Origin of the sequence: Lyngbya sp. CCAP 1446/10, from assembly GCF_026130175.1 — a bacterium.
Classification (GTDB): Bacteria; Cyanobacteriota; Cyanobacteriia; order Cyanobacteriales; family Microcoleaceae; genus Microcoleus.
In genome coordinates this window covers 1-57,671 of the sequence record NZ_JAIGNI010000025.1, presented here as the reverse complement: position 1 = coordinate 57,671, position 57,671 = coordinate 1, and the positions used below count along the sequence as shown (strand labels likewise).

The following is a 57,671-nucleotide window of genomic DNA, read 5'->3' as shown; positions in this document are numbered from 1 at the left end:
AATCCTATCCGCCCTGTGCCAAACAATCTTTCAGCCCATAAATCGCCCGCTCTTGTTGATCCCTGGTCAGTTCCGGGAACATCGGCAAAGACAAGACTTCGCGACAAACTTGCTCAGCCACAGGCAACTGACCGGCTTGATAACCCAAAGATTTGTAAACAGGTTGCAGGTGCAAAGGTAACGGATAGTAGACCATCGAACCGATGCCAGATTCCTGCAACTTAGTCCGCATCAAGTCCCGGAAATTGCCAGAGGAATTGGGCTCGTCTTCTTGACTTGTCAGCCGAATTGTGTATTGATTCCAAACTCCCTTGGCGGCTGGCAATTCCTTGGGGACTGCAACTCCGGGCACGCGGGAGAGACATTCGCCGTAAACTGTCGCGATCGATCGCCTTTGGGAGTTCCAACCGTCGAGATACCGCAATTTAATGCTGAGAATCACCGCTTGTAGGGCATCCAGACGGCTGTTGTAGCCGATTTCTTCATAAAAATACCGAGAAGACTGACCGTGTTCCTTGAGCATTCGCATGGAAGCTGCGAGGGCCGGATCATTTGTCGTCACCGCGCCGCCGTCACCGCAAGCGCCTAGGTTTTTGGTCGGATAAAAGCTGAAACAGCCGATATGGCCGATGCTGCCGACTTTTCGAGACTGCCACTCGGCGCCGACAGACTGGGCGCAATCTTCGATTACCGCTAAATTATGCTTGGTGGCAATTTCCATCAACCGAGTCATATCTGTGGGTTGTCCGAAGATGTGCACCGGCATAATTGCCTTAGTTTTTTCAGTAATTGCCGCTTCGATGAGTTCGACATCCAGATTCAAAGTTGCGCTGTCAATATCGACAAATACGGGAGTTGCACCCACAGCGCTAATTGTCTCAGCCGAAGCGAAAAAGGTAAAAGGAGTGGTAATCACTTCATCGCCGGGGCCAATTTTGAGAGCTCGCAAGGCCAAAATCAGGGCATCGGTGCCGGAGTTGCAGCCAACGCAGTCGGAAACGCCGATATAGTCGGCAAACTCTTGCTCAAAACTCTTGACGGCTGGGCCGCCTACGTAGCCGCCAGAGGCGAGCACTTTTTGCACCGCAGCGCTGATCTCGTCGCCAATCTGGGCGTACTGCTGGGTTAAGTCGAGGGGGGGAACGTTATTCACTCTTGACACCACAAATTGCAACCATTATCAAAGCAAATTTTTACAGTAAAAATGTTTTTCAGAAACCTTTATTCAAATATCTTATAGTTGGACGGGCAAACAATCACTTTATCGAAAGAGAGCGCGTGTGTTAATTCAGCTAGATTTGATTGATTTGGGTTGGGCTTTGGGGATGGTGGCGATCGCGATCGGGCTTTCGGCGTGGCAGGGATTGGGGTTGGAAGGGGCGATCGCGATCGCGGCGGGGCGCACCCTGATCCAGCTAATCGGAGTCGGCTACGTGCTCGCCGTGGTGTTTGCGCCGGAGGGGAAAAATCCTTGGCTGGTGTTAGCAGTGTTAGCAATCATGCTGACAACGGCTAGCATGGTGGCCAGCAACCGCATCAGCAAAAAAATCAAGCATTTACTGCCGTTGGTTTCCGGCTCAATTTTGATCAGTACGGCGTTTACTTTGGGCTATACAAACTTGCTAATTTTGCAACCTGACCCCTGGTACGAACCGCAATACCTGATTCCCTTAGCGGGGATGATTTTGGGCAATGCGATGAACTCTGGGGCGATCGCGGGCGAAAGACTTGTCAGTACAGTTAACAGCAGCCAGTTAGAAATAGAAACCCATTTAAGTTTAGGATCTACACCGCAGCAAGCAGTAAAACAGTACCGCAAAGATGCGATCAAAGCTGGATTAATCCCCACATTAAACACAATGACAGTCGTAGGAATTGTGACATTGCCGGGAATGATGACAGGTCAAATGCTGAGCGGTGTCAGTCCTTTGGATGCAGCATCTTACCAGATTTTGATTATGTTTGTATTAGCGCTGGCAACTTTAATCGCAACTCTGCTATTGACTGAGGGATTGTGCCGGAGGTTTTTCAATCAAGATGCACAATTAATCAAATGGTAATAAGGTTCGATCGTTCGGACTTCAGTCCTATGAATTAACTGGTTCCCAGCCTGTAACGAGTGAAACAGCAGTGTCATTGTCAGGAACGAAGCAATCGCCAAGACTGAGATTGCTTTCCCGAAGCGCAATGACATACAATATAGATAGATAGATAGATAGATAGATAGATAGATAGATAGATAGATAGATAGATAGATAGATAGATAGATAGATAAATAGATAGATAAATAGATAGATAGATAGATAGATAGATAGATAGATAGATAGATAGATAGATAGATAGCGCGTCTCAATAAATTGTACAATCAATTAATCTTTAAATTGTCGCCATGATTCAAACTGCAACTAAACCAGTAACCTTTGAAGAATTTCTGGACTGGAAACCCGAAAACGGACATTACGAACTGCACAACGGAGTAATTGTTGAAAGGTCACAGCCATTAGGAAGACATGAGAAAGTGATCGGTTTTTCAGCAAGAAAATTGACCGTAGAATTCGATCGATTAAACCTTCCGTATTTCATCCCCAAACAACCATTAGTTAAGCCTCCCGATTCTAAATCTGCTTATGAACCTGATATTCTGATCTTAAATGAAGCCAATTTAGAGTCAGAACCTCTGTGGAACAAGTTCTCAACAGTGACTCAAGGGGCATCAATTCCGCTCATTGTCGAAGTTGTTAGCACCAATTGGCAAAATGATTACCTACTGAAAGTTGGCGATTATGAACTAATGGGCATTCCAGAATATTGGATTGTGGATTATCTTGGTTTGGGCAGCCGTCGATTTATTGGGAATCCCAAACAACCGACAATATCGGTTTATCAATTAGTTGATGACGAGTATGAAATCATCCAATTTCGGGGAGATGATCGTATCCAATCCGCAGCTTTTCCAGAGTTGAAATTGACGGTGCAACAGATTTTTCAAGCGGGACTGACTGACGGATGAAATTGCTGGAAATATCGATATCGGGTAGGGACACGGCATTTCCTATTGGTGTCAACTTAACCTCAAACGTAGTGCGAGTTTTCTGTCTAGCGATTAAGCGTCGATCCTGCCAGCGCCCCTTCTCAAGGGGGGGGGGACAAGATTCTTTTCAAAGTCCCCCTTCTTAAGGGGGATTTAGGGGGATCTGGCCTCTGCTATAAACGAGAGATACAAAGGTTTTTAGGCTCAAGTTGACACCAATAGGCAAGGCCGTGTCCTGTATTTCATCGCCATGTCGTGTATTTAATCAGCCCATTGATATAACCTTTGAGGCTAGACAAATTTCGGTTCTTCCTTACTTACTATGCTAAATCAATAGCTAAATTAGTAAAAATATCTGAACAAATATATAAAAAAGTAAATCAAGTCCTTGTCCAGCTTGAAATTTGGGCTAGTTTAATTGTTAATTATCAAAGAGCCTAAATTGTTAAGTTTTAAAAATATTTTGATTTATGGTAAGGTTGGGAAAAAGGTAATTAATAATTGGTAAACTTATTGCGTGATTTTTTGAGCAATGGGGAAACCGCAGATCGAGGCAGATTAACACAGATACACGCAGATGTTTTTCAAGATATGAGAGGGTAAGATTTTAGAAGAATTATCTACAGGTTTGTGATTAGAGAACAGATAACGCATTTACAGCAGCCCCATATCTTTGAAGCAACGGCGCGTTAACTCGATTCTGGCTGCTCCATCGTTTGTACTGCGAATGTCAATGTTTGTGGCAAAAAAATAAGCATTTTTATTCTTCTCTAAATAACCGACATACCAGCCAAGTTGAGGCTTTGTTTGTTCTCCAAAAACTGCCCAGCCTGTTTTTGCCCTGATTGTGTAATCGGGAGTTTGTTCGACAATCATGATGTCTTTAACTAGAGAGATCGATCGCTCGGAAAAGGGTAAGTCGTTTTTGTGGAGACGGCGCAAAAATTGAATTTGCTGGTTGGGTGTGATTCGTAGTTCTCCTTCTAACCAAAATTTATCAATATCATCTTTTTTGCCAATGTTTTGGTTGCCATAATCGGCTTTGGCTACCCATTTTTGCATTTGTTCGTGTCCGACTCGGCGCGCGAGAACTTGGTAAAACCAGACGGCGGAAAGTTTGATAGCTTCTCTCATATTCAAGTCTCGATTCCAGGCGGGAATTTGCCTTTGAATTCCATCCCAAGTGAGAATTGCAAGTTCATTGGAAATTACGCCTGTTTCTAAGGAAATCAAAGAGTTGAGAATTTTAAATGTAGATCCGGGTAAAAAAGCTGTGCTGTTGCGCGGCGGGTTGTGTTGATAAAGCCGATCGCTATTCAAGTCGTAAATGGCGATCGAGCCTTCTACTCCTAAATCTTGAAAGTGCCTTCCAAAATTGGTTGTTTGAGCGATATCTCCTGCGCCGCGCGGAGATTCCAGGGCTGGAGTTGGTGCGGTTAAGGCCGATTGCTATGTCTGAACTAAAACAGCAGTAATGCAGCTTAATACAATTACAATTAGAGCGATCGCCCGCATGATTCGGTTCATAAAATTCGATAATTGAGGTTGGTTAGCAAAATCACAGACAGTAATTTTAGACGATCGATCGACTTGTAAGTAAGGTGCGTCAGACTTAGGCTGCGTGCGAAATAATTAGATTGTGGGCTTGACGCACCCTACAATATATGCGATCGTTGTGTAAGTCATCAACTACAAAACTGCCATCACAGTCAAGGCTACCAAGCAGCTTAACTGAATTGCTAAACTCACAATCCGAAACTTAGGATCGAGGCCAGCGATGTGAACCATTGAATGCACCAGCCGAAATAGGATGTAGGCAACAATTAGCGAATCTACGACTGTTCCTGAGACGCCCCTAACTGTTAGCAGGAAAACAACTCCCAAATACAAAGGCAGGTTTTCTACCAAGTTGGATTGTACTCGAAATAGTCGCCACAGCAAACTTTCATCGTTTGGTGTGCCGAAATCTTTGGGAGAACCGCCGGCAGATAGATGCCGAATCCTGACTGTCAGCAGCATGACTACAACTGCGATCGTCCACAGGATGAAAATTACTAAACCCCAGAGAGGGACAGTCATATTTGTCTGTTCGATTTGGATCATTTTTTTACCTTGCGAAACTATCGCACCATTGTATTGAGCAAATGTTCGATCGCGCTTGGGAGATTTTCGCACAAACCAGTGTGTACCCTTGATGTTTGAACGATCGTACTGCGGGGCGCTACGAGCCAGTGAAAGCGCTCTCTGTGGGGAAGTTGACCGATCGCGCCAGATTCCGGGCCGCCCGCACAAATGACGGGAATGACGGCTAGGTGGTTGCGAATCAGTTCCAGATCCAAGGTTGAGTCGATCGCCCTCAAGCGCTGTTCGTCAATTTCGATCCGGGCTTCGAGAAATTTTTTGGTACCGCAAGAAACGATCGCCCCGACGTTGATAAACTCTTCGCGATCGACTTTGGGAACGACGCGGATAATGGCATAATCATACAGACATCGATCGGGCACTAATCGCTTCCTCCAAAAAAATATGTGTTGATTCTAGCCGATTTAGTAGGTACTCAATATAAGCATCGCGATGCTGGTTGCTGTCGGTGAAAGGGGAATTTCCCACCAGCCAAACATCGGGAATCAGTTGAACGATGTTGCGAATAATTTCTGGCGTTAACATCTGAGTCATCTTGAAGTTTGCAGCTTCCAGATTGCTCGCAAAACGCAGCAGAACGTGGTCTTTAATTGGGGAAAAACGATCGCGACTGCGCGAAAGATAATCTTTCCAAGTGTGGTGGAAATACATCGCCGCACCGTGATCTATCAGCCACAGCCGGCGGTGCCATACCAGCATATTTGCATTGCGCGGCGTGCGATCGATGTTGGTGACAAAAGCATCGAACCAGACAATTTCCGAGGCCAGATCCGCATCAGATTTGCCCGCTACGGGGTCAAAGGTGATGGAACCGGGAAGATAGTCGAGGGCGAGGTTTAGGCCTGCACTAGCGCGAATTAAATCTTGAATTTCCGGGTCTGGTTCAGTGCGGGCGAGTTCGGGATCGAGTTCCACCAACACGAGTTCGGGGATTGGTAGCCCGCAGGCGCGCGCAATTTCCCCGGCTACTAACTCCGCAATTAAAGATTTTACTCCCTGACCGGCACCGCGAAATTTGAGTACGTACATACCATCATCGTCGGCTTCGACGATCGCCGGTAGCGAACCGCCCTCGCGTAAAGGAGTGACATATCTGGTAGCATTGACTGTTCGCAAGCTAAGACTCATGCTATTTGGGATTTGGGATTGGAGATTTTCGATTGAATAATTGGCCATGACTAATTCTAACGTAACGCCTGTTTTCTTGAGGAATAACGGTAATTGCGATCGTAATTGCGATCCGAGTCGTCATTAGTCTGGGCCATCGGATTAGAATATTCTGGCTCAACAAGAATTGACATAATTTTTAAATATGTAAAGTAACAAAAGAAATATAAAAATATATTTTGGGAAGTGAGCCGATTCTACTAAAAAGTCCGAATTATTATCCATCCTAACAACTCTTTTGGGAATAAAATCAGTAAATTCCAAGTTTAACGCAGTTTCCCAAGCTGTTTCAAAATATTTACTACAGCTTCCCCGCGAGTTTTTACTCCCAGCTTTGAATATATATGTTCTAAATACTTTCTGACTGTACCAACGCTAATGCTCAGTTTTGCCGCAATTTCTGGATTAGTCTTACCTTGCGTCACCTCAAATAACACTTCTGTTTCCCGCTTGGTCAACCCTAGAAATTCCAAAGATAGGGATGATAGAGTAAAAAACTCCTGTTCTTCAAGCAACAATAGATATTTTTCCAGCGGTTGCTCAGTCATAAAACGTACAACTAATTTTTTTCCTGCTAGCTCTAGTTTTAGTGGTAAATGAGGTGCAGGAATTTCATCATTTGGTGTTACCAGCGACAACTGATATTTAACCCATCGCTGCAAATTGTCTGGCAAACATTTTGTTGAGAATTGTGAGGTTTGAAAATACTTTTTTAGCCAATGTAAAGCTCGTTCGCTCATGAATTGAACTTGCCCATCTCCGTTGAGAGAAATAATTCCCAAGGCCTCCAGAGTATGACGCTGTTGTACCCAATCCTGTTCGATCTGGGTAAACTGATTCATGTTGTGTTGGGCTTGTACCAAATGAGGGTGCAATAAGTTGAATAAATAGCGATCGCGCTCAGTGAAAATCCGGTCTCCCAAAAGTGTAATCGCAATAATATCATCTTGTCCAGAGTAGAGCTTGCTCGCAGATTTAGCAGCCAAAGTAAGAGGTAGTGAAACTGCAATCAGATCCTTGATTCCTCTAGGCTGCATGAGCTTTCCATACAGTCCTTCCAAACGATGCAGTTGCTGCTCGTTTAAGAAGTCTGAAACCTTATGCGCTCGATGGTCACGAGTTCGTAGATAATTACCAACTAGAGGGTTTTCGTAAAAATGCTGGTGGGCAACTTTCTCAAAATTTACTGTATCAAGGCGATCGAACCCAGGGGCAAGTTTATAGTCGAGGGTGGTAGTCTTGCTGTTCTCGAAGGAAAGCGTCGTGTAGGTGTAATCTACTGCGGAAATAACCTTCGAGACTATTGAAAGCAGATGAGATGAGAAATCTTCAACGCTGCAAGTTTTGTATAGTTCCTGTAGGCATCCTGAAAAAATTTTAAAATCATTCTGAGTTAAGTGTTGCATTTTCCCTGATCAAATAATCACTAATCATCTGGACTTGATCTGCATTCAGTTGACAGTTGACAGATGACAGATGAGGGCGACCTCTATCTGGAAGGAAGAGGATTGGAGTAATGAATAGTCGGATTTTAATTTCTCGCCTTTAAGGGTTCCGGCTTTAAACCAATTCTTTCTGGTAATACGAGTTTCCAGGAGAAGTAGCCTTATCTACATGAGTTCTGTATCTTTTTTGTAACAATTGACTACGGCAAATGACGGGTTGAATTTGGATTTTAGATATGACAAGCTTTAAAAACAGTTGACAGTTGGCAGTTGGCAGTTGACAGTTGGCAGTTGGCAGTTGGCAGTTGGCAGTTGATATCATGTATGGTTGATTACCATAACAAAAACGGTTTTTAGTGCGGACTTCAGCCCGCACGCGCGATCGAATCTTACTGCGGTTAAATGAAACTACGAATGTAACAACAAGTCTGAGTTCAAGTTGGAATAGTTGAAATAGTTAAGATATGACTAAACTGCCGCAAAAGCGCAAGCGCCGAGGCGTGATTCTTTCAGATTGGGGTTTACAGCGTCTCCAGAATACTCAGGAACAATTAGCCATTGCTGAAAATGGCGGTTCTGCTTACACATTAGAGCGATTAAGCGATTTGACAGGGCTCAGTGCTCGATCGATCGGACGGCTGCGAAGTGGCAAAGCAGCAGTCGATCGCCAAACCCTAGAAGAGCTATTTCGCGCCTTTAACCTGACTATAACCGACCAAGACTACATCCAGCCAGAGCCAACAGCAGCAGAAAGGCAGCCCGTAAAGTCGATCGCCCAAAATTGGGGAGAAGCCATAGATGTTTCCCGCTTTTACGGGCGTACCGCAGAACTTACCACCCTCACCCAATGGATTCTGCAAGATAATTGTCGGTTGGTGTGTATTTTTGGGATTGGTGGCATCGGCAAAACGGCTTTATCTGTCAAACTGGCAGAACAGCTACAAAACCAATTTACCTACGTCATTTGGCGAAGTCTCCGCAATGCCCCGCCGCCGGAAACTTTCTTAGCAGAATTAGTCTCATTTCTCTCAGGACAACAGGATACAAAAGCAGAAATTAGCAGCTTGATTCAGTGTCTACAGAATCATCGCTGTCTGCTGGTGATCGATAATACCGAAAGCCTGTCACAACCTGGGAATCAGAGTGGACAATATCGTCCCGGCTATGAAGCTTACGGAGAAATGTTGCGCGCGGTGGCCGAAACTCGCCATCAAAGCTGTTTGGTGTTAACCACCCGCGAAAAATGCCATCAATTTGCTCAATCGGAAGCGGGCGACTTGGCAGTACAGGGCTTTTCCTTGGGCGGTTCTCCAGAAGCCTCCCAAGCATTGATTAAGGCGACGGAATTAACTGGCTCGGAGAGTCAAAAACAGGATTTGTGCGATCGCTATCGATGCAATCCCCTAGCATTAAAAATCGTTGCCACCACCATTCGAGATTTGTTCAGCGGCAATATTGCTCTTTTCCTAGCACAAAACGTTACTGTATTTGGTGATGTTTCAGATTTAATTCAACAACAATGCAGTCGTCTTTCCAGCTTAGAGAATCACGTCATGTGCTGGTTGGCGATCGATCGTGAATGGGTTTCTTTTGCCCAACTTCGAGAAGATTTAAATGCTGGCATATCCCAAACGCAGTTGATGGAAGCCCTGCAAAATTTGAAATGGCGATCGTTGATTGAAACTAACGCAGGTCAGTTTACATTACAGCCTGTGGTGATGGAATATATCACGCAGACGCTGATCGATCGAGTTTGTGATGAAATTGCAGACAGCTTATCCTCTACTCCCTTGTCCCCAACTTCCGTGCTGCAAACCTATGCCCTGATGAAAGTACAGGACAAAGACTATATTCGAGACAGCCAAATTCGCGTAATTGTAACGCCGCTAGTCGCCCGGTTGCTGAACCAGTTTGGTTCAAAAAAAGACCTTGTTTATCAATTGCATCAAATCTTATATCGCCTGCAAACCGAGTGTCCCAATCAAACTGGATATGCGGGCGGTAACATGATCAATCTGTTGCGCTATCTGGAAGTTGACTTGAGCGATTGCGATTTTTCCTATCTCAGTATTTGGCAAGCAGATTTTCAGGATGCGAATCTCCATCGAGTTAATTTCGCCCATTCTGACCTGTCCAAATCCCGGTTTACTCAACCGTTTGGCAGCATTTTAAGAGTTGCTTTCAGCCCGGACAGTCAACTACTGGCGATCGGAGATAGCAACAATACAGTGTCAGTTTGGCAGGTTGCTGACGGACAACCGAGAGGGATATTTAGAGAGCATTTTGGTTGGGTTTGGGCGGTTGCGTGGAGTCCAGACGGTCAAATCCTAGCCAGTGGGGGTGAAGATCGCAGCATCAGGCTTTGGGATATTGAATCTGGCAATTGTTTGGCAATTTTGCAAGGACATCAGGCTACTGTCAGAACATTGGCATGGTGGCCCAACGGACATCTCCTTGCTAGTGGGGACGATCGCGAAATTCGACTCTGGGATACTCGTACCGAAGAATGTGTCAAAATCTTCCAGGGACATAGCCATCGGATTTCCTGTGTTGCTTGGAGTCCTGACGGTCAAATCCTAGCCAGTTCCTCCTGGGATCGAACCGTTCGACTCTGGGATATCCAAAGCGGTGAGTGCCTCAACATCTTATCTGGACATACCCACGGAATTTGGTCTATTGCTTGGACTTCCGATGGAAAACTACTAGCCACAGGCAGTGAAGATCGCAGCGTGAAGATTTGGGATGCCGATCGCGGTGAATGTCTCCAAACCATACAAAAATATGATTCTGGTGTATTCTCAGTCGCTTGGAGTCCCGATAGCAAAATGCTGGCCAGTGCTAGTGGAGGCGATAACATCACAATCTGGGATACAGCGATCGGTCAATGTTTGCAAACCTTAGAGGGACACACTAACTCGATTTGGTCTGTGACTGTGGCTTGGAGTGCCAACGGGAAAACGATCGCCAGCGGTTCCCACGACCAAACCGTGCGACTGTGGGAAGTATACGGCGATCGATCGAGTGACTGCCGCAGTTTCAAAACCTTACAGGGATACAGCAATTCCATGTTTGCGGCAGCTTGGAGTCCCGATGGGCGCACCCTTGCCAGTAGCAGCGCCGATAGTCGGATTCGGTTGTGGAATCCCGATACAGGATTGTGCTTGAAAATGTTGCAGGGGCGTCGCAATTGGATTTGGAGTTTAGCTTGGAGTCCCGATGGCAGTATCCTCACCAGTGGTTCGGATGACTGCGATATCAGGCTTTGGCATCCCAGCAGCGGCGAATGCTTGACAACTCTGCAAGGTCATGCAGCCTGGGTATGGGCTGTCGCTTGGAGTCCCAACAGTCAAATTCTCGCGAGTGCCGCGGGCGACTTGAACATTCGGTTGTGGGATATTCAACAGGGGAAATGCCTGCAAATCTTGCAGGGACATAGCCATTGGATTGGGACTGTAGCCTGGAGTCCCGATGGTAAAACCCTTGCTAGTGGTGGTAACGATCGAACTATTCGACTCTGGGATAGCAGCAGCGGCGAATGCTTAAATATCTTGCAGGGACATCAAAACTGGGTGGAATCTGTAGCTTGGAGTCCTGATGGCAAAACCCTTGCTAGTGGTTCGCACAATGGAAGCATCCGACTTTGGGATAGCAACACTGGTAAGTGTCTGAAAATTTTGCAGGGACACAGCAATAGGGTAAGGGCGGTGGTGTGGAGTCCCGACGGTGAAATGCTGGCTAGTTGTTCGCACGATCGAACTATTCGACTGTGGGATGTGGGCGCGGGAGAATGCTTGAAAATTCTAGAGGGCCACGCCAGTCAGGTTTGGTCAGTTGCTTGGCGTCCTGTTGTCTGGGATGAGGCAAAAAATCGCGACTTCGTTCTGGCAAGCAGCAGTGCTGATGAGACGATTAAGCTTTGGGATGTCAACACCGGTGACTGTTTGAGAACTCTCAGAGCCGATCGCCCCTATGAAGGTATAAATATTACCGGAGTTACGGGCATTACACAAGCTCAGAAAGCCACATTGGAGGTCTTGGGGGCGATCGGCAAACAGTTTACAGTTTACAGTTGATAGTTGACAGTTAAGAGTTGTAGGGGAGAAGCATTCGGGCGATTATTTGTGAAATAAATTCAATTAGATTTGTATCCTAATGCTTCGCCCAGATTATTAGGACGCAACCGATCCAACCGGACAAAGTGATTCTGTCCGGTCAAGAGTACCATCTTGTTATTGGCAATTAGAATCCTTGAACCGAGATGATATTGTCTTGAAGCTGTGCCGAAGTTACACCATCAACAAAACCTAATATATTGCCGGAATTTTTAATTTTGATGAGAGTTCCTGTCGTTACAATAGGGTCAGGATTGAGTAAACCTGTCAGATTTTGGTCTTTTAAAACTTGTGGCCAGTCAAACCCCAATACAATTGTCACATTTGTCAGGTTTTCCAAAACTACATCGCTAGCAGTCAAACCTCCTGCTAATCCAATTCGATCGAAACCAACCTTGAAAAGGCTAATCAGATCCGCATTATTGATATCTGTAACTCCGGGTTCTGCTTGCAAAACATACAAGTTGCTGCCGATTTTATGGCCAGAAAGATTGTCATCAAATCCAAATAAAATATCTCGCCCCACACCCCCAATAAGAGTGTCATACCCATTACCGCTAACTAAGAAATCATTGCCTCTACCGCCCAATAAAATATCGTTTCCCCCAAACCCATAAATCAAATCTGCATCTTGCCCTCCGCTGAGATAGTCATTTCCAGCCTCTCCACCTAGTAAGTCTTTCCCCCTGCCTCCAAATAAGGAATCGTTACCCGAGTTTCCCCTGAGAACGTCTTCTCCTTCATTGCCATACACCAAATTGTTAGCTGCTGAAATGTTGACTGTATCGTCCCCTCCGAGCATCCAGACTCCCAAAGGAAAATTATTGGTATCTGCGATCGACAAAAAAACTTGTTCGGATGTATTGTCGCCAATTAAGCGACGCGGCTCGGATGGATCTGTTTGTAAAGCCATGATGTCTTACCTGATAAAAAGTTGTCATTGAAGTGATGAAAATAGAATTGTTTAACAACAATCGAAAGTCAAATAATTACAGCCTTTGGAGTTAAACAAATAGGTAAAGTCGAGTCGTTACCAGTCAAACCATCTAAGATGTCGTTGCCGGCCTCACCGTAAAGTCGATCGCCCCTATGAAGGTATGAATATTACCGGAGTTACGGGCATTACACAAGCTCAGGAAGCCATATTGGAGGTCTTGGGGGCGATCGGAAATTAGCCTGAACAGGGCTTGATTTTTCGTAGGTTTTGCCTATGAAAAATCAAGTTGATCCACAACTCCTAGCAAGGACGAGGAGTCCTAAACAACCAAGGTGATATCTCGATTGGGAACAAATCCACTACCAACCTGCAACCTTGCAACCGGAATAGTAAAGAAGTTCAACGCGCCAGTGCTCTGGTTGTAGTTAAATCCCTCGGTTGAGGATATTCCACCATATCCACTCTTGGAGATGTTGAGTTTATCAACCTCCCAGGGGTGAAAGTCTCTGATTACATCAACGCCGTCATAAGGTGAGTAAGAAATGAACATATCTGCTCCAGGACCCCCTATAAGCGTGTCGTTACCAGGCTCACCACCAAGCCTATCGTTGCCATAACCACCGTCGAGGTAGTCATTGCCAAAGGAGCCAGCCAATTCGTCGTTGCCATATCCACCGTAAAGGGTATCGTTGCCATACCAACCATCTAAGGTATCGTTGCCCCCCTCGCCCTTGAGTATATCGGCAGAATCGTTGCCAGGTCGCCACCAAATGTCACCACCATTGAGGTAATCATCACCTTCACCCCCCAAGATGCTATCCATGCCATCTTGGCCATAGATTTGGTCATTATTCTCATCACCTAAGAGGGTGTCATTGCCAGAGTATCCGTACAAGGTATCATTCCCAAGACCCCCATAACCCTTATCGTTGCCCTCCCAGCCAAATATCAAGTCGTCGCCCGCTTCGCCAGAGATAGTATCCTTGTCGGCACCACCATTCAAAGTGTCGGCGTACATTGAACCTCTAATATCAGTCATCGAAGTTTCTCCTTGATTTTGAAGTTTGTTTCCTTGTTTTATCTAGTTCTCAAAGTTAAGAACCTAGATGTTTAAGCAGCATGGGATTAATTTCCTAATTAATTGAAATCTAACGCTGCATCTGATATATCAACTTTGTCCTGACTGACAGCAAACGTCCAGGACAGTTAGACAGTTAAGTTAGCCATTTAAGCCATCCGCCAAAAACCAGCAAAAAATGAAGCTTGAAAGCTATGCCAGAAAAACCTTTTAGTTTTTTTATCAACGGTTGTATTTAGCGATTCGGTCACTTATGCTGTAATCTAAAAACAGAAAAGAGTACCCATTGGGTACTCTCAGAGTTGGCTCCGTAATTGCTAAGCATCACGGATAAAATAACCTGTGTAGGTTGGGTTTAGGGACGAAACTCAACGCCATATAAATGTTAGATTTTATGCTTCAATCCAACCCACAAGAAAATTAATTCTTTGTGGAACAGGCCGGAAAGCCTGTTATTCAGAAAGGTACAATATCTCAGTTAAACAGACTTGACATAATATCAATTCCGGTTGCACTGGAATTAATATATTACCCACAGCTTTCGACACGGCAGTGCCGTCTCCCTACAATTGAACGCGGGGAAAAGGCACTGCCGTGTCCTCTATATCATAAGGAGTGCAACCGGAATTGATATCACTGTTGAACTCAGATAAAAGTCAATTCATCCTCATGGCAATAGAATAATATCCTGTTGTACTGAAAAGCCTGCTGGCTTATTCTCAAGAGTTGCAAACTGAACTTGGCCGAACAAGACAGCACCAGTATTGCTGTTATAGCTGAATTGGTCGAGAGAAGTAGCGCCAAAACTTCGGTGAATTTCAATTTTGTCAACTTCACTCTTCTGGAAGTCTTTGATGGTGTCAATCCCTGTGGGAACAAAATAGAATCTGAATCCATCTGCGCCTGCACCGCCCCAAAGAATGTTATTGCCGGCAGGATCGAGATCGCCACCACCAACTAAGACATCATTACCATTACCGCCATAGAGGATGTCGTTACCACCACCACCGGAAAGTTGGTCATTATCATCGTTACCGTAGAGGATATCGTTACCCTTCATGCCTTGTAGGTTGTCATTTCCACTATCACCTAAAAGCGTGTCATATCCATCACCACCAAGAATGATATCTTTGCCACCTCTACCATTGATTAGATCGTCTCCACTTTCACCTTTGATGAAGTTCTTGCCGGCGTTACCCAGAATATAATTATTCAAGTCGTTACCGGTGCCATCGATATCAGCAGTATCACTCAAAGTCAGGTTTTCGACGTTTGCACCCAAGGTATAGCTGATAGTGGAAGTGACTACGGTATCAGTACCTTCACCTGGTTTCTCGGTAACTAAATCACCAACATTATCAACCAGGAATTGGTCATTACCTGTACCACCAAACATTTCGTCGGCACCAGCACCACCATAGAGTTGGTCGTCTCCGGTACCACCATAGATTTGGTCGTCTCCATCGCCACCATTTAGGAAGTCGTTACCGCCTGCACCAAATAAGTAGTCGCGATCGCCCAAACCATACATCGAGTTGTTGGCATCGTTGCCTACCATAGCATTATGGGCGTTGTTGCCCGTGCCGTCAATGGCAGCGGTTCCTTTCAAAAAAAGGTCTTCGACGTTTGCTCCCAAAGTGTAGCTTACAGTGGATTCTACTCGATCGATACCTTCGGCAGTATTCTCCACAACTACGTCAGCAATATTATCTACAAAGTAGGCATCATTACCGCTACCACCATACATTTTGTCTGCACCAGAACCACCATCAAGCTCATCGTCTCCGGCTTTACCGTAGAGTGTGTCGTCGCCTGCCAACCCTGTGAGGCTATCATTGTCAGGGGTGCCATTTAGTAAGTCGTTATTAGGAGTACCTGGAATGTTAGCCATCTTAAATTTCTCCAAAAACAATGATCAATTTGTCTGAACTGTATCGGGCGATAGCAAGCGCCACGATCCGTTAATAACTTATCTGCAATTTGTGAATTAGAGTAGCAATTTGCAGATACCAGGTGCGGCGATAGGTGTTGCACTCAAAACTTTGCTGTGAATTTGAGTGAAATGTAAATTGGAACAATAGGAAATACTGCAATACTGAAACAGTATGAGGTTGATTTCCTGATTTTTTGAAATCTAACGCTGCACTTGATATATCAACTTTGTCCTGATTTATGGTGAACGTCCAGGACAGTTAGACAGTTAAGCTAGCCACTTAAGTTTTGCTGCACTAATTACTGAAGCGTTACGTCTGAAAAGTATATCCCGCAAAGTTTTTGGTTTTTACAAAGATTGTCGTATTTAACGATTCAGTCACTTATACTGTAATTTTAAATAACAAAATAGTACCCAATGGGTATGGGTACATTTCAATAAATGCAAATCTATGAAAAAATGGCTATAATGAAAAGGCTAGTAAAAACGCAAAAAAAGAATCAGGTAAAAAATGACACATTAAAACTAAGAATATCTAAGTTATTTTAGGATTTAAATTGAGGGCTGATGTACAAATTTGCTGCGGCAGCGGAGGATGAATTAGTTGTGTTTGGTGCGGCAAAACCGGGATACGGCGATCGCGAAGTTGCTGGCTGGATTGATTTTATGCGGCGACAGAAGATCGATCGAGTTTGTTGCTTGCTTCCCGATACGCAACTGATGGGCTATTCTGACTTGCTGGGAAGCTATCGAAATGTTTTTGGGTGCGATCGCGTTTGCTGGGCTCCGATCGCCGATTTTGAATTGGCCAGTCGCGAAATTTTAATCGATCGCATTTTACCATTTTTGGCATCTGCAAATCGATCGGGCGATCGGGTGGTAGTTCACTGTGGCGGTGGAATCGGGCGTACAGGACAGGTTTTGGCTGCTTGGTTGGTTAGCGGGCGGGGATTTTCTAACCAAGAGGCGATCGCGACTGTCAAAAAAACTGGCAGAAATCCCTATGAAGCTGCGATCGCTGCTGTTTTCAAAGGTCGAAATCCCTGGAAAGTTGTTCGAGAACTTGATACTTTATTAGATGATTGCTGTCGTGCTTTTGGCATTGACTTATTTTAAGTACAGTTGGCTTCGTAGATAATTTTTCTGGTTTTTCCAGTTTTTAGGTCTTGAAAGCGCCACAAACCCGCATAGCCGGAATTTTTGAACTCTGGATGGTCTTTGACGCGGCTTTCAAATATGGGTTCTTTAGCTGCAATTTGATTGGGCTGAAGCTGGAAATTGCCCGAGGGTTTAATCCAGTAGAGCTTCTTATCAGCATCGACTAGAATGCGATCGCCATCAATCGCAACGATCGCAGAATCGACTGGTTTAGCCCATCGCTGGATTCTGTTATTTCTAGGATCGACTTCTACCACTTTGTCCGAACTTAAATAACCTTTTGTATCAACATCTGGCAGAGAAGTTACGCGGGCAAGTGCAGCCTTTCCACAGGGATGTCTGCTAATTTTAATCACACGCGGGTCTGGTTTTACTTTGTCATTAACCATAAAATAGAATTCGGCTGTTTGAGGTGATTGTGCCACAGAGGTTGTTCGATAAGTGGTTAAAGAAGCAACTGCAATACTGGTCAAAACAACAAAGCTGCGAAGTATTAAAGAATGGGGCATAATTTTTCTTGATTTTTCGGTTAACTACTGACAGTGGACAATGAAAATTGCCAACTGTCAACTGCCAACTGTCAACTGATTTGTCACCGCTTCGGCGAAGGGAACCGGCGCATCAAGCTGCAACCAGTGGCTGGTTTCGGGTATGACGGTGGTGGCAATTTTGGGGCGGAGTAGGTGGAGGCTGAAGGGCCAGGAGTTGGACGGTGCGAGCACTGCTGCGATTCGCGCGCCCGGAGTTGCAAGGATGCGATCGATCGCACCGACAGCATCGTAAGCAAACATACCTTTGTACATACCGACTAGACGATCGCGCGGTGTGGCGTTAAGGCGTGCGATCGTAGTTTCCCGCGTCGCAGAAGTACCGCCTTCGAGGGCTTGGACGAACTTTTCCTCTGCCGCAGCGCGGTAGTCATCGCCCGCTAGCGCTGCGAGGAAGGGAACCATCTGTTCTTGGTATACGGATGGTGGGAGGTAGTTAAAGTCACCGGGGGGATCGGCTAGGATGACGCGGGTGATGCGCGTTGGCGCGCAGTCGGCGGTGGCGAGAACGACGAGGGCGCCGAAGCTGTGCCCGATAAGGGCTACTTGCGGGATATTCAGCGCGTCGAGGACGGCGATGATGTCGGCGGCGCAGCTATCGGGGCTGTAATCGCCATCTGCGGGCGGTTCGGATGCGCCGTGGCCCCGGAGGTCGATCGCCACAATGCGCTGGTTTTGACCGAGATTTGCTCGCAAAAGTGCGATCGTCTCGTCCCAAACTCCGATGTCGTAGGCCATACCATGTACTAACAGGACGGGGATGGCTTGTGGTTCTGCGCCGCTTACTGCGCCCGTGTCGGTGAGATTGAGTCGCCCCGCTGGGCCGGCGACAGTTGTAAGGTGCATAAAATACCTCGACTTCTACAAGGACACAACAATGTTTTGTTCTTCAACAATTTTGACTTCATATTCCGCACCCAACATTCATATATGGGTGCAGGTGGGCTGTGGAAAGTGGGCTACAAAGTCATCGGCGCCACAGGTTCAATCTCTCGATTAAAACCTCCTACCTGATTTGTTCGCAACACCCAGGCTTCCCCACCCTGTTCGAGAAAGGCTTGAGTCACTTCATCGCTTGTCAGACGCGGTAGAATTGTGCGCCAACTCAGCAGGCTTCGGCGAATCTTTTGCAGCGGACGATCTTCTAAAGTGCTGCCCAAAACTTCATCTTGATTCTTCCAGTCGGCGCGTGCGGTTCCACAGGGCAACAGCAGCCGTTTTAACTCCTTGCTCAACTGTTCTAACTGATCTAATTTATCTAATTCTTCGGGGTGTTGTTGTTTCGATGCTTCGATATTTGGGAGAGACAGAAGCGATCGAGCAATTTGCCGCATTGCTGCATACAAAGCTTGATTGGAGTCTTGAGTGCAATTGTAGTCAGGCCCAACAAACGTCCCTCCGGTGCCATCGCCAATCCGGTAACGAGCCGCCATGATTTCTAGCTGGTAAATCAATCGGTCGAGTGGCGATCGCTTCGGGCCGTTCTGGGTTTCATACTCGCTCGTGAAAGCATCGAATTCGATTATCGTATCGCAAACCGGGCGCAAACCCAACCAGCCCAACTGTCTGTCGCCCATGTAGCGCGACCAATGCAAACTCCCAGCAATCAGCCCCTCCTTGTTGTGCGTGTAGATTTGGTGATAAACAATGTCAAACCGCAGTTCATTCGCCAGCGGTTCTCGCACGACTGTCGCGAGTCCGTAAGCAAAATGCCCGAAGTAGAGCGGAGTTTTGGTAGCTGGTTCTGCTTTTTTGCCTCCAATCCCACCATAGATGTGAATCAGTAAGGCTCGTTTTCCTTCGTACCAATTGGCTGGGTTTCGATTTGATTTGAAACGAAACAATGCCTTACTGGTTTTTCCCTTCTGAGCTACCAGATTGCTCCAAGTCTCGTGTTTGAGGTAGTGTTTAACTGAGGTTTTGCCTGCAATCTGTCGGTCAGCTTCAACCTGCAACAGACTCCGAGGCGCGATCGCCTGCACGACAAATCGCCCCGATCGATCCGGCGCACCGTAAATATACCATCCAGTTTCATTTAGGGGCGATTTGTCAATGTTTTTGCTGGTGGAGGAAGCAGTCTGATTACTATTGGGAATTACTGGAGGCAAGCTAACGACTTCTTCAGATCCCGCAAATTGTCGCGAGGCGCGATCGAAGTGAATTACCTCAAACAAATCACCATTCGGCTGAAGCGATCGCACAAATTTCACTAACCCGTAATAACGTCCGGTAATTTGCACTGGTTCGCGAGCAATGGTCAGAATGTTATTTTGTGCAAATTGTTCCACACCCACGGGTTCTTGCAGCATCACAATTACATCATCGTGAGGATGCGAACCTGCGATCGACTCTAGGGGATTAACTTGTCGCCAGTGATTGAGCCTTGTTGGGTGAACTATGCCTTTTTGTTGGCTGCGTTCAGCTTGAGGACTGAAATGCACGTCTTTCGTCACGGCCCGAACGTAGGCCTGCACCAGGCGATCATCACTAAAGCGCAGGATCGCAACTTGTCCCACAAAATGCTGAAATTCGCCAGGCGCGTGATGAATTTCAAACAACGCGCCTTGAATCGTTTGCCGTTGCTCTTTGGCAGGCAAAATTAATCGCCCCATCCAAGGCGCAATGGGGCGGTAATATTCGGGCGACACAGATTGATCGATCGGATAAAACTCTGGTCGATTGAAAGCCGCTTGCTGGTAGCGTTCGTAGTTACTCAATTTGTCGGAAACGGCTCGATCGCTCTTTTGTGCAGTACCGAACAATATCTCTCCTAATTGCTGCCAGAACTGGCTGAGGGCAGTTTCATAGATCATTTTATAGCAGTTGACGGTTGATTGTTGACAGTTGACAGTTGACAGTTGACAGTTGATTGTTGACAGTTAGTATAGTACGAGCCTCAAACCGTTTTCGCTCGAGGGTGAGCGTCCTCTCGATCTGGAGGTTATTTATAGAAAATACCTTGAGTGGCGGTTGCTGTCACATTCAAGGTATGTTGTTGCGCTGTCTTCGCTCTTTTCTATAGAAAATAGCGCTACATCGCAACTACCTACCTACAGGTGGCGCGATCGCAAATATGAATCATAATTGGCACGCGGGGCATAAATAATCTGCTCTCCCCCCGCCCCCTATTTTAGTCAACTATCGCCTCATTTAAGCAAGTTTTTCTTAAGTCACATCTTCCTAAATTTGCACCTCTTAAATCTGCATTTTTCAAGTTAGCATTGCTTAAATCTGCATAACTCAAATTTGCGCCTCGGAGATTAGCATCTGATAAATTAGCTCCAACTAAATTGGCCCTAACAAGTTGCGCTCCACTCAAATTACTGCCACTCAAATTTGCTCCTGGCATCTCGGCTGATGTTAAATTGGCTTGGCATAAATTAGTGCCACACAGGTCAGCTAAATTCAATTTAGCATAACTCAAATCAATCTTTTCCAAGCAAACTTGGTCCAATTGAGCGCATCTCAAATTGGCATTAATAAAAAATCTGTCTCCCAGGGAATAACGGCGCAGCAATTCGTCCGCTGCCAAGCGAATTAAAACTGTTTCGGAAGCATTTTGGTAGCACCACGAAGTCTCCAGCAAACTAGCGGCTGCTTCAATTGCTACCTTGTCGGATTTAGGGAGAACCAAACTATTGCAGCCATCCCACTCACCCTTGAGCATAAATGCCATGTCAGAAGCTGCTGCAATTGAGTCGCACAGCAAAACGGTTTCTTGTTTGGGTTGCAGCCAGTTCATTAAACCTATCGAACTATTGTTTTTCACGGTTTGTTCGGGATTTGTTTGTTCTTCTTAATTATAGGTAAAATTATTTTTAATGTGTTGAAACGGTAGGCACGCGACGCGCACCTACCGTTATAGTTCTGCGAATTAGCCCTAGATATCGCAGCAGCCAAAAGGCACTTGTCAGAATCTGACTAATGGCTGATGACTGATGACTAATCTGTTGTACTTACGTGATCGATTCTCTCTAATTGCCAGAGAATTTGGTTCCCCTCGCGGCGGACGCGAGAAACTACCCAGTTGCGCCACACCCAATTGTCTCCGCGGCTGGTGACAGCGCTGGCATTTACATCCATCAAATCAGCCAGTTCAGAACTGGTAATCAAGTAGCCTTTGGTGGCCACTTCATCGGCGATGTGCAAAGTTTCGATCAGATTGCGGAGTTCCTGAACCCTTACCTCGCGGGGCAAGTTCTCCAGGGTATCGGCAGTTGAATCCATCATGGTAGAGTTGGAGATCGGAAGGTCAGAAGTTATGACATAGGATTCTATCGTTTTGTTACCAGTTGCGTCCGTTTCTTCCAAAACAATTGGGTTTTCAAAGCGTAGGGGCGATGCCCCCGTGCTCGCCCCAGCCTCGTCTGCTGTTGGTGGATGCTGTTGCAGTTCGGGAGTGAGATTGTGGGAGAAGTTGCGGGCGATTTCGTCGCACCTGTCGTTGTAGAAGTCGCCGGAGTGGCCACGGACGTGTTCCCAGTTGACTTGCCGGGAATTCAGCTTGTCTAGCAGATGCCAGAGGTCTTGGTTGACGACATCTTTGCCCGTCGAGGTTTTCCAGCCTTTGTTTTTCCAGCCTTGAATCCATTTGGTGATGCCGTTTTTCACGTATTCGCTGTCCGTGTAAAGGGTGACTGGTTCGGTTTGACCGGAATTGGCAAAAAATTCTAATGCAGCGACGGCAGCCTGCATTTCCATGCGGTTGTTGGTGGTTTGAGGGTCTGCACCTCCGAGTTCGTGACAGTTGCCGTCGGCGAAACAAACTACTGAACCCCAGCCGCCGGGGCCTGGGTTGCCGGAACAAGCGCCGTCTGTGTACAAGCTTTTGATGGTGGGAGTTGTCATGAGTGAGTTAATTGGTTATTTACGATTATTCAGTTTACTGGTGCGATAATTAAGGAAATTGCGATCGTTTTATTTGCTGCCATGAAAAACGTCAACTTAAAGATTAAAAAGGTCGCGCTATTTATTTGTCCGTTTTCTTTGTTAATTTTTAATACTTTTGCCCAGGCGCAAACAGTTGTGCCTGCTGCTGACGGTACGGGCACGGCTGTCACCCGCACCGGCAACCGCTACGATATCAATGGCGGCAGTTTGTCGGGAGACGGGGCGAATCTTTTTCACAGTTTTGGGCAATTCGGCTTAAATCAAGGTCAAATTGCTAATTTTCTGACTAATTCGGCTATTCAAAATATATTAGCTCGTATTTCTGGCGGGAACCCTTCGCTAATTAATGGTTTGATTAATGTCACGGGCGGCAATTCTAATCTGTTTCTGATTAATCCTGCGGGGATTATGTTTGGCCCGAATGCGAGTTTGAATGTGCCGGGGGCTTTTACTGCGACTACTGCGACGGGTGTGGGTTTTGGTTCTAATTGGTTTAATGCTGCGGGGACAAATAATTTTAGCGCGTTAGTTGGTGCGCCCAATACTTTTTATTTTGGTGGGAATCAACCGGGAAGTATTGTTAATGCTGGTAATTTGGCTGTGACTCCAGGCCATAATTTATCTTTGTTCGGCGGTACGGTTGTTAGTACGGGGCAGTTGTCGGCACCGGGAGGGCAAATTACTGTTGCTGCGGTTCCGGGCGAGAATGTTTTGCGTATCAGTCAACCGGGACTTTTGTTGAGTTTGGATATAGCAACGGGCGGGAATTTGGGGAATTCTCCACAAAGTTTAAATCCTGTTTCTTTGCCACAGTTACTGACAGGTTCTGGGCAAAATCAGGCGACTGGTGTTGCGGTGGCTGCTGATGGTAGTGTGCGGCTTGTGGATTCTGGTTTGCAGGTGAATTCTGGGGATGTGGCGATTGCTGCTGGGAATACGTCTGCGCTGGATCAATTGAATGCGGGAAGTGCGACTATTTCGGCTGCGGGAAATCTGACGTTAGCGGGGACTAGGTTGCAAACTGCGGGGGATTTGAGCTTGCTGGCAGGGGATGCGGTACGGGTTCGCGATCGCGTTGAGAATCCGTTTTTGGCGCGGGCTGGGGGGAATTTAGAGATTAGGGCCGATCGCGCGATCGACATTCTCACCTTAAACGCCACCGGCGGCTTGTCTCTTCCGCCACAATTCCAAAGTGGCGGCAATTTGAGTTTAATCAGCAACGGCGTTATTTCCGGGGATTCTCACTTTGCTTCGAGGGGCAATTTTTTGGTGCGCAATCTGTCAGGAATGCCGGGAAATTTTGTGAGTTTATTTGACCCGATTATCAGTTCCGAAGGAGATGTTTTCTTAGGAGATTATACTGGTGTTTCGCTGAAAGTGGAGGCGAGGGGAAGCATTGTTGCTGAGGATATTACAATTACGGGGCCTGATATTGCATTGGGTAATGAAAATGCGAGTTCCGATCCGGATATTCGTATTTTAACCAGCAGTCCGGCCTTAATTCTGCGGGCGGGAGTCGCAAATCTGGCAAATCCGCTTAATATTTCTCCTAATAGTTTGGCGGACGATGCAGCTTTTAGTTCGGTATCGATTTTTCCCAGAAATTTGATTTCTGTTGAAAATATTTTTGCGGGCGGGCCGGTGATTTTGTCAGCAGCGGGAGATGTGGCAACTAGAGATATTAATGGCGGTAGAATTAATCTAGAAAGCACTGCCGGGGCTGTGATAGTTGGGGGCAGATTAACGTCTAGTTCGACGATTAATATTGAAGCTGTCAGCAATATTATCTTGACAAATGAGATCCGTCCTGCTGATATCAACGGCAATATTACTCTGACTTCGATTGGGGGTAATATAGTAACGGATAGGATCGACACTGGGAATTCTGGGGCGATCGACATTACAGCATTGGGCAATGTGAATTTTGGGGATTTGCAGGGTTCTCAAGTTAATGTTACCAGTAGTTCCGGCGCTCTGGGAGTGTTGACCGATCCGAATACAATTGTCCCCAATAGAACACGCGCCAACGTTACAGCCACCGAGAATCTCACTTTGGCCGCTTCTGGCGACTTAACCGTAGGGAACCTCGCGGGTGCTAGTGTCAGGGCTAGCAGCAGCAACGCGAGTGTGGCTACGGGTACGATCGCCAGTACGGGAGATGTCAGAATTGTCGCGGGACAGGAAATTAGCACAGCGCTAATAACCGTTAATCCGACTGCGGCAAATCCAGTTAATCCTGCGATTCCCACAGTCAATTTGGACGCGCAAACTAATATTAACGTGGCATCGATTGATGCTGCCGCCGCCAGCATTGCTTTGAGAGCTTCTAGCGACTTAAATACTGGGAATTTGCAGGGGGCGGCAGTTGATGTTAATAGTGATGGGGGAAATATTGCGATCGGCAATACTGTGTCAACTGGAAATATCAATGTAAGAAGTGCGGGAAATGTGAATTCAGGGGATTTGCGGGGTTTGGGAGTTAATATTAACAGCAGTGCGGGGACGATTGGAGTTACCAGTGCCGCCGCCACCAGCAATGTGAATTTGACAGCTTTGGGCAATATAAATTCAGGAATTTTACAGGGAAGTAATGTTTCAGTTAATAGTAATGCTGGAAGCATTCAGACTGCAAATGTTACTGCAGCTAACGGTGTGACTTTGACAGGATCTGGCGATGTCAATGCTGGAAATTTGAGGGGATTTGCGGTTGATGTTAGCAGCCGTGGGAATGTGAGAATTGGGGATGTTAACGCTGGAGGAAATATCAATTTGGAAGCCGCTCAAAATGTGAATTCTGGAAATTTGCAGGGAGTTATAGTTGATTTAGTTAGCAGCAGGGGAAATGTCAGCACTGGCAATATTAGTGCTTCATCAATTGTGGATATTTTAGCGGGAGGGCAGATCGGAACTGGGGAAATAGATGTTAATCTTTCGGGGCGCGGCCGCAATCCTGCAGTCAATATTAACGCTCAAAATGATATTAGCATTGTATCGGTCTATGCTCCGGGCGCTAAAGTTGATATCGCAACTCCGGGTTTGGTGCGAGTGACTGGTACTTTTGACCAAAACCGCACTGTGAGTGTCTCAACGCTTGGTGGCGATCAACCGGGTACAGTCAGGATCGCCCACGGCGGCGGGGATGTCAATCCGCGGATACCTTTTGCGGTGGGAGATGCGACGGTTAACGGGACTGCTGGGGCGATCGCCAGCAATACTTCGGGTACAATTACTCAGGGACAATCTTTCATCAATTCTTACACTCAAGGTAGTAGTGCGATCGTCACTACAAATCAACCCGGAATAACTCAACCCGGAATAACTCAACCCGGAATAACTCAACCCGGAATAACTCAACCCGGAATAACTCAACCCGGAATAACTCAACCCGGAATAACTCAACCCGGAATAACTCAACCCGGAATAACTCCACCGGGAATAACTCCACCGGGAATAACTCCACCGGGAATAACTCCACCGGGAATAACTCCACCGGGAATAACTCCAAGCGGTAGATTTCCATCAGATAGAAACCGGGTTTTTCCCCAACCAAACGAACCCCTTAACCCCCAACAGCAACGGAACCAAAATAGTCTATCGCGAGATCTAGGAAAACCCGGAGAAACGATGGCGCCGGAAAAAATCCCATCTCTGAGAGGACTGAGAAATTTAATCGGTTCCAATCTCAGAGATTCAGTTATTCAGTCAGCATTTCGCAGTGAAATCGGCAGGAATTTGGATGTCGGTCAAATATCGGCAGCTTTGTCTCTGCTGGACAAATCTTTTAGCCAAGAATTCCGAGAATATTTCGGCATTAACACCACCGACGATTTGCTCTCCCCAGACGAAATCAAGAAAAAGTTAGCATCTGTGGGTGCACAAACGGGCACGAAACCAAGCTTGATTTATCTGTTTTCGCGATCGGAAAAATTAGATTTAGTGTTAGTAAATTCTTGCGGTGGAGTGGTTCACAAAACGGTGTCGGAAGCAAACCGGGAAGAACTGCTGAAAGTTGTAACTGCGTTCAGAAGTGAGATTACTAAGCCAGGGGTGCGGGCTACTACGAGTTATCTGCCATCTGCCCAACAGCTTTATAAGTGGATGATTGCGCCTTTGGACGAGGATTTGAAAAAGTGCGAAACGGATACTATTTCCTTTGTGGTCGATCGGGGTTTGAGAGGAATGCCCTTTGCTGCTTTGCACGACGGAAAGCAATTTTTGGTGGAAAAGTACAGTCTCAGCCTGATGCCGAGTATTAACTTAACAGATATTCGCTACGTGGATATCAGAAATTCTGAAGTTTTAGCAATGGGCGCGTCGGAATTTTCGGAGTTGAATCCTCTACCTGCGGTTCCTGCGGAAATAGCAGCTATTTCGCGTGAGTGGCCGGGAGTTAGTTTTTTGAATGAGGGTTTCACTTTGGAGAATTTGAAACGACAGCATCAAAGCCGGCCTTTTGGGATTATTCACTTAGCTACTCACGGCGAATTTCGTCCGGGTGCACCGAGTAATTCTTTTATTCAGTTGTGGGATAGCCGGCTGCGACTGAATCAATTGCCTGATTTGAGCTTGAATAATCCGCAGGTGAATCTATTAGTTTTAAGTGCTTGTCGGACTGCGGTGGGTGATGAAAGTGCGGAGTTGGGTTTTGGGGGATTGGCGCTGCAAGCTGGGGTGCAAACGGCTTTGGGGAGTTTGTGGTATGTTTCGGATGAGGGTACTTTGGGATTGATGAATGAGTTTTACCAGCATTTGAAGACTGCGCCAATTAAGGCGGCGGCGCTGCGAGAAGCGCAAATTGCGATGTTGCGGGGTGATGTGCGTTTGGAGGGCGGGAAGTTGCGGGGTTCGAGTCGGGGTGAAGGAGTGGAGTTGCCGCAATCTTTGCAGGGATTTGCTGATTTGAAGTTGTCGCATCCTTATTATTGGTCGTCTTTTGTGATGATTGGAAGTCCTTGGTGATTGGTAATCGGTAATGAAAGAAAAAGGTAATTGACAATAACCGCAAAGCTCGCGGCTTAAAAGCTGGTGCCGTGCCAATTATTCATTACCCATTACCCATTAGCACACATACCTCATTTATCTGAGAAAGGCTATATATTGTCAAGCCTTCAAATCAGAAAACCAAATAGAAACCTCAGCATCTGGATTTTCTGGCAGCCGAGTCCATCCAGTTGATTGGGCAAATCTCTGCTTGACTAGCGCCAGTTGATTTTCATTTTGCTCCAAAGCCTTAGATACAACAAGTATGACTCTCAAATCTTGTGCTGTTGTAATTTTCATCTGAGCTTCTTCACTGTCAACTATTGGGAGTGTGAGGATTCTGTGTCTCATTTCCAGCCACGAAGCAAAACGCAATTCATCGGTATCTTTAGTTAAAACTACAACATCTTTAGGTGATTTAACAGCAGAATTTATCTGACTAACTACCGATTTAACATTTATTTTTGACAAGATATCGACATAGATAAAATTCTCTGTTGTTACGTAATTTTTCCGCAACATTATAGCCTCAGCCCAATCACCTATATAATTGAGCGGGGGCAGCAATACAAAGAATACCAATAAAATAGACAATATAATTTTTGAAAGGATAGATTTTTCCCGATTGGAAATCCAGTAAAGGTAGGAAGAAATAACAAAAAAGACAGTAAGTATAAAGAAAGGATTACTATAACGACCGATGCCTGCCATTAATAGATTGATTCCAGTTTTATAAGATATATATGCAATGAATATAAAAGGAATCGCGGAAAGGCAGCCCCAAAGAATAATAAGTTTTTTATTGTATATATTTTTTCGAGCGCAGTCTGCAACAAACCAAAAAGCTGCTAAGGTTCCTGCTAGACCTACAAATATTTTAAAGGTTTCTGTTTTTCCTGAAATATCTAAACCAAATAACTGTTTAACAATTATGCTTGTAGAGGTCAACAGCCTGCCTTGAGTAAAAATTTCTGAATTGAATAGACCTAAACCTGGAGCTGCTATTAAACTCAATAAAAAACGCATTCCTCTTGTAGAAGGCGATGCCACAGGAATAGCAGCTTCAAATTGGTCTACAGCACTATTGACTCCAGAAAGTGAATGGTGAATAGCACTCAGACCAATTACTGGCAAAAGGGTGAATATCGTACAAACTGCTAACAGGATAAAACGGTTTTTAAAGGTATATTGTTTGCTGAAAAACCATAAAAATACAGCTAGATATGCAAGAATTCCTAGAGAAACTAAAAAAGCAGAGTATTTTAACCAGTAAATTCCTCCTAAAAGTAGACCTAGTAGAGCTGCATGAACTAAAAAGCGACTGTCAAATTTATTACCTGAGTCTAAAATTGAGCACAGATACATTGCGTACAGTAATACCCAAGGCATGACTGCCCAAGGAATCACATCTCCTGCTGTACAAACCAATAATGAGCCAATTTCTATATAATAGATAGATAACAGGACAGCTATAATTATTTTGATTTTCTGGTCAGAGGTGAGAGTATCTATTACCTTTATCCACCCCAAGCTGCCTGAAACAAACAACAAGTATGCGGTTGTTCTGACTGCAATTCCTAAAGGCAATCCGAGGGCGATTAAAGGTAAAAATGCGAAGGTAACGCCTGGAGCGTGCCAGACTATCCAGGTTTGTATATCTTGGGATATATCTTTGGGATTTACGGTAACAACTGAGTTGATTAAACTAGATCCTCCGCTCAACCACTGGTTAATTCCTTTGATTTGAGGGAGGGGATCGAATTCTATTCGGTAAGGAAATACTGAGGCGATCGCAAAAAAGAAAGTGACAAGAAATAGAAATATTAAATATGGCGCTAATTGCTGATAGCGAGAATTTGTTAAATTCATATTACAGTTTTAGTTAGGGAAACTATAAAGTATAAGTCAATACGGTTGACCGAAGAATAATCTGAATTGCAAAAAAGGCTTGTATTGCCTATAAAATCGTAAGATGAAGTTTATCAAAAAACCTTAAGTCAATTGTATTCAACTATAAGTCACCTGTCTAAAAACTGGTAATAAATGTGATGTTTCTTAATAGTTATTGAAATTTGGGCTGGTAGGTATGTTCGCCAGCAACAGGTGGGAGTGTTGGGGGGGCGATCGCGTGGCTAAAATGTACTGGGAACGATCTGAGTCTGCATTGATGACTCGCACAAAAATTAAAGACAGGCTACACAATTTAAATTAAGCGGTTGCTATACCTGAAAATCACAGCAAAAGTGCGATCGACTGTTGAGGCATCCTATGCACTAGGCGATCGCAATCCGGGCTACCAGAAAGTATTTGCAGCCTGCTACCCGAAAAACTAAACATTTGTTAACAAACCTTATTTTTTCCTGTCTAACGTGCTATTCTATACACAAAGCTGGTGCGTTTTGACTTAGCGTTAATTTTTAGCAGAAAAATCAATATGCTCTCCATTCCAGGCGTTGCCGCCCAGACGCTGCTTTACGAAAGTGCCAACTCTCTGGTTTACCGGGCCATTCGGGAAGCCGATAACCAGCCGATTATCCTCAAACTGCTCAAAGAAAGCTACCCCACACCTCAAGAATTGGTGCGCTACCGCACCGAATACCGCATCACCCAAGAGCTAAAAGAGGCGGGAATTGTGCAGGTTTATGACTTGCAAAAATACCAAAACAGCCTCGTGATGTTTGTAGAGGACTTTGGTGGCGAATCCTTGACAATTTGGATGCAGCAGCGAAAGTTGACTCTGGATAAATTTTTGCAAATTGCGATCGCCACCACGGAAGCATTAGGGCAAATTCACCGCGCCAACATCATCCACAAAGATATTAACCCTTCTAATATTGTTTACAAGCCGGAAACGGAACAATTAAAAATTATTGATTTTGGCATTTCCACTCAGCTAAGCCGAGAAACACCGATACTGAAAAACCCCGGCGTTCTTGAAGGAACCCTTGCTTACATATCGCCAGAACAAACTGGTAGGATGAATCGTACTCTCGATTACCGTACTGATTTTTACTCCCTCGGCGTTACTTTTTATGAATTACTCACAGGAAAACTGCCTTTTGAGACAGAAGATGCTTTAGAGATAGTTCATTGCCATATTGCTAGACAACCAGTTCCTCCCCACGAAATAGAGCCACAAATTCCCGTAATTGTCTCTCAAATTGTCAGTAAATTGATGGCGAAGAATGCCGAAAACCGCTATCAAACTGCCTGGGGAATCAAGCAGGATTTAGAGAAGTGTCTGGTTCAATTACAAGCAACGGATAGCATAGAAGAATTTGACTTGGGAACGCGGGATATTACAGACCGTTTCCTGATTCCCGAAAAGTTATACGGTAGAGAAACTGAAGTTTTTAATCTATTAGCTGCATTTGAACGAGTCAGTACAGGTAGCGCCGAAATGATGCTGCTAGCGGGCTTATCTGGCATTGGTAAAACCGCCATAGTGAACGAAGTCCACAAGCCGATCGCCCGACAGCGTGGCTATTTTATTAAAGGCAAATACGACCAATTTCAGCGCAATATTCCTTTCAGTGCATTTGTGCAAGCATTTCGGGAATTAATGGGGCAATTATTATCAGAAAGTGATGCTCAATTACAAACCTGGAAAACCCTGATTCTGACAGCAGTTGGCGAGAGTGGGCAATTGCTGATTGAGGTAATTCCTGAGTTAGAACGCATCATTGGTGCTCAAAGTCCTGCACTAGAATTGTCTGGGAGTGCCGCCCAAAATCGCTTCAATCTGCTGATGCAGAAATTTGTGCAAGTATTTACCCAAGCAGAATATCCCTTAGTGATGTTTTTGGACGATTTGCAGTGGGCGGATTCAGCATCTTTAAAGTTATTACAACTGTTGATGGAGGATAGGGGGCATCTGTTGGTGTTGGGTGCTTATCGGGATAATGAGGTGTCACCTACTCATCCGTTTATGTTGACGGTGGATGAAATTATCAAGTCTGGGGCAGTGGTGAATACTATTACCCTGCAACCGTTGAGTTTAGCAGATATGAATCAGTTGGTAGCAGATACGCTGATTTGTGATTTATCCTCTTCTCAACCCTTGACAGAATTGGTTTATCAAAAAACGCAAGGTAATCCCTTTTTCTCTACTCAATTCCTCAATTCGTTGTATGAAGATGGTCAAATTAGCTTTCACCCCCCTGTGTCCCCCCTTAGTAAGGGGGGAAGTAAAGGGGGGTGGCAGTGCGATATTAATCAAGTTACATTTGGCGATGCCTCGGATGTGGTGGAGTTTATGGCGGCGCAATTACAGAAGTTGCCCAAAGAAACTCAGGAGGTTCTCAAACTTGCCGCCTGCATTGGGGCGCAGTTTGATTTAGAGACATTGGCAATAGTCAACGAAGAACTACCCGAACAAACGGCATCAACCCTGTGGAAAGCATTGCAAGAAGAACTTGTTTTACTGATTACAGAAGGCTATGATTTAATTCAAACAGATGCTCAATCCCCTACTCATTCTGTTGCTAATCCCATTTATAAGTTCCTGCACGATCGCGTCCAGCAAGCGGCTTATTCATTGATTCCCAACGACCAAAAACAAGCCATTCATCTCAAAATTGGACAATTGCTCCTACAAAGTTCCTCGGAGGTCGAAATAGAGGAAAAACTGTTTGATATTGTGGGGCATTTGAATCAAGGAATTGAGTTAATCAATCAATTAAGCGAACGAGAAGCCTTAGCCCAACTCAACTTAGAAGCAGGACGCAAGGCCATAAATTCTACAGCTTATGCTGCGGCAAGAGTCTATCTGCAAACAGGGATTGAATTACTGACAGCTAACTGCTGGCAAAGTCAGTATGAATTGACACTGAATCTCTATGTTGCCTCCGCCGAAACAGCTTATTTGAATGCTGATTTTGATGGCATGGAAGAGATGGCAGCACTGGTGTTGGAGAAAGCTCAGACAATTTTAGACAAAATTAAAATTTACGAAATTTCAATCGCCGCCAGATCAGTCCAGGGCAAGGTGTTGGAAGCGATCGCAGTGGGTAGAGATGTATTGGGGCAATTAGGGGTTGAACTCCCCGCCACACCTGACGAAGCCAAAATTAGCCAAGCGCTACAAACCGTCAATAGCCAGCTTCAGGGAAGAAAAGTTGGGGAATTGATTGACCTGCCAGTGATGACTAATCTCCAAACTCAGGCAGCTATGCAACTGCTAGGAATGTTGCTTGCAACCATTTTTCAAGCAATGCCAACTTTGCTGCCCCTAGTTAGCTCTACGATCGTGAGTTTATCGCTCCAATTTGGGAATGCACCTGCATCGACGGTGGGGTATGCAGTTCATGGTATGGTGCTGTGTGCATTTTTGGGAGAGGCGAAAACGGGCTATGACTTTGGGAAATTGGCACTGAACTTACTAGAGCGGTTCAATGTGCGGGAATTCAAGTCTGTAATTCTGCTTTTGTTTGGGGGCTTTATTCAGCATCACCAAGAATCTCTCTTGGAAACGATACCGACACTAAAATATGGCTTTACGGCTGGCATGGAAACTGGCGACTTTCTATACGCTGGCTACAGCATAGATGCTTACTTTTATGCCAAATTTTTCGGTGGGGTAGAAGTAGATACTTGGGAAACCGAAATAGCAGATTACAGCGCTGCCTTGGTTCAGGTGAAGCAATATTCTGCACAGGGTTTGTTGAATATAACGCAGCAGACGATGAAGAACTTGAGGGAAACCGTTAGTCAACCGGATTGTTTGATCGGAACTGCCTACGATGAAACGGTGATGATCCCTAAGCACCATCAGAACAATGAATTCACGCCCATCGCTAATGCCTACACCAACAAACTGCTGCTTGCTTACTCCTTTAGTAATTACACGACTGCCCTAGACCACATTGCTCAAGTCAAGCCGTATTTGATGGCATTATCGGGAACGATTTATGTTCCCATTTTTCATTTTTATGCAGCCCTGACGTACTTGGCACTCTTCCCCACACAGCCAGAAACCGAGCAAGCTGAAATTCTTACTCAGGCCCAAGCCCATCAAACGACTCTGCAACAGTGGGCGCAAAATGCTCCCATGAATCATCTGCATAAATGGCATTTGGCTGAGGCCGAACGATATAGAGTTTTAGGCAATAAAGCAGAGGCGATTGAAATGTACGATCGCGCTATTGCTGGAGCCAAAGAAAATAAATTCCTCAACGAAGAAGCACTAGCTAATGAACTAGCCGCCAAATTTTACCTAGAATGGGGTAAAGAAAAATTTGCTCAAATATACATGATTGAGGCGTATTATTGTTATATCCAATGGGGAGCCACTGCTAAGGTAAAAGATTTAGAAACGCGATATCCCCAATTATTGGCGACAACTCAACAGGGAACTAAAAACACTAAAGCTACCGCAACAGTGACCACCACGGGTTCGGGTAGTTATCTAGATATCGCCACAGTAATGAAAGCTTCCCAGGCGATCTCTGGCGAAATATTGCTAGATAAGTTACTGTCTAGCTTGATGAAAATTTTGCTGGAAAATGCGGGAGCACAACGAGGCTCTCTGATTTTGCCAAGCCAGGGAAAACTATTAATTGAAGCTGAAGGGAGAATAGATGACGATCTCGTCACTGTGTTGCAGTCAATCTCCGTTGAAAATTGTCAAGAAATTTCCTCCTCGATTGTTAATTATGTGGCTCGCACTCAAGAAAGTGTGGTATTAGATGATGCTGTGCGATCGGGACAATTTACTAACGATCCCTACATCCAAAAAAATCAGCCCAAATCAATTTTATGCGTGCCGCTGATTAACCAAGCTCAAATCGTCAGTATTGTTTACCTAGAAAATAATCTGACGGCAGGAGCTTTTACGCCAGAAAGAGTAGAACTATTAAAAGTGTTATCTGGACAAGCGGCGATCTCGATTCAAAATTCTAAGCTTTATACAGAAGTACGCGAGAATGAAAGAAAACTTACTCAATTCTTAGAAGCGATACCAGTTGGTATAGGAATCTTGGATGCTTCCGGAAAACCTTATTATACAAATCGCGTGGCACAGGAGTTACTTGGTAAAGGAGTCAGAGCGGATGCTAGATCGGAGCAAATAGCAGAAGTTTATCAAAACTATAAAGCGGGTACGGATGAGGAATATCCCTCTGCTGATTTGCCAATTGTTCGGGCGTTGAAGGGAGAAAGTGTCACCGCTGAGGATATGGAAATCCACCAAGGCGACAAGATTATTCCGATCGAGGCTTGGGGTACGCCAATTTATGATGAAAAGGACAACATTTCTTATGCAATGGTAGCCTTTCAAGATATCACAGAGCGTAAAAAAGCCGAAACAGAGCGCCTTAGATTTACCAATGAACTGTTCCAACTCAACAAAGCTTACGAGCGTTTTGTCCCCTCTCAATTTCTCCAGTTTTTAGGGAAATCAAGCATTATTGATGTGGAATTGGGCGACCAAGTGCAGTTAGAAATGTCGGTGCTATTTTCCGACATTCGCGACTTCACTACGCTTTCGGAAAGCATGACGCCCGATGACAATTTCAGATTTATCAATTCCTATCTTTCTCGCATGGAACCTGTTATTAATCAAAATCACGGGTTTATTGATAAATATATTGGCGATGCGATTATGGCGCTGTTTAGCGGCGATGCGGATAATGCGGTGAAAGCCGGAATTGCTATGCTGCACTGCCTGGTTGAATACAATCAAAATCGCGCTAATTCTGGCTATGCACCGATTCAGATTGGGATTGGAATCAATACTGGAACTTTGATGCTGGGAACGGTGGGCGGTCAAAATCGCATGGACGGGACGGTAATCAGTGATGCGGTGAATTTAGCTTCTCGTGTGGAAAGTTTGACAAAAAATTATGGGGTGTCGCTGTTAATCACCCAGCCAACTTATGCGCGCCTGAAAAATCTATCCCAGTACACAATCCGCACTCTCGATACAGTAAAAGTCAAGGGAAAATCCGAAGCTGTGACGATTTATGAGGTGTTTGATGCAGATTCGCCAGAAATTAAACAGGCCAAGTTAGCTACGCTGAAATTGTTTGCAGAAGCTAGGGCACTTTACTCGGAAGGGAAGTTATTTGAAGCGGCGCGGCTTTTTGAAGAGTGTTGGCGTCACAATCAGGGCGATCGCGTGGCTAAAGTTTACTGGGAACGCTGTCAGTCTGCATTGGTTTCAACTGAAGACTGAAATCCTCGCTCTCGATGTTGATATCCAAGTCTCGATCGCCCTTTTGTATTTATTACCCACCAGAAAAAAGGTCGCTCGCATTCAAGTAGCCTAAAAGAGCGATCGCTTAACCGAATCATCTACGAAAAATATCCCAACATTCCCGCGCAATCTCCCAATCTTCCTGAGTATGAACCACCAAAACCCGCACCGCAGAATCAACCGCCGCCACATCATCATCAACCGGCGAATTCAAATTCTTCTCCCCATCCAATTTTAACCCGATAAATCCAAAAGCTTCGCAGGCGGCAGCCCGCACAACAGCAGAATTTTCCCCAACACCCGCAGTAAAAATCAAAGCATCCAACCCGCCCAAACTCGCCAACATCGCCCCGATACCAGCCCGCAAACGGTGCACGTAAATATCCAAAGCAAGTTGAGCCCGAGAATTGCCATCTTTAATGGCTGCCAAAATTTGCCGCATATCGCTAGAAACCCCGGAAATTCCTTTTAAACCAGAATTCCGATTCAGAATATTATCTAGTTCCTCAGCGGTAAAGTGCGATCGCCTTAACAGATGAATTATGATACCAGGATCGATCGCGCCCGATCGACTTCCCATCATCAAACCATCCAAAGGAGTAAAACCCATCGTAGTATCAACACTCCGACCACCGCGAACCGCCGCCAGAGAGCATCCATTGCCCAAATGACAGCTAATCAGCCGCAAATCCGCCGAATCGCGGTTCAAAATTTCCGCAGCCCTGCGAGTGCAATATTGATGGCTAATGCCGTGAAAACCGTAGCGGCGAATCCCCTCTTCCAGCCATTCGTAGGGGCCAGGATAAACAAACGCAGCGGGCGGCAATTGAGCGTGAAAAGCTGTATCAAAAACAGCAACTTGCGGCACATTTCCCAGTATTTTTTCAATTGCTTCGATGCCTTCCAAATTAACCGGATTGTGGACGGGAGCAAACTCAGATAAACGAGAAATTTCCTCTTTTACTTCCGGCGAAATCAGCTTGCTTTGCTGATATTTTCGCCCGCCGTGAACGACGCGATGACCGACAATATCAATGTCCTTTAAACTATTCATAACTTGAGTTTTTCCCTGCCACAGAGTCTCCAGCGTCCGAGCGATCGCCTCGGATCGAGAATTTGAAGCGAATTCTTCCGCAAGCGTATTGCCCGCAGCAGTTTTGACTTGCAACTCCCCGGCAGTTTCGCGGTGAGTCCAGTCTATTTGCGCTTCCCAGAGGGGTTGCGGCGCGCGATCGGGAAGTCGGTCATTTAGTTCGTACAAGCAGCTTTTGTGACTACTAGAACCTGCATTTAAAACTAGGATTTTCATGGTAATTGGTAATTGGTAATTCAGGGCTTACGCACTCCGATCTAAGAAACCAGATTTTTAGCTTTTGTGCTAGTTTGAACCCGTGTATTTTGCTAAATAACTCGGTTGTTGGCTACCCGTATTAATTGTTAACTATTCACTAATTATAACTTTGTTAAGGAATATGTCAAATTATTAAAAATTAATTCAATATGTAGCCACGGGTTGCTGTTGTTTGATATATCTTCATCATCAGATTTTGATGCACTAAAAATTAAGGATGCGATCGCCATGTTGCCAACAATTTTACTAACCGTTAGCGCCAGAACCGTAGAGTGGAGCCCCGAAATCGGTTTAATTATGATTATTTGCAATGTTGCAGCCATTGCTTTCGGCAGCTTAACCATCAAAAATCCTCACACAGGGCCAGCCGCGCCCTCAGCGAATCTGGTGGGCGGTTTGAGCTTGGGTGCGCTTGTCGGAAGTCTCTGCTTCGGTCATATTTTGGGAGCAGGTACAATTTTAGGATTGTCTTACTTGGGCGCACTTTAGTTTCAGATTGTAGGGTGCGCCCCCGCACCTTACCGCCAATTATCAAGTACCGGGCAAATTGCGGAGAGTTTCATCCATGTAAGATCGATCGCCCAAAACCTCCAGCATTGGCCCGCGCACATCAAACTTGACAACACTCACAGAAGCTGCTAATGCCGCAATGCGAAGGCGATAACTTCCCAAATCTATCCCCAACAAACTGCACAGAATAATCCGAATAGTCGCCTTGTGGGAAACCACCAAAACATTACCAGTCTTGTACTTTTCCTGAATTTCTGCAATCACTAAGGACGATCGGCTAGCAATTTGCACAGAAGTTTCCCCCTCAGTCGGTGGATTCCAAGCCGGTTCTGTCAACCAATTAATGTAATCTTCAGCATATTTTTCGCGAACAAATTCAACCGTTTCGCCTTCCCACTTGCCGTACTTAATTTCCTTCAATCCATCGCGCAGTTGCATTTCAATTCCCACAGCATCGCACAAAGGTTTAGCCGTAGCGATTGTGCGTTTCATGGGGCTGACATAAACAGCATTCCAAGGCAATTTTGCATAAGTTGCAGCAAATTGTTCGGCCATCATAGAACCTTCCGGTGTTAATTCTGCGTCGAGGTCGCCGCAGTAGCCGCCAGTCTTGCTGTAAGTCGTTTCACCGTGTCGTACAAAGTAGATTTTTAAGCTCATGAGTTAATTTTGTGTGAATTTTACTATGTTAGCAAAAGAGTTTAAAAAACTCCTTCAAATCATCAAGAGCAGGATTATCCCAATCCCAAATATCTTTTTTTTGTTCCATAACATAATCAAACCCTGACATACTGCATTTTTTTCCCGCTTGTTTCTGTTCCTGATTTGAGCAAGTATCATACCTGAGATAGATACTAACCCAGAATTTATCAAAATGTTTCTGATTAATTTCCTTTCCCTGACTTTCTATGCAGGTTTTCCACCTATCCAAACAATCAGCATAAGGCGATTGTATAGCCTTTATTTCCTTTAAAAGCGTTTCCAGTTCCCCTTGACCTCCCACATTTGTAAAGTAACAAGCTAATTTTGCGTTTGTTCCATAATCTGTACAAATATCGATAAATTGTTTAGTGCTTGACAAGCTTTCAGCTTCAAACACCTGTTTTATACATCTATCTACAAATTCCAGCCGCTCTGGCTCTGAATCGTTATCAATATCAATAATAATTCCAATCTTTTCGATATCTTTTTGGTCAATCTTTCTTATTGAATTTTTTAAAGCTTTGATTAACTCTGTTTCACTCAAGCCTTCCAAACTTTTATAATCATCTATATAAATAGGTGATGCTACCTGGATATCGCAGTTTAGTTTCTCAACCATTGCCTGCATGAAAATTCTATCATTTTTACTTTCTACTATGACAATATTACTCACCTCTCACTCCTTCTTGACGCTCTAGTGCGTAATTCAAAGTTTCCAAATCGAGCCGACTTCCGATTATTTGATTTGTTTTGAGTTTTATTGCTAGTTCAAAATATGCGCTACTGCATTCCTGATTGGGTTCTAAACCAACATCAGCAAATGCTTCGAGCATTTCTAGGCTGTGAGTTGTAGCAAAAATCTGGGTATCGAGTTCAACCGCTAACCGAAATAACAATCTCCAGAAATCTCTATGATTTGTATAATGTATGCCATTTTCTATCTCATCGATTAGCAGGATTTTATGTTCGCTATTTACCAGTTTCAGGATAATGTCTGCAATTCGGTTAATTGCATCCCCAAATAATGAAAGAGGCAAACGGCTTTCACCCTTTCTTCTCAAGTAAAGCGTTGGTTCACCAATTGAAAAACTTTCTACTGATTCGATCGCCGGATCAATAATTTGGAAAGCTTTTAGAACTTCGGTATCTTTTTTATCCAAATCCAAACGCGCTCTATCGTATGCTTCTGTAAGATTTTTTCCGGAAATCCTCATGGACGATGGAATGATGGGCGATGAGCCGTCAGCATTAGGAATGCCCGAATTTACTATACCCTTAGAGGTAGCGATTACAGAGGATTTAATAGATTCTCCACCGTCTCTAGTTAAGTTAATAGTTAGTACAGATAAACCTGAATTGTTACTAGATAAAAAATCTATAATCTCCTCTGCGTCTTTATCTGCGAAAATCTCTTTTAAATTACTAGACTTATCTATTGATACTTCTATCTGATGGGTTTTGTTACTCTCATATTTTCCATTTATTACTATAGCTCTCTCTTTGTCAAGTACATAAAATAAGTTGTCCCAAGCCCTATTAGGCATAGCTTCCATAACTTTTGACGGCTCCCTTCTTAACGCTTTCAGCATTAGCAAGCTCTTAGCTTGTGGAGCGTCATTGAGCAGTAATGCTTCTAGCAAGGCTGTCTTGCCTGCATTGTTTTTACCGCCGATTAAATTGACTCTTTCAAACCCAGAAATTTTGATTTGCTCAAAGCACCTAAAATTTTGGATTTCTATTTCTTTCAGCATTACCGATCCTTTTGAATAGATATAAAATATCTGCGTTAATCTGTGTTTATCTGCCCGTATCTGCGGTTAAAAATAGAGAATTTGTTAACCGCAGATGACAATGGATTAACGCAGATTCACGCAGAGGTCGAGAAGCGATCAAAACTAGCCCGGTGCACCCGATCGCACACCTTGATCTCCCGTTACCTCCGAACCTTTAGTTTCCTTCGGCGCATCCGACGAAACCGCGCCACCGTGAGGCCACTTCCAATCGCGGATTTCCGGCATATCATCGCCGTGTTTCCTAATGTAATGCTTGTGATCGATCAGCTTGTCCCGCATAGCTTGTTTACCGTAAGCTGCAACAGAGCTCAGTTTCGGAACCCGATCGAGTACATCACCAACTAAATGGAAGCGATCAAGGTCATTGATCACCACCATATCAAACGGCGTAGTAGTCGTCCCCTCTTCCTTGTAACCGCGAACGTGAATGTTCGGGTGATTAGTCCGGCGGTAAGTCAATCGGTGAATCAGCCAAGGATAGCCGTGAAAAGCAAAAATCACAGGCTTATCCTTCGTGAACAAAGCATCAAAATCGCGATCGGACAAACCGTGGGGATGTTCGCTAGTAGGTTGCAGCGTCATCAAATCCACCACATTTACCACCCGCACTTTTAAATCAGGATAATCTCGGCGCAGAATATCAACAGCCGCCAAAGTTTCCAGCGTCGGAACATCACCCGCGCAAGCCATCACCACATCCGGTTCCCCACCTCGATCGTTGCTAGCCCACTCCCAAATACCGAGGCCAGTCGTACAGTGTTTGATCGCAGCATCCATATCCAAATACTGCAAAGCCGGCTGCTTCCCTGCAATAATCACATTCACGTAGTTGCGGCTGCGGAGACAGTGATCGGTAACAGATAGCAAAGTGTTCGCATCGGGCGGTAAATAAATCCGCACAACTTCCGCTTTCTTGTTAATTACGTGGTCGATAAAACCCGGATCTTGGTGAGAAAAACCGTTGTGATCTTGCCGCCAAACGTGAGATGTTAGTAAATAGTTGAGAGATGCGATCGGTCTGCGCCAAGGAATCTCGCTAGTAGTTTTCAACCACTTAGCGTGTTGGTTGAACATCGAATCAATGATGTGAATAAACGCCTCGTAGCAAGAGAAAAAGCCGTGCCTTCCTGTTAACAAATAGCCTTCCAGCCATCCCTGACAGAGATGTTCGCTGAGGACTTCCATCACCCGCCCATCGGGGGTAAAAAGGTGGTCATCTTCCGGTAAAGTTTGGGCCATCCACTCCCGACTCGTCACTTCAAACACTGGATCGAGACGATTTGAGGCCGTCTCGTCTGGCCCGACAATTCGGAAATTAGCGTTTTCGTGATTGAGTTTCATCACGTCTCGCAGGAAACGGCCGGAGACGCGGGTTGCTTCTGCCATCGTAGTGCCAGGTTTTTGCACGTCTACGGCGTAGTCTGCAAAATTTGGCATTTTCAAGTCTCGCAGCAGCTTGCCGCCGTTAGCGTGAGGATTTGCCCCCATCCGTCGATCGCCCTTGGGTGCAAGTTCCGCCAATTCTGCAATCAGTTTACCCTTGTCGTCAAAGAGTTCTTCGGGCTTGTAGCTTTTCATCCAATCTTCGAGGAGTTGGACGTGTCCGGGCTTAGAAGCCATTTCTGCTAGGGGGACTTGGTGCGATCGCCAAGAGCCCTCAGTTTTCTTACCGTCAACCTCCTTCGGCCCAGTCCAGCCTTTGGGAGTTTTCATCACAATCATCGGCCACTGCGGGCGATCGGTAAAACCTTCAGTCCGGGCTTTTTCCTGAATCGCCTTAATTTCGCCGATCGCCCGATCAAGAGTTTCAGCCATCAACCGGTGCATCGTTTCCGGGTCTGAACCCTCCACCCAATAAGGCTTGTAGCCGTAACCAACCATCAAACTTTCCAATTCCTCGCGAGGAATGCGGGCCAACACGGTAGGATTCGCAATTTTGTAGCCGTTGAGGTGCAAAATCGGCAACACGGCCCCGTCCCGAACCGGGTTGAGAAACTTGTTAGAATGCCAGCTAGCAGCCAACGGGCCGGTTTCTGCTTCCCCGTCGCCGACAACAGCCGCCACAATCAAATCGGGATTGTCGAAGGCCGCCCCGTAGGCGTGGACGAGGGCGTAGCCGAGTTCGCCGCCTTCGTGAATCGAACCGGGAGTTTCCGGGGCGACGTGGCTGGGGATACCGCCGGGAAACGAAAACTGTTTGAACAGCCGTTTCATCCCTTCTTCATCTTCCGAAATGTTCGAGTAATATTCGCTATAAGTGCCTTCGAGATAGGTGTTGGCCACCAAGCCGGGCCCGCCGTGTCCGGGGCCTGCGATGTAGATGGCGTTGATGTCTTGGGCTTTAATGATGCGGTTGAGGTGAACGTAGATGAAGTTGAGGCCTGGAGTTGTGCCCCAATGTCCGAGGAGTCTCGGTTTGACGTGTTCGAGTTTGAGTTTTTCTTTGAGTAGCGGGTTGTCGAGGAGATAGATTTGTCCGACGGACAAATAGTTGGCGGCCCGCCAGTAGGCGTTCATTTTGCGTAGTTCTGAGTCGGAAAGCGGCTTTAATTGCGGGATCTCGGTGGTTCCTAACGTCATCGGCTGTTGACTCCTGAGTTTTGGTGGTTTGGTAAAGTTTTTTGGAAAGTTATTTAGCAAGTGCGATAGGTAATATTTTGCGATCTGTAATATTTGCTATTTTTATTCCCTTTGTTTTGCACAAACAATTGAATTGTATATCGTTTTTGTCTATATCAAAGTTTAAATGAATCTTAATTTTTTACTAAACATCGCGCAATTTTGAGGCTAGAAATGCGGCAACTAGCGAGGGCTCAAGGAATTCTGCAATAGAAAATACGAATTATGCAAGAGTTTTTGTAGGGCGCGGGTTGCGGGGCGATCGGTATATACTGCGCGTCGCCGGCTGTGTCGTGCAAGTCATGAAAATTCTGCTTCAGGTAGAGGTCAGAATTATTGATAATAAATCTAAACAATAAATGTAAAAAGTTATCGAGGGCGATCGCACGCGCTCAATTCATCTTTCACGGAATCGATACATGAACCGCAGATGAAAGGCAGATTCAACACAGATAGACGCAGATAATTTCAGATAATTTGTAATTTTTGCAAGAAGTATAGAGAAGACTGTGGGAGGCGAAGATTGTCCCAAGAAGTCGCGCATAACCTGCGTTCTTTTGAACCCGATGTCGTGACTGTTCAACAAGCAGGAAACGCTAGACTATTCGATCGAGGATGTATTAGCGCATTTGCGATCGTTGAAAATCGGGCTGTTTTGATTGTCAACCAGTGCGATTTATTTTAACTAGACAAGCTGGAACCTGCTGCGGTATTGTGGGCTGCACCCGAAATAACGGTATTGGTAGACTAACTGCTAATTTGACATCCACCCCGACCGTCGCGGACGGGGATTCTCAAACCTCACGATTTGAATTTCTGCTTCTTAGCAACTGCCTCCATTCTCAAAGAGATTTGGTCTTATGTTCGCTCCACAGACTAACCCCGCAAGCCCTGCGGTTTTATGTGTCGAATACCAACAAAAATCTTTGTTGTTTGATTCTAGGGTTGGACTGCCCATTGCCCTGTCCTCTTTTCCCGGTCTACCTATTTTTCTTTCCCGTTGCGGTTGTCGCAAACTTATTAATTAGGGTTTATGTTCACATAGTCGCGGGTGGGTCATTGACCAATTATATTGTAACACAAAGCTGTCCTAAAAGGACGGGGTTTCTACCCAATTTTTCGATGATGCGATCTCTACTGCTGAGACTCTGAGGGGAAAATTGATTCGAGTCGATCGCACAGTCGCCGCCATCTATATATTAAGTCGATCGCCACACCGCAAAGCAATCTCAATCCGAAAATCACTGCATCGGTTTGATTGTTTGCTAGAAGCCATCGCCGATATTTCCCGCTGAAAAAAATCTAAGACCCGACTAAAACAGGACACTCTGAAATCCGGCAAATATTGGACACAGTTGGCTGGTGGGAAACGACTAGCAGTTCGTGAGGATACCGGGGACGCGGGTCATTTTCTAACCAGATGGGGGGTACCATCATCACTTCATAGTAAGCGATCTTATGCAAAACTCCAGGCTGGGACTTCAATTCTACTGTCAAGCCCGCTCGGTACTCAAATGCTTCTTCCCAATCTAAGTTTTCATTCATATCCATATTCATATCCATAGCGATCGCGCCTCTTATCTTGTTTCGTTTCTCAATTATAGAGCCCTACATAAAACATTTGGTACTTTCTGTTGTTTTTGATACATTTTTTAACTTTTATGTGATATCCCTGACAATTTAACAGAGAAGAGCAATTGTCAATAAGTAAATAGGCTGATTTTGCCGGCTGGCGACAAGCAAGCCCAACAGCTAGGCTTGACAAGAGTTTGAGTTGATATTTATCAAAAAAAGTCGGGGCGGGCGATCGAACCGCGAAGACGTTTATGACACATTCGTAAGAGAAGAGAATTTTAAGGACTGAAGTCCGAACGATCAAACCTATTTTTGCAAGTTTTTCTAGTATTTTATAAATAAAGAAACCCGGTTTATTTAAAAAACCGGGTTTCTGGATGAGTGAAAACTAAACTAATTTCACTGGGGTTTTTTCTTAGTCGCCGTCTTTTTAGCAGTTGTTTTTCTTCGCCGCCGTCTTAGTTGACTTTTTCGATGCTGCTAGTTTTTGGGCCCGCTGCTGCGGCAAGAGGGCGGGGTGATACGGGCAGGAAAGCCGATCGCACATATCGCCTTTTTGGTGGCCCAGGAGATTTTAGGCCAACGCGAGGTTATTTATGGGGCGTTTGGGGCGCGAAAACAGAAGGCTCAGGTTTCGCGGTTACGGTTGTGTGTTGCGTCACCGCTGTTGTTTTGCGGAGTCGCCAGATTTTTGAGTTGGCGATCGGGTAAAAATGTGTTTGAACCGGGTGGAATGGTAAAGTATTCCAGAGAAGATGCGATTTGTGCGATGCTTGTATTGACAAAACTCGGATTCCCGTGTGGTTGCTCGCTAGCTATCGCAATGACGGCGCTACCGATGCTTTTATCCTAGATTGCTATCCCCATCTGAGTGCTGCTGATTTAGTAAATGTTTGGGCTTATACTGAAGCTTACCCTGACGAAATTGAGGAAGCAATTAGACTGCAAGACGAGGCAGACGAAATCTTAGATACACCTGACAAGATCCAGTAAACCTACGATCGCCCTACAATAGCAAATACATACATATTGCATAAATCAAACAGGTTGTATGAAAATCCAAGAATTAGAAGCACAACTCCTAGCCTTGACGCCAAGCGAGAAAGCTCAAATTATCCAATTATTAACCCAAGATTTAGCTAACACCTGGCAAGGAATTAGCTAAACTCCCGGTGTCTGCGGCGGTGATGCTTGTATTATAAAAACTCGGATTTCCGTTTGGGTGCTAGTGAGTTTTCGCCACTTGGGTATGAACGAATCCCAACTCTTAGATAACTATCCCACACTAACTGCTACTGATTTAGCAAATGCCTGGGCTTACGCGGCCGCTTTCCCAGATGAAATTGAAATAGCTATCCGCGAGAATGACGAGGCAGACGAAATCTTAGATACACCTGAAAATATCAATTAGTAAAATATGCCATAATATAAATATTCGTTTCATAGCCTTCCACCTATGACCGCCCAAATCACCTTGAATTTGCCAGATGAAGTCTATCACCAAGCAGAATTGCTAGCGCAGCAACGCCACCGCAGCGTCAGTGAGATTCTAGTAGAAACTTTGGAAATTTTCTTATTGCCAACTTCTAAACCAGTATCAGAATTGTCTGATGCAGAAGTAATCGCTCAGACTCAACTCCGGCTGCAACCAATCCAAGAACAACGATTAAGTGAATTGCTAGACCGCCAACAATCCGGTACAATTGCCTCTGTAGAACAGGATGAATTGCAGGCATTAATCCACATCTATGAAACTCGACTACTGCGACAAGCTCAAGCCTTAAATGAAGCTGTGCAGCGCGGCTTACTCGAACCATTAAAAGGATAATCAAAATGGCAATTTCCGAACAAGTTCGAGCCAGAGTTCGCGCACAAGCTCAAAACCGATGCGGTTATTGTCGCAGTTTACAAATGTATGTCCTGGGAATATTGGAAATTGACCATATTATTCCTAAAGCGATTGGCGGTACTGACGAGGAAGAAAATCTCTGGCTGGCTTGTAGTTTGTGCAATAATTACAAAGGAACCCAAACTGACGCATTAGATCCGGTCACGCAAAAGCACGTTAAGTTATTTAATCCGCGTACTCAACAATGGTCACAATATTTTGCTTGGAGTGAAGATGCTACAGAAATTATTGGACTTACAGATTGCGGTCGTGCCACAGTTATAGCACTACAACTAAACAATAATATTGCTGTTACTGTCAGGCGTCAGTGGGTTAGTGCTGGATGGCATCTTCCAACAGACATTTCTCCTTAAAAGGTTTGAGAATCACAAATGGCCGATCGCCCGTATGGCCTTTCTGCTGGCCCAGGAGATTTTATACGCGAGGTTATTGATTGGGGGTTTGTGCGATCGGCATAATCGCGATCGAAAAGAGCCGCCGCCGACAACATTAAACACCCCAATTCTTTGAACACTTACACAAAGCATCAGTCAAGAATTACCCGGAAAGTTAGATTTATTCTTGGTTCTACGTGCCTCGATGTTTTTGGAATTTGGTGTTGCCAGAAATGCTGAGTTTCGCCAGCCATGAGCAGAAAACTGCCATCTGTCAACTCAACTTCCGCCTTTATATCTTTATCTTGCCTGTGCCGAAACATAAACCTTCTTGTTCCCCCAAAACTGACAGAACCAATTACAGGGTTCTCGCCTAATTCTGGTTCCTCATCGGTGTGCCAAGAGATTCCATCATTTCCGTGACGGTAGAGATTCAGCAAAACGCTGTTAAACTCGACTCCTGCAACATCTTCTATTCGCTCTTTCACTTCTAGTAACGTTGGTGTCCAAGGTTCAGGATTAAGATGGATACCTGAGAATGTGTATGATTTGTCCATGTCGCCGTACCAAGCAGTTTTTCGCGGCAAATTTATCTCTTTGCCATACATATTCATCTTGTCCTGCCGCCAGTTAATCTCATCGCGCAAAATTTTAAATATTCTATCACTTTCCTGCGAGTCAAAAAAAATTCGATAGAAAGTAACCTCTGCGTTTGGCATGGACAAGACTTCGCCTAGCCCATCATTAGTGAAAGAACCAAATCCAGAGAATAAGTCTCCCTGAACATAATTTACGGTAGATTTGGTTTTCATAAGAATTGTTTCGTCAGCGTTGAGTCAGGTTTACAGTGAATTGCCTCTCACATCTACTTATTCCACGCTCTTCGTACCTTCCAGTCGCAGCATAGAAAACTTCTCCTGCAACCAACAGTCACCTTACCCAACAAAAAACTATCTTCGCTTATTTTTAAGTTTCTCAATCGATAGTTTAGCAATTGTAGCTCTCAACAGAATTATAATAGGAATGGCAAGAAAAAACAAAAATGGCCACGCTCCCCACCCTACTGAGTAGATTTTTATAATCACCATCAACAGAGGTAAAACTCCAAACAGAATCCAGCTCGTAATCATTACCCACCAAGGAATTCTTCCTCCTGCTAAGCCTCTAAAAGCTGTCCCGCGAAGGTAGATATCGCCCATTGGATCGTTATCCAGATGGCACTCTCTCCTCATAAGGAGATTTGGGATTTATAGGAACTTCAATAATGATGCGATCGCGATCGATCTCATCATCGGGAAAAAATTGTTTAGAATCATCATTCTCGCTCATTTTTACCACTTTCTAATTGTTTAGAAAACAAGTATTGAGATTATTACCCTAACCTAACACTCCATACTAACAGTACAAATCTATTTCTGCAAGTTCGTCACATATTTTAACAACAAAAAAACCGGGCGGGCTACACCGTCCGGGTTTCTCGATGAGTAAAAACTACACTAAAATCAAGTTGTCTTCTTCTTACTCGCAGTCGCAGCCGCCGCCTTCTTAGTAGTCGTTTTCTTAGCAGTCGTCGTCTTCTTAGCAGTAGTTTTCTTCGCCGCAGTCTTCTCAGTTGCAGTCTCAGACTTGGCCGCAGTCTTAGTAGACTTCTTCGACTTACTGCTAGATTTTCCGCCGCCCGCCGCTTCCTTCGCTGCTAACAAATCCAGTGCTTTTTGTAAGGTGAAATTCTCCACAGACTCATCCTTAGCCAAAGAAGCATTGATATCGCCGTGTTTCACGTAGGGGCCGTAGCGGCCATCGTAAACATTGAGCATTTCTCCCGACTCTGGATGCGCCCCCAACTCCTTCAAAGGTGTGGCTGATTTGCTGCCACGCACGGCTTTTGGCTGCGATAATAACTCTAAAGCCCGATCGATCTCGATAGTCAAAACATCATCCGGCGGCTTGATCGATCGATAATCCTTACCAACCTTACCCTGGTCGTGCACAACATAAGGCCCGTACATCCCCAAATTAGCCTGCACCTTCGCCCCCGTCTCCGGGTGAGTCCCCAACAGGCGAGGTAAAGTCAACAAACTCACCGCCATATCCACCGTCACACTATCCTTATCCGTCCCCTTCGGTAAAGAAGACCGCTTCGGTTTCTTATTCGTTTCCGAAACATCCCCCAACTGAACATAGGGGCCGTAATTGCCAACCAACACATAAATCGGTTCCCCAGTTTCCGGGTGAAGACCCAATTTTTCCGGGCCTTCCGTCTTTTGCTTTAACAGAAACTCCACTTTTTCCGGGTCTAAATCAGCCGGAGTCAAATCTTGCGGAATCGATGCTTTCACCTGGCCTTCTTCGCTTTCAGCTTCCAGGTAAGCGCCGTATTTGCCGATGCAAACTTTAGCAGCAATATTCTCCAATACCACAGTTCGAGCAACTTTCGCGTCAATCTGACTTTCCTGTTCCTTAACTTGCGTAGCGAGTCCCATTTCCCCTGTATAAAACTTTTGCAAATACGGCAGCCATTTCGCCTCGCCGGTGGCAATTTCATCGAGGGTTTGTTCCATGCGGGAAGTAAAACCAGTGTCTACTAAATCGGGGAAATGTGTTTCTAATAAAGTAGTCACGGCGAAAGCGGTAAAGGTCGGAATCAGGGCATTAGCTATTAATTTCGCGTATCCCCGATCGACAATAGTACCGATAATACTCGCATAGGTACTCGGACGGCCAACCCCCTCGCTTTCGAGCATCTTCACCAGCGAAGCCTCGGTATAGCGGGCGGGAGGTTGAGTTTCGTGCCCCACAGCCTGCAAATCCTTGCAATTAGGTTTATCCCCCACCTTCAGCGCCGGCAAAATCACCTCTTGGTCTTCCAAGGCCGCATCTGGGTCGTCGGAACCTTCCACGTAGGCGCGCAAAAAGCCTGGAAAATCGATGCGTTTCCCGCTGGAACGGAAACCGGCATCTTCTACCTGAGTTTGTAGCGTGACGTGAGTTTGGCGGGAATCGGCCATTTGCGAAGCCACTGTCCGCTTCCAAATTAAATCGTAGAGGCGGAAGTCAACGCCACTCAATCCCGTTTGCTGCGGAGTCCGAAAACTGCTGCCGGCCGGGCGGATAGCTTCGTGGGCTTCCTGGGCTCCTTTGCTTTTCGTCGTGTATTTGCGCGGTTGGGGGCTGAGATATTCGCTACCGTACAGTTCTTGCACACAACTGCGGGCGGCGGTAATCGCCTGTTCGGATAAATGCACCGAATCCGTCCGCATATAGGTGATAAAACCGCGTTCGTACAGACTTTGGGCAATTCGCATGGTTTCCCGCGCACCCAGTCTTAGCTTGCGGTTAGCCTCCTGCTGTAAGGTCGAGGTCGTAAACGGCGGCGAGGGTTTGCGGGTGACTGGCCGTTCTTCGAGATTGCTAACAGTCCAGGGTTTGTTTTGAATGCGCGAGAGTAAAGCCCTGGCTTGGTCTTCGTTGAGCAAAAGTACGCGGCGGCCTGCGATAATTTGTCCGGTATTTTCATCGAAATCGCTACCGTTGGCAACTTTCACGTTCCCGACTGTGACGAGTTTGGCGTCGAAGGAAATTTTGCCCTTTTCCAAAACGGCTTTCAAATCCCAGTAGCTACCTTGGCGGAAGGCGCGGCGTTCCCGTTCCCGGCGTACTAACAGCCTGACTGCGACTGACTGGACTCGCCCTGCTGACAAACCCCAGGCGATTTTCTTCCACAGTAGCGGAGATAGGGTGTAGCCGACGAGTCGATCGAGAATTCGGCGCGTTTCCTGGGCCTGTACAACCCGATTGTCGATATCGCGGCAGTGGGTTAAGGCGTCGCGGATGGCTTCGCGGGTGATTTCGTGAAATACCATCCGCTTGATGGGAACTTTGGGTTTGAGGATTTGCAGCAAATGCCAGGAAATGCTTTCGCCTTCTCGGTCTTCGTCTGTGGCTAGAATCAGTTCTGTAGCGTCTTTTAGCGCGTCTTTGAGTTCTTTAACAATTTTCTTTTTATCTTTGGGGATGACGTAAAGCGGTTCAAAGTCTGCTTCCACGTTGACGCCGAGTTGCGCCCATTTTTCTCCTTTAACGGCTTCTGGTATTTCTTCGGCGGAGGATGGGAGGTCGCGGACGTGGCCCATAGATGCCTCTACTCGGTAGTTGGAGGGCAGGAAGTTACGAATGGTACGGGCTTTGGTGGGAGATTCGACGATGACTAAAGTTGACATGGCATCTTTTTATATATGGATGGCGGCGCAGTTAGAGTGTCTAATTTACAGAGTGTAGGTCGGATGTCAAGGCTTATGGGTACTTTAGGGGATTATTTTCAAACTACCTTAATTTTTAAGTTATTGCCGATCGGGTTGCAGGTGACAAGCTGATGCGATTTTACTGATTTCGGCGCAGAGGCTGGGAACCCTTGTCTCTGGAAGATGCACGGGGATGTCATGACTGACTGTAGCAGAATTGACGGGAACCTGGATGTTGAGACTGCTGGATGCGGGCGGATAGTTCCTGAAGGTGGCGTAGCGATCGCCAAACGTATTGCTAGTCGTAATATTGGCATAGCATAGAGTTAGCAGTTATCACAAAAATGAGGTATCGATCTCTCAATCCCTCAATTTAAAATCTAAAATCTCAACTTCTCACCTTTTTGAGACGTGAATATAAAGGGAAGACAGCCATTTCTCAGTAAAAAAATCCAGATTTATGTTAAGACCTGCGGAAAGTAGATTTTAAGTCAATACGGTTTACTTAACGCTTTTTGACGAATTTCTTAAGTCAACCATAAGGCGGTAGGGGCGGGTTTAGCTCATAATTTATGAAATAATCGACTGTATCAAGGCAAAACCCGCCCTCTTAAGTAAACCGTATTGGATTTTAAGTAATAAATTATGCACTTCAAAAATCTTTTTATCCGTTAATATACGGTATGAAATTATAATTTATAGCTGAATTCCTCGATAAAAGTAAGTAAAAACCGATCGTGAAAGTTGAGGGTGCGGAATGTGGGTAATAAGGGCGGGGGCAGATCTGCATTAGCAAGTATTTATGAAATTGATCTGATCTATGCTGGATGTTAAGCTATAGGAAAAAGTCATTATTCATCATCATTATTATTGAAAAATTTATGTTTTCTGTCGCTATCATCACGATCGTCAAAGTAGAACATATTCGAGATTACGTCGGTGAATTAGAAGATGAAACACGATCGAATGCTGAGACGATCGCTGGCGGTAAGAGTTTATGGTGAAATATCCCAAATAATCGGGAATCTTAGACACAGAAAATCGATCGAATCATCTCCATCACTCCACCCAACCCTATGAACACTCTAGAAAACACATCCCCTCAATCATTGCCTGAAATCCTTGGCTACACCATCGTTGAGCAGCTATATCTGGGGTCTCGCACGGCGGTGTATCGGGCTGTAAAAACCACTCAGCAGCGTCCGGTGGTGATTAAGGTATTGCGGCGCGAGTATCCCAGTTTTGGCGAACTCTTGTCGTTTCGCAATCAATATACGATCGCCAAAAACCTCAACATTCCTGGAATTGTAACACCCTTGAGCCTGGAACCATTGGGTAATACCTATGCCTTGGTGATGGAAGATTGGGGTGGAGTTTCTTTGGGCAATTATATCCAGCAGCAGGGATTGAATCTGACGGAGGTATTGGCTATAGCCCAACAACTCGCCGATATCCTCCACGATCTTGCCCAAAATCGAGTCATCCACAAAGACATCAAACCCGCCAATATTCTCATTCATCCCGCAACCAAACAAATCAAACTTATCGACTTCAGCATTGCATCTTTATTACCGAAGGAAACCCAAGAAATCCAAAGTCCGAATGTCTTGGAAGGCACGTTAGCCTACATCGCGCCCGAACAAACCGGGCGGATGAATCGCGGCATTGATTATCGGGCTGATTTCTATGCGTTGGGGGTGACGCTGTATCAACTGTTAAGCGGGAATTTGCCCTTTACATCACACGAGCCATTGGAACTGGTGCATTGCCACATTGCCAAAATTCCTATCCCTGTGAATCAGATGAATCCTGAAATTCCTGCAATCGTGGGGGCGATTGTCACCAAACTGATGGCAAAGAATGCCGAAGATCGCTATCAAAGTGCCAAGGGATTGCAGCACGATCTGGAACAGTGTTTGACGCAGTGGAAAGCAACCGGGGAGATTAAAGCATTTGAACTGGGAATGCGGGATTTGTGCGATCGCTTCACTATTCCCGAAAAACTCTACGGGCGCGAAACAGAAGTACAGTTGTTGCTTGCAGCTTTCAATCGAGTTGCGAATGGTGCATCCGAACTAATGTTAGTGGCTGGATTTTCTGGGATTGGTAAAACGGTGGTGGTGAATGAAGTTCATAAGCCGATTACCAGTCAAAATGGCTACTTTGTTAAAGGCAAATTTGACCAATTTAATCGCAACATCCCACTCTCGGCATTTGTGCAAGCCTTGCGAGATTTGATGGCGCAATTACTCTGTGAATCAGACAATCAACTTAAAAAATGGAAAGATCAGATTCTAGAAGCCGTGGGCGAAAATGGACAAGTTCTGATTGAGGTGATTCCCGAATTAGAACAGATTATTGGTCAACAACCAATTGCACCGGAACTGTCGGGTAGCGCCACCCAAAATCGATTTAACTTACTATTTCAAAGATTTATTGAAATTATTACGACGGCAGAGCATCCGTTGGTGCTGTTTCTGGATGATTTACAGTGGGCGGATTTGGCATCGCTTCAGTTGGTTAAACTGCTGATGAATGGCAGTCAGAATAATAGCGGCTATCTGCTGATGTTGGGGGCTTATCGGGATAATGAAGTGTCGCCGGTTCATCCGTTTGTGTTGACGGTGGAAGAAATGAAGAAAGCTGGGGCGATCGCCCATACTATCACTCTCGCACCGCTGGCATTTGAGGATACGAATCATCTGATTGCCGATACGCTAAATTGCGCGGCGGAACTCGCGCAACCTTTGACAGAATTAATTAATCGCAAAACTCAAGGCAATCCGTTTTTCACCACGCAGTTTCTCAAAGCCTTGCATGAAGACGGATTTATTCAGTTTACCCCCCCTTACCAAGGAGGAGCTACAGGGGGGTGGGAATGTGACATCACTCAAATTAATGCTCTGGCAATCACGGATGATGTTGTGGAGTTTATGGCGGTGCAGTTGCAGAAATTGTCCGACGAAACACAACAAATGTTGAAACTGGCGGCTTGTGTGGGCAATCAGTTTGATTTGAATACTTTGGCGATCGTTTCTGAAAAATCGCCCACTGATACTGCAACCGCATTGTGGAAAGCGTTGCAAGAAGGGCTGATTTTACCGACAAGTCAGGTTTACAAGTTCTTTCAGGATGCCGATCGCACAGATACTCAGAGTGATGCCAATCCAAACTATCGATTTTTGCACGATCGCGTTCAACAAGCTGCTTACTCTCTCATTCCCCAAAATCAGCAAAAGCACATACATTTTAAAATTGGCAAAAGATTACAAGCTCGTTATGCCGATAATTTAGAAGACGTTTTATTTGAAATCGTCAATCATTTGAATCTTGGTGTTGACTTTATAGAAATTGACTCCGAACGCGAAGAATTAGCTCATTTGAATTTGCGAGCTCTTGAAAAAGCGATGACTGCGACTGCTTATAAAGCAGCAGTAATATATTTTCAACAAGGAATCGATCTTCTTAAGGATAACTGTTGGGAATCTCAACATACAATGACCTTAAAATTTCATAAGTTAACTGCTCAAGCCCACTATATATCCGGTGAATATGGGCTGATGAATACGATTGCTGGAATAGTCCTCACTCATGCTGTTTCTTTATTAGATCGAATCTCTATTTATGAGATTCAAATCCAGGCTTATATCTCTCAAAATCAGCAACAACTTGCTCTAAATTTAGGATTAGAGGTTTTAAAACTGCTTCAAATCGAGTTGATTCAAGAGCGGCCTCAGCATACAGAAAATATTGAATCTTTAATTGAGTCCCCCGTTCTACAAGACCCTAAAATTATTGCAGCGCTAAGGATTCTCACCAATATTATTACACCAGCCTGGACTCTCAATCCTCAATACTTTAAGGAAACCATTTTAACGATGGTAAGCCTATCTCTTGAATTTGGAATGTGTCCGAATTCAGCTTTTGGTTTTGCTTGGTATGCGACATGGCTGTGCGAATCGGAAGGAGATATCGACTCCGGCTATCAGTTTGGCAAATTGGCCATGAAATTAGTTGATCGTTTCGCATCTCGTTCCTTACGTTCAAGCGTCTGTGTTCTTTTTGCCACTCACGTTTGTCATTGGAAAGAAAGCGTCCATCAATGCTTGCCCGTACACATCCAAGGTTTGGAGAGCGGTCTAGAAACTGGCAATCTTGAATATGCGTGTTACGCTGCTGCCGAGTATGCTCAGTATCTTTTCTTAACAGGTAAACCTCTTACAGAAGTAGAGCCGGAATGCCGACAAAAACTACAAATTATTAAAGTTCTCAAACAAGATTTTCATATTCAATATCTCGCTCCTTGGCATCAGGGAATTTTAAATTTACAGTCATACAAATTAGAAAATATCGAACAATTGATTGGAGACAGTTATGATGAAACAATGTTTTTAGAAGAAATCGTTAAAGAGAATAAACTCACTTTAGGTTTTTCTATCTTTTTTGTAAAAATGTTTTTGGCTTATCTTTTTGGTCGCTATGAAAAGGCTGTTAATTTTGGCGAGCTAGCCTGTCGTTATACGGCAGGAGTGTTTGGAACTTATTTCGTTCCTACGACCCTATTTTATCATTCTCTCTCTTTGCTCGTCCGCAATCAAGAAAATCATTCTGAACTTGATCGAGATGATTTAGCGCAGGTTGATCGTACCCTAAAGAAATTAAAAAATTGGGCGAACTTTGCCCCGATGAATTATCAACACAAATATACTCTCCTTAAGGCCGAACTTAATCGAGTGCAGGGGTGCCAGAGGGATGCGATCGAACTGTACGATCTGGCGATCGCCGGAGCCAAAACCAATGGCTACATCCAAGAAGAAGCCCTTGCGAACGAGCTCGCGGCCAAATTCTACCTAGACTGGGGCAAAGAGAAAGTTGCCGCAGCGTATATGCAAGAAGCTTACTACGGCTACGCCCAATGGGGAGCAAAAGCTAAAACCAATGACCTAGAACAACGCTACGGGCAACTCCTCGGGGCGATTCTTCAACCCACTCATCCTAGAATCCCATCAGAATTAACTATCCTCCCAACCGAGATAAGAAGCACAAGCAGCAGCCACAACCCAAATATCTGGTTGGATTTTCCCGCAGCGATTGCAGCGGCTCAAGCGATCTCCGAAGAAATTGAATTAGAGAAACTGTTAGCGACTTTAATGCGAATTGCGATCGCCAATGCCGGCGCACAAAGTGGTCATTTAGTTTTGCACCAAGATAATCAATGGGTGACAATCTATCAAGCCGATGGAGAGAGTTCCCAACTTCTAGAAATTCCCCTCGATCGATACTCAAATCTTCCCCAAAGTTTGATTTATGCCGTTGCGCGAACTCAGGAAACCGCCGTGTTTGAAAACTTAAGTAAAGAAACCCAATTTGCGGGCGATCGCTATCTCCTCACCCACACACCCAAATCTGTTTTATGTATGCCGATGAGTCGCCAAGGCAAACTCATCGGGATTTTGTACCTGGAAAATAGTATAACTGTCGGTGCCTTTACCCGCGATCGCATTGAGATACTCAAACTCCTCACCAGTCAAGCGGCGATCTCTTTGGAAAATGCTCGTCTGTACCAACAAACCGAAAACTATTCCCACAGACTAGAAGCCGAAGTTAAGCGCCAAACAGAAGCCCTCAACCAAAAAGCTCAAGCATTAGAGGAAACCCTAGAACAGTTGCAACAAACTCAAGCGCACCTGATTCAAAGCGAAAAAATGTTATCTCTGGGTCAATTAGTGGCAGGTGTTTCTCACGAAATCAATAATCCTATTAACTTTATTCATGGTAACATTAGTCATACTAAAAACTATGTCAACAACCTAATTGATTTACTCAAACTTTATCAGTCTGAATATCCTAAAGCGAGTTCAATCATTAAAGCCAAAAATGAAGAAATAGAGATCGATTTCGTGATTGAGGATGTCACAAAAATTCTAGAATCGATGGAAGTGGGTAGCAATCGCATCCGACAAATTGTTTTAAGTTTGCGAAACTTTGCTCGTTTGGATGAATCCACATTCAAAAAGGTAGACTTAAAGATGGGGCTGGAAAGTACCCTGTTGCTTTTACAAAACCGCTTGCAAGCTACTGAAAACCAACCCGCCATTCGAGTAGTCGAGGAGTACGATCGCCTGCCGCAGATTACTTGCTATCCGAGTCTACTTAATCAAGTCTTTCTCAATCTGATTAATAATGCGATCGATGCCATTCGAGATAATCCTCAAAGGGGAGATAGCCCCGAAATTCGGATTCGCACAGCAGCGATCGACTCTCAGCAAATTCGGATTGTGGTTTCCAATACTGATAGTACGATTCCTGAGAGTATTCAAGCCCGAATTTTCGACCCATTTTTTACGACAAAACCCGTCGGTAGCGGTACGGGATTGGGGTTATTTGTGAGCTATTCGATTATCGAAAAGCACGGCGGTAGGCTCACGGTGCGATCGCATCCCGGAGAAGGAACGGAATTTGCAATCATTCTGCCGATCGAATGCAAACTAATATAAGTTCGTCACCTTTGTCATTCGTTACGCCATTCAAACCTGATTCGCCAACCCCAAAATTATGCTTGTACAACCCCTGCAACTTTCCGGCTACCACCTCGTTGAAACCCTATACGAAGGCACTCGCACCGGAGTCTATCGTGCAACTTGCCGCACCAGCGATCGACCCGTTATTATCAAGAACTTGAACAACCAATACCCAACCTTCCACGAGTTGGTGCAGTTTCGCAATCAGTATACGATCTGCAAAAATCTGCCGATACCTGGTATAGCTTAACCGCTTTGGCGGTTGCTATACAAAAGAAACCGGGTTTTTTATTTAATCTCGTGGTTCCAACCAAAGATTTACGCGAAAAACCCAGTTTCTGGCCACCCGTGCGTAAGTCCTACCTCTAAATTCTTTACACTGCGGAGGCAGACATTGGGGTGCATCTCACTTTGGCGAGTATGCCAAAAAAGGGTTAAAATGAAAAAGCTAGTAAAATTGC

At 45.1% G+C, this 57,671-nt stretch carries 39 protein-coding genes and 3 pseudogenes; 17 read left to right on the top strand and 25 right to left on the bottom strand.

The window, feature by feature from the left end; all coding sequences use genetic code 11:
- Positions 1 to 4: 4 nt before the first annotated feature.
- Positions 5 to 1,153, bottom strand: a complete 1,149-nt coding sequence (locus K4039_RS12620; protein ID WP_265235535.1) for a DegT/DnrJ/EryC1/StrS aminotransferase family protein — start codon at positions 1,151 to 1,153, stop codon at positions 5 to 7.
- A gap of 127 nt (positions 1,154 to 1,280) precedes the next feature.
- On the opposite strand from K4039_RS12620, the gene fetB reads away from it, so the two are divergent.
- Together fetB and K4039_RS12610 are read left to right on the top strand one after the other, a co-directional pair.
- A complete protein-coding gene (gene fetB, locus K4039_RS12615) occupies positions 1,281 to 2,060 on the top strand; it encodes an ABC transporter permease (RefSeq protein WP_265235534.1) in 780 nt (259 codons plus the stop codon).
- Positions 2,061 to 2,389: 329 nt separating this feature from the next.
- On the top strand, positions 2,390 to 3,010 hold the full coding sequence (locus K4039_RS12610) for a Uma2 family endonuclease (RefSeq protein WP_265235533.1): 621 nt from the start codon (positions 2,390 to 2,392) through the stop codon (positions 3,008 to 3,010).
- A 675-nt stretch (positions 3,011 to 3,685) separates the two neighbouring features.
- Here the strand turns inward: K4039_RS12610 and blaOXA are convergent.
- From blaOXA to K4039_RS12585, 5 genes and pseudogenes are all read right to left on the bottom strand, one after another.
- Positions 3,686 to 4,558 (bottom strand): annotated as a pseudogene (gene blaOXA / locus K4039_RS12605) (class D beta-lactamase).
- Positions 4,559 to 4,720: 162 nt separating this feature from the next.
- Complete coding sequence (locus K4039_RS12600; protein ID WP_265235532.1) at positions 4,721 to 5,110, bottom strand: MAPEG family protein; 390 nt, start codon at positions 5,108 to 5,110, stop codon at positions 4,721 to 4,723.
- Positions 5,111 to 5,151: 41 nt separating this feature from the next.
- A complete protein-coding gene (locus tag K4039_RS12595) occupies positions 5,152 to 5,535 on the bottom strand; it encodes a DUF3037 domain-containing protein (RefSeq protein WP_265235531.1) in 384 nt (127 codons plus the stop codon).
- Positions 5,513 to 6,301 (bottom strand): HipA family kinase, encoded by a 789-nt coding sequence (locus K4039_RS12590; protein WP_265235530.1) that lies wholly within the window; start codon positions 6,299 to 6,301, stop codon positions 5,513 to 5,515. Before K4039_RS12590 ends, K4039_RS12595 begins: the two co-directional genes overlap by 23 nt.
- Positions 6,302 to 6,606: 305 nt before the next feature.
- Entirely contained in the window at positions 6,607 to 7,746 is a 1,140-nt protein-coding gene (locus K4039_RS12585; protein ID WP_265235529.1) for a response regulator transcription factor, read from the bottom strand.
- Positions 7,747 to 8,249: 503 nt separating this feature from the next.
- Here K4039_RS12585 and K4039_RS12580 point away from each other — a divergent pair.
- Entirely contained in the window at positions 8,250 to 11,858 is a 3,609-nt protein-coding gene (locus K4039_RS12580) for an NACHT domain-containing protein (RefSeq protein ID WP_265235528.1), read from the top strand.
- 166 nt (positions 11,859 to 12,024) lie between these two features.
- Here the strand turns inward: K4039_RS12580 and K4039_RS12575 are convergent, their stop codons facing one another.
- From K4039_RS12575 to K4039_RS12565, 4 genes and pseudogenes are all read right to left on the bottom strand, one after another.
- Positions 12,025 to 12,810: a calcium-binding protein gene (locus K4039_RS12575; RefSeq protein WP_265235527.1), complete on the bottom strand. Its 786-nt coding sequence runs from the start codon at positions 12,808 to 12,810 to the stop codon at positions 12,025 to 12,027.
- Positions 12,811 to 12,878: 68 nt separating this feature from the next.
- Positions 12,879 to 12,956 (bottom strand): annotated as a pseudogene (locus K4039_RS29935) (hypothetical protein); the annotation flags it as partial.
- A gap of 197 nt (positions 12,957 to 13,153) precedes the next feature.
- The gene (locus tag K4039_RS12570) at positions 13,154 to 13,873 is read right to left on the bottom strand and encodes a calcium-binding protein (RefSeq protein ID WP_265235526.1); all 720 of its coding nucleotides are present in this window, start codon (positions 13,871 to 13,873) and stop codon (positions 13,154 to 13,156) included.
- Between the two features lie 706 nt (positions 13,874 to 14,579).
- Positions 14,580 to 15,803 (bottom strand): calcium-binding protein, encoded by a 1,224-nt coding sequence (locus K4039_RS12565; protein ID WP_265235525.1) that lies wholly within the window; start codon positions 15,801 to 15,803, stop codon positions 14,580 to 14,582.
- A 609-nt stretch (positions 15,804 to 16,412) separates the two neighbouring features.
- Between K4039_RS12565 and K4039_RS12560 the strand changes: the two genes are divergently transcribed.
- Positions 16,413 to 16,961, top strand: a complete 549-nt coding sequence (locus K4039_RS12560) for a dual specificity protein phosphatase family protein (protein ID WP_265235524.1) — start codon at positions 16,413 to 16,415, stop codon at positions 16,959 to 16,961.
- On the opposite strand, the gene K4039_RS12555 is transcribed toward K4039_RS12560, so the two are convergent.
- From K4039_RS12555 to rnhA, 5 genes are all read right to left on the bottom strand, one after another.
- Entirely contained in the window at positions 16,958 to 17,512 is a 555-nt protein-coding gene (locus K4039_RS12555) for a hypothetical protein (protein ID WP_265235523.1), read from the bottom strand. The two genes, K4039_RS12560 and K4039_RS12555, sit on opposite strands and share 4 nt — an antisense overlap.
- Positions 17,513 to 17,569: 57 nt before the next feature.
- On the bottom strand, positions 17,570 to 18,397 hold the full coding sequence (locus K4039_RS12550; RefSeq protein ID WP_265235522.1) for an alpha/beta fold hydrolase: 828 nt from the start codon (positions 18,395 to 18,397) through the stop codon (positions 17,570 to 17,572).
- Positions 18,398 to 18,510: 113 nt separating this feature from the next.
- On the bottom strand, positions 18,511 to 20,364 hold the full coding sequence (locus tag K4039_RS12545) for an abortive infection protein (RefSeq protein WP_265235521.1): 1,854 nt from the start codon (positions 20,362 to 20,364) through the stop codon (positions 18,511 to 18,513).
- A 317-nt stretch (positions 20,365 to 20,681) separates the two neighbouring features.
- Entirely contained in the window at positions 20,682 to 21,293 is a 612-nt protein-coding gene (locus K4039_RS12540) for a pentapeptide repeat-containing protein (RefSeq protein ID WP_265235520.1), read from the bottom strand.
- A 200-nt stretch (positions 21,294 to 21,493) separates the two neighbouring features.
- The gene (rnhA, locus tag K4039_RS12535) at positions 21,494 to 22,399 is read right to left on the bottom strand and encodes a ribonuclease HI (protein ID WP_265235519.1); all 906 of its coding nucleotides are present in this window, start codon (positions 22,397 to 22,399) and stop codon (positions 21,494 to 21,496) included.
- 81 nt (positions 22,400 to 22,480) lie between these two features.
- On the opposite strand from rnhA, the gene K4039_RS12530 reads away from it, so the two are divergent.
- Positions 22,481 to 27,400 carry a CHAT domain-containing protein gene (locus K4039_RS12530; RefSeq protein WP_265235518.1) on the top strand — a complete coding sequence of 1,640 codons (4,920 nt, stop codon included), beginning with the start codon at positions 22,481 to 22,483 and terminating at the stop codon, positions 27,398 to 27,400.
- 141 nt (positions 27,401 to 27,541) lie between these two features.
- On the opposite strand, the gene K4039_RS12525 is transcribed toward K4039_RS12530, so the two are convergent.
- A complete protein-coding gene (locus K4039_RS12525) occupies positions 27,542 to 29,290 on the bottom strand; it encodes a hypothetical protein (RefSeq protein ID WP_265235517.1) in 1,749 nt (582 codons plus the stop codon).
- Positions 29,291 to 29,855: 565 nt separating this feature from the next.
- Between K4039_RS12525 and K4039_RS12520 the strand changes: the two genes are divergently transcribed.
- Positions 29,856 to 35,594, top strand: a complete 5,739-nt coding sequence (locus K4039_RS12520; protein ID WP_265235516.1) for an AAA family ATPase — start codon at positions 29,856 to 29,858, stop codon at positions 35,592 to 35,594.
- 115 nt (positions 35,595 to 35,709) lie between these two features.
- On the opposite strand, the gene K4039_RS12515 is transcribed toward K4039_RS12520, so the two are convergent.
- Positions 35,710 to 36,924: an acetate kinase gene (locus K4039_RS12515; protein ID WP_265235515.1), complete on the bottom strand. Its 1,215-nt coding sequence runs from the start codon at positions 36,922 to 36,924 to the stop codon at positions 35,710 to 35,712.
- Between the two features lie 210 nt (positions 36,925 to 37,134).
- On the opposite strand from K4039_RS12515, the gene psaK reads away from it, so the two are divergent.
- Positions 37,135 to 37,455 (top strand): photosystem I reaction center subunit PsaK, encoded by a 321-nt coding sequence (gene psaK, locus K4039_RS12510; protein ID WP_265235514.1) that lies wholly within the window; start codon positions 37,135 to 37,137, stop codon positions 37,453 to 37,455.
- A 42-nt stretch (positions 37,456 to 37,497) separates the two neighbouring features.
- Here psaK and K4039_RS12505 read toward each other — a convergent pair whose 3' ends face one another.
- The 4 genes from K4039_RS12505 to K4039_RS12490 all read right to left on the bottom strand — a co-directional run bounded on the left by K4039_RS12505 (position 37,498) and on the right by K4039_RS12490 (position 42,551).
- Entirely contained in the window at positions 37,498 to 38,136 is a 639-nt protein-coding gene (locus tag K4039_RS12505) for a histidine phosphatase family protein (RefSeq protein ID WP_265235513.1), read from the bottom strand.
- Between the two features lie 28 nt (positions 38,137 to 38,164).
- On the bottom strand, positions 38,165 to 38,851 hold the full coding sequence (locus tag K4039_RS12500) for a DUF3226 domain-containing protein (protein WP_265235512.1): 687 nt from the start codon (positions 38,849 to 38,851) through the stop codon (positions 38,165 to 38,167).
- Entirely contained in the window at positions 38,844 to 39,929 is a 1,086-nt protein-coding gene (locus K4039_RS12495; RefSeq protein ID WP_265235511.1) for an ATP/GTP-binding protein, read from the bottom strand. Before K4039_RS12495 ends, K4039_RS12500 begins: the two co-directional genes overlap by 8 nt.
- Positions 39,930 to 40,073: 144 nt before the next feature.
- Positions 40,074 to 42,551 carry a phosphoketolase gene (locus tag K4039_RS12490; protein WP_265235510.1) on the bottom strand — a complete coding sequence of 826 codons (2,478 nt, stop codon included), beginning with the start codon at positions 42,549 to 42,551 and terminating at the stop codon, positions 40,074 to 40,076.
- A 562-nt stretch (positions 42,552 to 43,113) separates the two neighbouring features.
- On the opposite strand from K4039_RS12490, the gene K4039_RS12485 reads away from it, so the two are divergent.
- Positions 43,114 to 43,275, top strand: coding sequence for a hypothetical protein (locus K4039_RS12485; RefSeq protein WP_265235509.1), 162 nt, complete (start codon positions 43,114 to 43,116; stop codon positions 43,273 to 43,275).
- Between the two features lie 617 nt (positions 43,276 to 43,892).
- Here the strand turns inward: K4039_RS12485 and K4039_RS12480 are convergent.
- Positions 43,893 to 44,135: a hypothetical protein gene (locus K4039_RS12480; RefSeq protein ID WP_265235508.1), complete on the bottom strand. Its 243-nt coding sequence runs from the start codon at positions 44,133 to 44,135 to the stop codon at positions 43,893 to 43,895.
- A gap of 504 nt (positions 44,136 to 44,639) precedes the next feature.
- Between K4039_RS12480 and K4039_RS12475 the strand changes: the two genes are divergently transcribed.
- From K4039_RS12475 to K4039_RS12455, 5 genes and pseudogenes are all read left to right on the top strand, one after another.
- A complete protein-coding gene (locus K4039_RS12475; protein ID WP_265235507.1) occupies positions 44,640 to 44,876 on the top strand; it encodes a hypothetical protein in 237 nt (78 codons plus the stop codon).
- A 51-nt stretch (positions 44,877 to 44,927) separates the two neighbouring features.
- On the top strand, positions 44,928 to 45,158 hold the full coding sequence (locus K4039_RS12470) for a DUF433 domain-containing protein (protein ID WP_321161602.1): 231 nt from the start codon (positions 44,928 to 44,930) through the stop codon (positions 45,156 to 45,158).
- 58 nt (positions 45,159 to 45,216) lie between these two features.
- Positions 45,217 to 45,576, top strand: a pseudogene (locus tag K4039_RS12465) (DUF433 domain-containing protein).
- Between the two features lie 45 nt (positions 45,577 to 45,621).
- A complete protein-coding gene (locus K4039_RS12460; RefSeq protein ID WP_265235506.1) occupies positions 45,622 to 45,993 on the top strand; it encodes a hypothetical protein in 372 nt (123 codons plus the stop codon).
- Between the two features lie 5 nt (positions 45,994 to 45,998).
- A complete protein-coding gene (locus K4039_RS12455) occupies positions 45,999 to 46,427 on the top strand; it encodes an HNH endonuclease (protein ID WP_265235505.1) in 429 nt (142 codons plus the stop codon).
- Positions 46,428 to 46,600: 173 nt separating this feature from the next.
- Here K4039_RS12455 and K4039_RS12450 read toward each other — a convergent pair whose 3' ends face one another.
- The 3 genes from K4039_RS12450 to topA form a co-directional block, all read right to left on the bottom strand.
- Entirely contained in the window at positions 46,601 to 47,260 is a 660-nt protein-coding gene (locus tag K4039_RS12450; RefSeq protein ID WP_265235504.1) for an alpha-ketoglutarate-dependent dioxygenase AlkB, read from the bottom strand.
- Between the two features lie 394 nt (positions 47,261 to 47,654).
- Positions 47,655 to 47,777: a hypothetical protein gene (locus tag K4039_RS12445; protein ID WP_265235503.1), complete on the bottom strand. Its 123-nt coding sequence runs from the start codon at positions 47,775 to 47,777 to the stop codon at positions 47,655 to 47,657.
- Between the two features lie 173 nt (positions 47,778 to 47,950).
- Positions 47,951 to 50,668, bottom strand: a complete 2,718-nt coding sequence (gene topA, locus K4039_RS12440) for a type I DNA topoisomerase (RefSeq protein ID WP_265235502.1) — start codon at positions 50,666 to 50,668, stop codon at positions 47,951 to 47,953.
- 219 nt (positions 50,669 to 50,887) lie between these two features.
- Here topA and K4039_RS12435 point away from each other — a divergent pair, with 219 nt between their 5' ends.
- From K4039_RS12435 to K4039_RS12420, 4 genes are all read left to right on the top strand, one after another.
- Entirely contained in the window at positions 50,888 to 51,013 is a 126-nt protein-coding gene (locus K4039_RS12435; RefSeq protein WP_265235501.1) for a hypothetical protein, read from the top strand.
- A gap of 557 nt (positions 51,014 to 51,570) precedes the next feature.
- Complete coding sequence (locus K4039_RS12430; protein WP_265235500.1) at positions 51,571 to 51,693, top strand: hypothetical protein; 123 nt, start codon at positions 51,571 to 51,573, stop codon at positions 51,691 to 51,693.
- 72 nt (positions 51,694 to 51,765) lie between these two features.
- Complete coding sequence (locus K4039_RS12425) at positions 51,766 to 57,186, top strand: ATP-binding sensor histidine kinase (protein WP_265235499.1); 5,421 nt, start codon at positions 51,766 to 51,768, stop codon at positions 57,184 to 57,186.
- A gap of 58 nt (positions 57,187 to 57,244) precedes the next feature.
- A complete protein-coding gene (locus tag K4039_RS12420; RefSeq protein ID WP_265235498.1) occupies positions 57,245 to 57,460 on the top strand; it encodes a hypothetical protein in 216 nt (71 codons plus the stop codon).
- The last annotated feature ends 211 nt before the right edge of the window (positions 57,461 to 57,671 follow it).

Excerpts from the sequence above, each read along its gene's own strand:
- K4039_RS12525 (WP_265235517.1), bottom strand. The coding sequence starts at position 29,290 with ATGAATTTAACAAATTCTCGCTATCAGCAATTAGCGCCATATTTAATA.
- K4039_RS12560 (WP_265235524.1), top strand. The coding sequence starts at position 16,413 with ATGTACAAATTTGCTGCGGCAGCGGAGGATGAATTAGTTGTGTTTGGT.
- K4039_RS12455 (WP_265235505.1), top strand. The coding sequence starts at position 45,999 with ATGGCAATTTCCGAACAAGTTCGAGCCAGAGTTCGCGCACAAGCTCAA.
- K4039_RS12580 (WP_265235528.1), top strand. The coding sequence starts at position 8,250 with ATGACTAAACTGCCGCAAAAGCGCAAGCGCCGAGGCGTGATTCTTTCA.
- K4039_RS12460 (WP_265235506.1), top strand. The coding sequence starts at position 45,622 with ATGACCGCCCAAATCACCTTGAATTTGCCAGATGAAGTCTATCACCAA.
- K4039_RS12600 (WP_265235532.1), bottom strand. The coding sequence starts at position 5,110 with ATGACTGTCCCTCTCTGGGGTTTAGTAATTTTCATCCTGTGGACGATC.
- K4039_RS12425 (WP_265235499.1), top strand. The coding sequence starts at position 51,766 with ATGAACACTCTAGAAAACACATCCCCTCAATCATTGCCTGAAATCCTT.
- K4039_RS12545 (WP_265235521.1), bottom strand. The coding sequence starts at position 20,364 with ATGATCTATGAAACTGCCCTCAGCCAGTTCTGGCAGCAATTAGGAGAG.
- K4039_RS12565 (WP_265235525.1), bottom strand. The coding sequence starts at position 15,803 with ATGGCTAACATTCCAGGTACTCCTAATAACGACTTACTAAATGGCACC.
- K4039_RS12475 (WP_265235507.1), top strand. The coding sequence starts at position 44,640 with ATGCTGCTAGTTTTTGGGCCCGCTGCTGCGGCAAGAGGGCGGGGTGAT.
- K4039_RS12575 (WP_265235527.1), bottom strand. The coding sequence starts at position 12,810 with ATGGCTTTACAAACAGATCCATCCGAGCCGCGTCGCTTAATTGGCGAC.
- K4039_RS12430 (WP_265235500.1), top strand. The coding sequence starts at position 51,571 with ATGTTTTCTGTCGCTATCATCACGATCGTCAAAGTAGAACATATTCGA.
- K4039_RS12435 (WP_265235501.1), top strand. The coding sequence starts at position 50,888 with ATGACTGACTGTAGCAGAATTGACGGGAACCTGGATGTTGAGACTGCT.
- K4039_RS12505 (WP_265235513.1), bottom strand. The coding sequence starts at position 38,136 with ATGAGCTTAAAAATCTACTTTGTACGACACGGTGAAACGACTTACAGC.
- K4039_RS12490 (WP_265235510.1), bottom strand. The coding sequence starts at position 42,551 with ATGACGTTAGGAACCACCGAGATCCCGCAATTAAAGCCGCTTTCCGAC.
- K4039_RS12550 (WP_265235522.1), bottom strand. The coding sequence starts at position 18,397 with ATGCACCTTACAACTGTCGCCGGCCCAGCGGGGCGACTCAATCTCACC.
- K4039_RS12590 (WP_265235530.1), bottom strand. The coding sequence starts at position 6,301 with ATGAGTCTTAGCTTGCGAACAGTCAATGCTACCAGATATGTCACTCCT.
- K4039_RS12530 (WP_265235518.1), top strand. The coding sequence starts at position 22,481 with ATGAAAAACGTCAACTTAAAGATTAAAAAGGTCGCGCTATTTATTTGT.
- K4039_RS12515 (WP_265235515.1), bottom strand. The coding sequence starts at position 36,924 with ATGAAAATCCTAGTTTTAAATGCAGGTTCTAGTAGTCACAAAAGCTGC.
- K4039_RS12555 (WP_265235523.1), bottom strand. The coding sequence starts at position 17,512 with ATGCCCCATTCTTTAATACTTCGCAGCTTTGTTGTTTTGACCAGTATT.
- K4039_RS12445 (WP_265235503.1), bottom strand. The coding sequence starts at position 47,777 with ATGAGCGAGAATGATGATTCTAAACAATTTTTTCCCGATGATGAGATC.
- K4039_RS12480 (WP_265235508.1), bottom strand. The coding sequence starts at position 44,135 with ATGAATGAAAACTTAGATTGGGAAGAAGCATTTGAGTACCGAGCGGGC.
- K4039_RS12570 (WP_265235526.1), bottom strand. The coding sequence starts at position 13,873 with ATGACTGATATTAGAGGTTCAATGTACGCCGACACTTTGAATGGTGGT.
- K4039_RS12450 (WP_265235504.1), bottom strand. The coding sequence starts at position 47,260 with ATGAAAACCAAATCTACCGTAAATTATGTTCAGGGAGACTTATTCTCT.
- K4039_RS12495 (WP_265235511.1), bottom strand. The coding sequence starts at position 39,929 with ATGCTGAAAGAAATAGAAATCCAAAATTTTAGGTGCTTTGAGCAAATC.
- K4039_RS12420 (WP_265235498.1), top strand. The coding sequence starts at position 57,245 with ATGCTTGTACAACCCCTGCAACTTTCCGGCTACCACCTCGTTGAAACC.
- topA (WP_265235502.1), bottom strand. The coding sequence starts at position 50,668 with ATGTCAACTTTAGTCATCGTCGAATCTCCCACCAAAGCCCGTACCATT.
- K4039_RS12540 (WP_265235520.1), bottom strand. The coding sequence starts at position 21,293 with ATGAACTGGCTGCAACCCAAACAAGAAACCGTTTTGCTGTGCGACTCA.
- rnhA (WP_265235519.1), bottom strand. The coding sequence starts at position 22,399 with ATGACAACTCCCACCATCAAAAGCTTGTACACAGACGGCGCTTGTTCC.
- K4039_RS12520 (WP_265235516.1), top strand. The coding sequence starts at position 29,856 with ATGCTCTCCATTCCAGGCGTTGCCGCCCAGACGCTGCTTTACGAAAGT.
- K4039_RS12610 (WP_265235533.1), top strand. The coding sequence starts at position 2,390 with ATGATTCAAACTGCAACTAAACCAGTAACCTTTGAAGAATTTCTGGAC.
- K4039_RS12585 (WP_265235529.1), bottom strand. The coding sequence starts at position 7,746 with ATGCAACACTTAACTCAGAATGATTTTAAAATTTTTTCAGGATGCCTA.